Below are 49,150 nucleotides of genomic sequence, written 5' to 3'. Positions count from 1 at the left end.
TGCGCATAATCCCCATTTATAAATAAATTGGTAGAGGTCCCAATAATGCCGACGGCCATATATTTGGGAATTTGTATGTTCAACGAAACTGATAGTACCTTATGTGCGCTTAGCTTATCATTGGGTTGGACAAAGTCGGGTTGAAAGTCGGTACTTATTTCAATGGATGGACCATGATGCACAACATTGACCACCAACTCATTTTTATACTCCCCATCGATACGTGCCTGAACCACGATTTCCTTTGTTTCTGAGGTTGAAAGTTCAACCTTAAAACAGTTTTCAGCATCAATTGCTATGGTCGACACTGTAGCATCGAGCACAGATTTTCTAATTACCCTTTGGGCAGTCAATAGACCAAACCCCATTATGAATAAGACTGTCAGAAGGCTTTTTCCCATCGGTACAAAAAAACGCCCTGATGGGCGTTTAATCTATTTTTGCATATTTTTCGCCTCGATGCTCAGCGTGGCATGTGGAACCAATTTCAATCGTTCCTTATTGATCAGTTTACCGGTCACCCGGCATATACCATAGGTTTTGTTCTCGATGCGCAATAAGGCATTCTTTAGATCACGAATGAACTTCTCTTGGCGGATTGCCAACTGGGTATTGGCTTCCTTGCTCATGGTCTGTGACCCCTCCTCAAAGGCCTTGAATGTTGGGGAGGTATCATCGGTTCCATTGTTCCCGTCGTTCATGTAGGAACTCCTAAGCAAGTCCAAATCGCTTTTCGCTTTAACTATCTTGGCTTCAATCAAAGATTTGAATTCTGCCAAATCCTTATCCGAATATCGTACTTTTAAATCTTCTGCCATTTTCTTAATGTTTTTCAATCAATAATCTAGTATTCACTTGGTCAAAAGCAATTGCTGTGCCATTTTCCAATATATCCTCAAAAACAAGCTCTGCCGTTAGCGTTTCAGCCTTGATATAGGTAAGGTTGCTCTCAACGGCATTTTCAACCAATCCGTCTTTTAGGATTTTAATGTCAATCTTATCGGTAACCTCATAACCCGATTCCTTTCTGATATTCTGAATCCTATTGACAAGCTCACGGGCTATCCCTTCCTTTTTTAGTTCGTCACTGATGGTCACGTCCAAAGCAACCGTTAAAGGGCCTTGACTGGCAACCAACCAACCTTCGATGTCTTGAGAGGTTATCTCTACATCTTGTAACTGTAATTTAATGATTTTATTTTCGATAGGTAAGGAAATCTCGCCATCTTGCTCGATTTTTTGGATATCTTCCTGCCCCAAAGCACCTACCTGCTGTGCAATCAGTTTCATATCCTTACCGAATTTTGGTCCCAACACCTTGAAATTCGGTTTTATTTGCTTCACTAGTATGCCTGAAGCATCATCCAATAATTCAATTTCCTTTACATTGACTTCCGATTTGATTAGGTCGGCCACAGCTTCGATTTCTTGGCGCTGTTTTTTGTCCAAAACCGGAATCATTATTTTCTGCAAGGGTTGGCGTACTTTTATTTTTTCCTTTTGCCGTATGGATAATACCAATGAGGAAATCGTTTGTGCCTTGGCCATCTTACTTTCCAAATCGGCATCGATGAACTGGTCATCATACTCGGGAAAATGTGATAAATGTACACTTTCAAACGAATCCTTGCCCGTCGTATTGGTCAGATCCTTATACAACCGGTCCATATAAAAAGGTGCAACAGGGGCCGCTAATTTTGCAACCGTTACCAAACAAGTATACAATGTTTGGTAGGCCGAAATCTTATCCTTTTGATAATCCCCTTTCCAAAAACGTCTTCGGCACAGTCGAACATACCAGTTACTCAAGTTTTCCTGTACAAAATCGGAAATTGCCCGTGTGGCCTTCGTGGGTTCATAGTCCATATAGGCTTCATCGACCTTTTTGATCAAGGTATGCAATTCAGATAAGACCCAACGATCGATTTCAGGTCGTTCATTTAAGGGTATATCCTCTTCGCCATAAGAGAATTCATCAATATTCGCATATAGGGCGAAGAACGAGTAGGTGTTGTATAGTGTCCCGAAAAACTTCCGTTTTACCTCAACGATGCCGTCGATATCGAATTTAAGATTATCCCATGGGTTTGCATTTGAAATCATATACCAACGCGTGGCATCCGGCCCATGATCATCCATAGTCTTGAAAGGGTCTACGGCATTACCAAGTCGCTTCGACATTTTCTTGCCCTCCTTATCGAGGACCAAGCCATTCGAAACTACATTTTTATAGGCTACCGAATCGAAGACCATGGTGGCAATGGCGTGTAAGGTATAAAACCAACCCCGCGTTTGATCGACACCCTCGGCAATGAAATCTGCAGGGAAGGTCTCGCCCTTATCTATGAAATCCCGTTTTTCAAAGGGATAATGCCATTGGGCATAAGGCATTGAACCACTATCGAACCAGACATCTATTAAATCGCTCTCCCGGTTCATGGGTTTCCCCGATTTGGACACCAAAATAATCTGGTCAACTATATTTTTATGAAGGTCTATTTTTTCATAATTCTCCTCACTCATATCCCCAACCACAAAATCGGCAAAGATATCCGCTGCCAAAACCCCGGCTTCAATGGCTTTGGCCATTTCTTCCTTAAGTTCCGCCACCGAACCAATGATCATTTCTTCGCTGCCATCCTCTGTACGCCAAATGGGCAAGGGTATGCCCCAATACCGTGAACGGGAAAGGTTCCAATCATTTGCATTGGCCAACCACTTGCCAAATCGACCCTCACCTGTAGCCTTGGGTTTCCAATTTATGGTCTGGTTCAGTTCGAACATACGGTCTTTAACATCGGTAATCTTGATGAACCAGGAATCTAAGGGGTAGTATAGGAGCGGTTCGTCAGTTCGCCAGCTATGGGGATAACTATGCGTATACTTCTCAACTTTGAACGCCTTGTTCTCTTCCTTTAATCGAATCGCGATTTCAACATCGACCGATCGTTCGGGAGCCTCGCCATCCTCATAATATTCATTCTTAACGTATTTACCGCCCAACTCCTTCATTTCGGGCCTAAACCTACCTTGCAGGTCAACCAAGGGTACCGGGTTGTTATTCTCATCCAACACCAACATGGGCGGCACTTCAGGTTTGGCTAGTTTGGCCACCATGGCATCATCAGCCCCAAAGGTAGGTGCCGTATGCACAATACCGGTACCATCTTCGGTTGTGACAAAATCACCTGCAATGACCCGAAAGGCATTTTCAGGATTTTGATAGGGTAAGGTATACGGCAGTAATTGCTCGTACCGGATTCCGATCAAATCTTTCCCTCGAGCTTCTCCGATTATCGCATATGGAATCTTTTTGTCCGTGCTGGAATATGATGAAAACTCATTTTCTTCCGAAGACTCGTAAAACTTGCCGCTAAACTGTTTGCCCACTAGGTTTTTGGCCAATATAACCTGTATGGGTTCAAATGTATATTGGTTGAAGGTCTTCACCAAAACATAAGGTATCTTGGCGCCTACGGTCAATGCAGTATTCGAGGGCAAGGTCCATGGTGTGGTTGTCCACGCCAACATATGAACATCCCCTTCAATTGCTTTAAATACCTGGGGTAGCGTTGCCTTATTTACTTTAAATTGGGCGGTAACGGTAGTGTCGGTAACGTCCTGATACGTTCCGGGTTGGTTTACCTCATGGGAACTCAATCCTGTTCCGGCCTTTGGGGAATAGGGCTGTATCGTATATCCTTTATAAATCAAGCCTTTGTCGTAGATCTGCTTTAAGAGCCACCAAACCGACTCCATGTACTTCGATTTATAGGTGATATAGGGATCTTCCATATCTACCCAATAACCAATTCGTTCGGTCATTTCGTTCCAAACATCGGTATAACGCATTACGGCTTTCTTACAGGCCTCGTTATAGGCTTCCACAGAAATCTTAACCCCGATATCCTCTTTGGTAATACCCAATTCTTTCTCAACTCCCAATTCAATGGGTAGACCATGGGTATCCCAACCCGCCTTGCGTTTTACCTGGAACCCCTTCATGGTTTTGTAGCGGGGAAAGATATCCTTGATAGTTCTGGCAATGACATGGTGTATGCCCGGCATACCATTGGCTGATGGGGGGCCTTCATAAAATACATAGCTGGGATTACCCGCCCTACTGGTTACGCTTTTTTCGAATATGGCGTGTTTTTTCCAGTATTGTAGTTCTTCCTTTGCAACCCTCGATAAATCCAAACCTTTGTATCCTGCAAACTTCATTTGTTCTCTACTCTTGCTTTTTTGATAAGGCTGCAAAATTATAAATTTAGATTGAATTAAATCGATATTCTACCAAATGAAATACAGGGAGTTAACGGCAAATTCCCGAATTGTTGAAATAAAGCATCCAAAAGCCAAGATGGTACGTATATCATTACAATTGAAATCAAATAAATATTATCCAAAATGAAAAAATTAGTTTTAAGTGCAATTTTGATGATCGCAATGAGTGTATCATTTGTGTCATGTAGAGAAACAGTTGATAAAGCAAAAGATGCCACGGAAGAGGCTGGTGAGGCCATGGGTGAAGCTGCAGATGCCGTAGGTGAAGCCGCTGACGATGTCATGGAAGCTGGTGAAAATGCCGCAGAAGAAGTTAAGGATGCTGCTGGTGAAGCCGTTGACAAAGCCAAAGAAGTTGGTGAAGACGTAAAAGATGGTGCCAAGAAAGCTGCTGATAAGGTTGAAGAAAAAGCCAAAGAGGTAGAAGACGTTATCAAAAACTAAGCGTACTCCCTTTTAAAGGATTTAACCCTGACGTAACCGTCAGGGTTTTTTTTGTTAAAAACTATAATCAACCCCAATGATCAGATTGGTGCCAGGAGCCGAAATCCCCGAGGAATACGATCGATAAAGTTGATTGGTAATATTCTCTATTGTAAAGCTGATTCGCCATTCTTTGTTCAGTTGGTATTGCGTACGTGAATTCAAGGTGTACCATGACGGGGCATACGGCAAACCATTGGCATCCTGGGCATAGATATAGGACTTTGCCTGTTCAGAGGTGGCCAAATCCCCATTCGGTATTTCCCCATTATAATTCAAAAACAAATCCGTTTTTAGGTTTTGATTCTTATAAACAAGATGAACATCCCCAAAGGTAGGTGGTACATGCCTAGCAGGGGAATCGGTACCGTCCGCTTCTTCCTCTATACCTTCGGTCAATGTAAGGTTGGACACGAGGGATAAATTTTCGGTCAGATCGGCTTCCAAACCAAATTCAAACCCATAGACATAGGCCTTGGCTGCATTTTGCATGGCCTGTACATTGCTCAATTCACCATTGTACTCTATTTGGGTTTCGCCATTGAACAGGTAGTCCCTTCTTACCAGGGCATCTACCAAATAGGTGTAAAATGCCGCCCCTTTCAAGACCAATTTGTCCTTGTAGTTTTTCTTGATTCCAAGTTCCATATTATAGGCATATTCAGGTTCCAGATCAGGGTTGGGAACCACAACAGAACCCGGTTCGGAATCAAAAACCTTTCCTATATCATCGATATTCGGGGAACGAAAACCCGTTGAACCATTTAAGGTAATCTGCAAATTGGCCCTGGGGAACCAACTAAAACCTAAGCTTCCTGTAAGAGCGCCTGTACTTAGATCAGCATTTTCAAAAGGAAAAGGATAAAAGGTCCTATCAAATTCGGCATTGATCCATACATGACTATAACGCACTCCAGATAACAAGGTGAAATTGGGCTTTGCCTTGTATTCCCCATTCAAATAGGCCGCAGTCGTTTGCCATGTTGAACCATCGGGATAACGGGAAGGTGCATCAGCCATTAGATCCGTGCTGATATCTCTTTGACTCCCTTCAGAATTCACATAGTTATAAACATAGGATGCCCCGTAATAAAGGCGAAGGTCACCGATTCTCTTGTTCTCAAAATCGACATTGGTCGAGAGGGCATGGACCATTTCCTTGGTAGAATATAAAATGGGGTCTTGAAATCCTCGATCGTTTCTACTTTCCTCAAAAAATTGATAGGCGGTGGTGATTTTAAGTCCGTCATAGAACTTGCCTTTTCCTTTTTTGTTCAGTTGTACATTTCCCATAAACCATTTCTGGGGACCGTAATACCATTCCGCAGAACGAAGCCCGCTACCTTCGCTATCGGGTCGAATCAGCCTGTCGTAACGCGAATAATCGGAAGTTTCCGAATAGAACAAACCTATATCCAAGTCCCAATAATTATTGGGCTTGTGGGTGATTTTTTGCATAAGGTTCCACTGATCATATCCCGTGGTCACCTGTTTTTTGGGGTCGCTGTTCACGACCAAGGCATCAACGCCTCCCTGGGTCGTTACATACGTATTTCTTAAATAGGCTTCAGGGCCATGTGATCCCATCTTCAGATCATCAAAATCGGTATAGGAAAAACTGCTTAAATACGCCCAATTTTTCTTTCCTACATTGAAATCAAAATGAGCGGTCTTCTCATTATTGGCTGAGGCATATCTGAGATTGGCATTGCCTGAGTGCAAAAGGCTATCCTTATTGGAAAGTGTTGCTTCTTTCGTATAAAAGTTCATCACACCGCCCAAGGCATCGCTTCCGTAGATAACCGAACCGGGACCAAAAATAATCTCGGTTTTCTTTATATTAAAGGGGTCTATGGAGATGACATTCTGAAGATTGCCGCCACGGAAGATGGCATTGTTCATGCGTACACCATCGACAGTCAATAACAATCTGTTGGTCGCGAAACCCCTAATCATTGGGCTACCCCCACCCAGTTGGCTTTTTTGCACAAAGACCTTACCACTATTTTGAAGTAAATCGGCCGATGTTTGTGGAGTGGTGAATGCTATGGAACTGGCGTTTAAGGAAACTATTTTATGGGGGATATCCTTTTTCTGCTGTTCCCATTTCGAAATCGACATGACCACTTCATCCAATTGTTCAGGTCTTAAGGCCATGACGACAATGGAATTGTTCTTTAAGATATGTGATTTTGTGATTTTAAACACTTCATAGCTCAAATGCTTGAACGTAATTCTTTCGTTTATATCGAAACTGGAGATATCACATCTGCCATCAAGGTCTGAAAGTGCTGTTTTTGACTTGTCATTGTTGAACACGGCAACATTCACAATAGCCTCTTTGGAATCATAATCCAGAATCTGGATCTCTTGCGCTGAAACTGTAGTGAAAACCAAGAAAAAAAAGATGAAAACTACGTTGTTCATACTAGCTGAAAACTTCATTTAAAATAGCGAGTGACTTGGGTTTTCGAAATCCTTGCAAATGTAATTCAAAATAAAGGACAATTGTTTGCAGTAAGTGCTGTCTGCTGGCCTTCTTCATCTTGACATTATGGATAGCCTCAAAATTTGTGCCCAAAAACCTTTTGAAGAAATTTAAATTTTCACCGGTGATCATTGGGTTTAAAGTTACGGTGTCGATGAATTCCCCCTCCAATAGATCAAAATATGATTTAGACAGGTTGGTGTCGTCGGGATAAAAACCTAAAAACTTGGTCAGTTCCATCAAGAAATAAATATGGAAATTGGTGATTTCTGTATTTTTATCCAACCATTGCAGCGCACTTTCCACATAAAAAAAAAGGTCCTCGTTACACTCTTCTTCCTGAATGCTGTTCGCCAACATTTCAGCCAAAAAAAGAACGATGGCATTCTTTGAAATGTCGGAATGCAAGGTGCTGTAGGGGTAGGAAACCCTCACCTCACGAATTGACTCCAACGTACCTTTGTTCTTGTGGTTAGCTACTACTTCCAATTGTGTCAGCGGTTGAAAATAGGCCGATTTCAATTTCCCTTTTTTAGCCGTCAACACCCCTTTGAGCAAGTATGATTTCAGCCCATCGGAAAGGGTAAAAGCCTTGACGATCAAACTCGAGTCGCCATATTTTAGGACCGATAAAACAATTGCTTTCGTAGTAACCTGCATGATGGGTTGTTAGCTGACCCCAAAGATAAGTGGAAAAAACTCGAAGTCGAAAACTCCAAGTTGGGAGTATTGCATCGTGATATTTCAACCTCAATAAAAAACCTGTCAATTTTTTATAAAACTGACAGGTTTATATTCGTACTTCGAATCGGTAATTTTACACCTCTAGATCACCCCTTGGGCCAACATGGCATCGGCTACCTTAACGAAACCAGCTATGTTCGCACCCTTAACGTAATTGCAATAGCCGTCGTCCTCTTTACCATATTCGATACAGGAATCGTGTATGTCCGACATAATCCCTTTCAAACGTTCATCTACCTCTTCCCGTGTCCAACTGATACGCAATGAATTCTGTGACATTTCCAAACCTGAGGTGGCTACACCACCCGCGTTGGAAGCCTTGCCTGGGGCGAATAAGATCTTGGCATCGTGGAAGGCATGTATCGCTTCAGCTGTAGAAGGCATATTGGCCCCCTCGGCAACACAGTTACATCCATTTTTTATAAGTTCTTTCGCATGCTCAAGATTCAATTCATTTTGGGTGGCACAGGGTAATGCGATATCACATTTTACACTCCATGGCTTTTTACCTTTATGGAAGGTCGCGGAAGAATACTTGTCGGCATACTCAGAAATACGTCCCCGTCTGTTGTTTTTTAAATCCATTATAAAAGCCAACTTATCGGCATCAATACCTTCCTTATCATGAATATAGCCACTGGAATCTGACATTGTAACAACCTTACCTCCCAGTTGTATCACTTTTTCTGCAGCGTACTGGGCCACATTCCCCGAACCAGAAATAACTACGGTTTTTCCATTTACATCATCATTCTTGGTATTGAGCATACTTTGTGCAAAATACACCGTACCGTAACCGGTTGCTTCAGGACGAATTTTTGACCCCCCCCATGAAAGCCCTTTTCCTGTAAGTACTCCAGTAAACTCGTTTCTTATTTTCTTGTACATTCCGAACAGGAAACCAATTTCCCTTGCGCCTACTCCAATATCACCGGCAGGTACATCGGTGTTAGGTCCAATATGCCTATTCAACTCTAACATAAAGGCATGGCAAAAGCGCATTACCTCATCATGGGATTTTCCTTTAGGATCAAAGTCAGACCCTCCTTTACCACCACCCATCGGCAAGGTGGTCAAACTGTTTTTGAAAACCTGTTCAAAGGCCAAAAACTTTAGGATACTTGCATTTACTGTTGGATGAAAACGCAACCCTCCCTTATAAGGTCCGATTGCAGAATTCATTTGAATACGGTATCCCCGATTCACATGTATTTCACCCTTATCGTCTATCCAAGCAACTCGAAAAGAAATCAATCGCTCTGGTTCGACCATCCGCAAAAGAATGTTTTTACCATGGTAAATCTCGTTATTCACGATGTACGGAATTACTGTTTCAGCAACTTCCTGAACTGCTTGTATGAATTCTGGCTCATGACCATTTCGGGTCTTTACCTCGTCCATGAATGTTTTGATTATTGCCTCCATATAGAATCAATTATGCTTTAATACTTTTGATTTTTGTTGAATTTAGAATATAACGGCAAAATTATAATATTCCTATAATTTAAACCCTGTTTTTTTAAAAATACTGTAAAAATGTTTCCGTATGTCGGTTATCAATTATGTAATATACAATCCCTCCTGCTTCTGATCAGTCGCCTTTTGACTGATACTGCGGTAATTTACTCCCTCAACGCTTGTTCCAAATCGGCTATAAGGTCATCCTTATCCTCAATACCCACACTCAACCGGATCAGCGTATCGGAAATACCGACTTTTTCACGCTCTTCACTAGGAATACCGGCATGCGACATACTGGCAGGGTGCCCCACTAAGCTTTCAACCCCACCCAAGGATTCGGCCAAGGTGAACAATTTCAATTTTTCCACAATGCGAATGGCCTCATCAAAACTACTCCCTTTGGGAATAAAGGAGATCATTCCGCCGAACCCGTTCATTTGCTTTTTGGCAACATTGTGGTTTGGATGATTTTTGAAACCCGGCCAATAGACATGCTCGATCTTAGGATGTTTGGCCAGATATCTTGCAATCACACGCCCATTCTCGCAATGTCTTTGCATACGAACATGCAACGTCTTGATTCCCCTGAGCACCAAAAAACTATCCATAGGACCACAAACCGCCCCACTTGCATTTTGAATAAAATAAAGCCGATCCGCCAATGCCTTTTCTTTAACGACAAGCCCCCCGGCAATTAAATCACTATGACCACCAAGGTACTTGGTTGCGGAGTGCATCACAATATCGGCCCCTAAGTTCAAAGGTTGCTGCAAATACGGTGAGGCAAAAGTATTATCGACCGCCAAAAGCGCCTTGTGCTTTTGGGCTATTTTTGATACCGCGGCGATGTCTATGATGTTCATCATCGGGTTGGTCGGGGTTTCTACCCAGATCAATTTTGTACGTTTATTGATGTAGTTCACTATATGCTTGGGGGTCTGCATATCTATAAAATGAAACACGATGCCGTATTTTCCGAAAATCTGTTTAAAAAGACGGTAGCTACCACCATAAAGTTCACTTGAGGTTATTACCTCGTCCCCTGGATCCAGTAATTTGATTACAGTATCAATGGCTGCCAACCCACTTGCAAAGGCAAGTCCGTAGTGCCCATCTTCAATACTGGCCAATGCATTTTCGAGGGCCGAACGTGTAGGGTTGGCACTACGGGAATATACAAACCCCTTATGGCCTCCAGGGGTCGTTTGGGCATAGGTCGAGGTTTGGTAGATGGGGGGCATTACCGCACCATAGGCTTTATCGGGTTCTTGTCCGCCATGAATGGTTTTGCTATTGAATTTTAAATTTCCTGTTTCCATAGGTCAAAATTTACCATATAAAAGTATCGTTATCTTTTGGAGATTGCAATGAAGCTGTAATTTAGCACTTCAGAAACCCAAGACACCTATGAAAGTCCCAATACCCCAAATACTTTTCTTTTTATTGTTCCTAGGATGTAATGAGGAAAGCAAACTTGCCTACGAGCCCTTGACAATTTCCGATACTGCTTGCGATTCATGTCCAAAGATCGGTGTCGAGATTCCGAAGGCTTTAGATCGAACCAAACTTGCAGACACCATTAATACGGCCTTAGAGGAGGAGCTGATTTCCCTATTGGTCTATGATGACGATATTGAGGCATCAACTGTTTCAGAAGCGATACAATCCTTTAAAAATGGATACACTGAACTTAAAAAATTGTATCCCGATGAGACGACAGGGTGGGAAGCCAAAATAACGGGATCCGTCTCCTATGAAGACAAAGATATATTGACTATTACCCTAAATTCATACTTATTCACTGGGGGCGCCCACGGATATACGACCCGACGGTTCTTGAATTTTGACAAACGAAAAGGAACCGAAATTGAAAACTGGGAATTGTTCAAAGACCGCGAACGTTTTGAGCATTTTGCCGAGACCAAATTTAGAATCCAAGAGGCCATTCCTTTAGGTGACCCCATTAACAGTACGGGTTTTATGTTTGAGGAAGATACATTTTATCTCCCTGAGAATATCGGGTATACCGAAGGAGGCTTAGTGCTGCTCTACAACCAATATGAAGTGGCATCCTATGCCGATGGTGCGATTGAAGTGGTGTTGCCTTATACTGAGGTAAAAGGCTATTTGGCCCGAAAAATAAAATTGTAGCTCTAACCTTTGGTCATCAATACTTTTTCAAGCGAAAGTATTACCCCTAAATGCAAGCCTTCATGGAACAAATTGTAGGCGATGGCATCGTCAATATCCTTCAGGGTAACATTGGCGCTCGTGGTATACTCGGTAAATTCCTTGAAAGTTCCTATTTCATAATCTTCCTGTGCCCATTCGATGGTTGAGAACATGAATCCTTTAATAAGGTCAAATTCCTCATCAGTGGCTGTCCCATCGGGCACCGTACCTTTTCTGAATTTATCGACCAACGCGGAAGGTATCTTCAGGGGCAAGCCAGTTAGTCCATAAACCAATAGTTGCTGTGTTACAACCACATGGGCAATATTCCACCAGATATTGTTCCGATACCCATTTGGGATTTTCAATAGCTGTGCTTTCGGAGTATTGGCGAGAACTTTATATAGTATTTTTCGGTTCTCTAAGGTAATAATGAATAGCTTTTCCAATAGGTACATTTTTTATATGGGCATAAAAATAGCGCTTTTATGGTATAAGTGTAATCCTAATAAGTGGAAAAAATAGTAATCCATTTGAGGTGTAAGCCAACTCCAAGTTCATTTTACCTAATCGAAACGCTTATGGCATTGGTCCTATACCATTTTAAGTCCTTTAAATTAAGACGTACGTCAAATAAGTTGTATTTTTCTATGAAAAAACAACTATCCTTGAAAAGATGTATCGTAATGGCCGCGATGATGGCCATGGTGTTTTTCTTACTTTGTTCCTGTTCCGACGACACAACCATTGATGTTGTGGGCGGAGTGGCGAATTGTTCCGACGGTATTCAAAATGGAAATGAAACAGGAATCGATTGTGGTTGGGTATGTTCCAATACCTGTGAAGCCAAAAACGGATTGGAAGGCCATATTGTGGCTAGGGTCATTCTTGACAATACGGTAGAATATAAGCTAACTGGCCCCTTGATCATTCGCGATGGTGGGGAGCTTGAAATACGGGAAGGAACCATAATCAAAGCACAAAAAGACGCAAACGCATATATTTCCGTCGCACAGGGGGGCAAACTCTATATTTATGGAAAGCCTGATGCGCCGGTAATCATCACCTCCGATGCGGACAATCCGGCCCCCGGGGATTGGGGGGGCATTGTCATTTGTGGAAAAGCACCCACCAATAGGGGAGAAAATGCCCGATCTGCACTTGGGGACCTGTTTTATGGGGGCAATGAACTTGAGGATTCTTCGGGCACCCTCCAATATCTTAGGGTGGAATATACCGGGGCATCCTTTGAAGAAACCACCACTTTCAACGGCATTACTTTTTTTGGCGCTGGGGCATTCACGAACTTGGAACACGTACAGTCCTATCAAGGCAAAGGAAATGGGTTCGCTTTTTATGGTGGAAATATCAACCCAAAATGGCTTATTGCGAGCAACCACCAGGGAAATGGGGTTGCTATAACGGATGGTTGGACCGGGAACGCAGCATCGTTGTACCTCTCAACCAATGCAACGTCTGGCATACGAACCTCAAACAATGAAACTGATGTGATGGCTACCCCCTTAACCGCAGGTGCCATTAAAAACGTCTCTATAATCGGACCGGTAAGTGAAGGTGCCTTGCTGTTCGATCAAGGAGGCGGAATCGGCACCATCGACAGTCTATATACCAACAGTACCCCTTTGGGAATCAAGGTGGATGGCCCGGAAGCAACTTCAAAAATCGATACTGGGGAATGGCAGGTAAACACCATTCAATTCGATACCACTGACGAAGGTTTTTCTGTGACCAACTATACCGGTCCGAATGTTTCTTTTTATTCCGAGGGTTTGACATCGGGCTCGGGAAACAATGCCAATTTTCCCGATTGGGCGATGGGTTGGGCCAGGGAAGATTAGTTTTGGATTATTCCACAAAAAAGGTTTCCCGTATTGAAACCGGTTCCCCAGTATCCAAAATCCCTTCGAGATCAACTTCGAATTCACCCGTTACATCCGAGGTAAAAAACCTGATACTGTCCTTTTTGCCATTCAATATCACTTGTGGTTTCCAAAGCAATTGCAACCGGTCATCGGGTAAACTGAAAGCTGTGGTCGGGTCGGGTGCATCATATCGCTGGGTAAAATAATGCTTTCGCAACTGCGGTTTAAGCATCTGGAATCGTTTGATGTTGGAATCTACAACATTTTGGTCATAATCCGATTTCTTGGTTTCGAAAACGATGGCCCCTTGGAATATTTGGGGACCAAATACATATTTGTCCCGAAATACACGAATGGTGCTCAAGTTTCTAGCATCATAATCCAATAAGCTTTCATGCTCCTGAACAATGATACCATCAACAATGACCAAGGGCAAAAGGTCAGGGTTAGAGATCAGGTCCATACTTTTCACTTCGATTTCCTCCCCGTTTTCCGTATTTCGACGAACCCAAACGTCTTTGATAATCTCCAAAAGTGCCTCCCGTACCGATCTGAAATCGGTATAATCCGCCATGTCATAATTTCGAACATTTTGATCGGCAAAGGGCAAAACATGGGTGGTAGGCAAGATCGAATCGGGTTTAAATCTAAAATAGGCACTTTCAATCTGGTTATGAATGCTTCGCTCCCGAATACTTTCAGCGTTCTGCTGACCTATTTTCAATTTTTTAAACGCCATTTGCGAATAGTCCGGCGAAACAGGTTGATCCCATTGCACATCGAGCCCAAACCTGTTTTTGCCCAAAGCTTGTACGATCACTTGATCCCCAGAATAGGCCTTGTCAAGATTGATATAATAAACCCCCTCGGCATTGGTCTGGGCTATCTTGAATTGATACTCCTTACCCGGCAAGGAGATGGCCACATTCTGATTGGCGATCGATATTCCTTCCTTAATGGCCATCACCCGACCGGAAAGCAGTTCGCCCCTAAACTCAGGCAAATGTAATATAGATGAACCGTCAAAGGAGCCTTCAATAGCTTTGGCGAAAATCAACCCAGAATTCATAGGTATCCTTTCGTGTTGTGGCAGGCTATCCTTTTGTCGCACGGATAGGGAGTAGTTACCCGACGCCAAGTCACTATCCGAATTCAAGACCAGCCTTACTTCAGACCGTTTGGAGTAAGTACGCTTCCCAATCCCGATTTTTATTGGACCGACCGCTGTATGGACCACACGGGAAGGATTCAATACCTTGGCATCTTTGACTGCCACCGAATCCTTTAAACTATCGACTTGTTTTACGGGCACGGACATAATCGCTTTTTGATCAGCTTGGTAGGGATTGATGATGCTAATGTCATTTTCAAAGAAATATGCTTTCCCGAAATTTTTCATCCAGTTGGTATAAGCAATCAGTTTATAATTTCCGGAAGGGAGAGAAACAGGCACAAAATAATCGCCTTGCCCTTTGCCCTTCTGTAACCTGACCTTATGACGAAAGACCACCTCGAGATTCTCATTGATCAGTTCAACATAGGCCATTTTACTGATATCGCTCAATACCTTGGCTTTTAAATCGAAACAATAAACTTTATAGTACAGATATTCGGCAGGAAATAAGAGGGTGGTATTAAAATGGACATATATGTTTTCAGGAGCAATGGCCGCAAAACCTTGGGCCTCTTGCTTGTCTATGGCAATAGTCTGCCCATTGACCGCCGGGCCGAACATACACAACAAGAGCGCTAAGGAAACTACTTTCTTCATGATCATCTTATTATTCCTCCCAAAAATCAGGTACTTTATTACTTCCTAAAACGGTACAGTCGCCACATTCGGGACGAATCATTAAAAACGGTCCCGTACCTATGGTCTCGTTCGGGTTGCGATTATAATCATAGAAACGCAACCGGTCTTCGTAAATGGCATTGAGCAATTCCCGTTCTCCCAACCTACCAGAAGTGGTTGGGGCTGTAAAAAGACAGGCGGTGGTATGGGGTGGTTTTTCCTCATCCGGATAAAAATCCTCATAATCAAAGAATATACGCTTTTGGTCCACCGAAGAGACCTCAAAAAAACCGGCCACATTCTCCCCCGAACCATCGGTTGCCAAAATATTGCCCCCTAAAAATCCAGGTTGGTCTTCTGAAAAAATATTCTCCGATGATTTTGAAAGCCCTCGTAAGGTTTCGTAATAGGCAAAAGCCGCAGGGTTCTGGACATGCTGCTCTACCAGTATGCTATATCGATACGAAATGATATAGTTGTCGTTTTTGATAAATCTGACCATAAAGCGCGTAATCCGATCCTCAGCAAGACCCAACGTACTATGTATCAAGATTTCCTTTGCCATATCCGTTGCATAACAGACCTGCTCTTCCCGCTCCCTTTGAATTACATTCAAGGAGAACGTATCCTCACCTTCGCTAATGACCACAGCATCATAGGGGCTCCAATATGGAGCGATGATCTTGTAGGTTTCCTCAAACTTGAAATGATAATATCTCGATTGGGCTTCAGGGTCGTAACTATCCACGAATATGCCGATACCCTCTTCCCCATCGTCATTGGTGGTGCGTTCTGCATATAGATCTTCAAGGGTTGTCGTACTTGGCAGTTGCATGGCTTCCGAAGTATATGATCTACCCTCTTGGGTCTCAATAGAAAGGGAGTAGGCAATATCAGGTCGGGCCGCAAAAGTTTCCAAAGAAAGGTAGGTTCCGGGATCGGTCTCCTCAAAGGGATATACACTGCCATCGTCCCCGATGATCTGTACTTGGGCATTCGATTCGCCACGGGGTCCGTCTTCCTCAAAACGATAGGATCGCGTTAAACGTACTTCTTGCCGAGTGAGTTCATTGGTGAGGTTGGCATTTACCACCAACACATCCTCATAATCCGCCACTTCCCCTTCATAGGGTTCAACACAACCAATCATAAACAACAGAAATGAGAACAATATAATCTTGCTACTTAATTTATATGGGCGATATATTGGGATCTTGGTCAATTGTGCATCAAAATTTAAAGTTATAGGTTATCGAGGGTACGGGAATGGCGAAAATAGAGCTTTGCAAGGCTTTGATCTCTCCAGAATCCGACACAAAAAACACCGAATACGGATTATTCCTTCCCAGTACGTTATAAACCGATATATTCCAGAAACTATGTGCCAGCTTTTTAGTCTTGTGGTTTCCTTCGATGTTCAACCCAACATCCAACCGATAGTAATCCGATATGCGATATCGATTGCGGTCGCTATACAGCACATACTCCGCCCCATCAAAGGTATAATTGCCCACCGGAAACGTAACCGGTCGCCCGGTTTGGTAGAGGAAGTTGGTCGATATGCTATAGCGTTTGGTGAACTTGTAATTGAGTACAAGGCTAAAATCATGGGGTTTATCGAAGTTGGACGGAAAATAACGGCCATCGTTCACGCGTTCTTCCCCAAAATCACTATCCAATTTCAATAAGGAACGGGAATAGGTATATCCCAACCATCCGTTCAGCTTACCTGCATTTTTACGGATAAAGAACTCCAGGCCATAGGCCTTACCGGTACCTTGAAGCACTTCGGTTTCTATGGTCTCGTTCAAAATCAACTTGGCCCCGGTCTTGAAATCGAGCAGGTTTTTCTGCCGTTTATAAAACCCTTCCAAGCTAAGCTCATAGGTGTTATTATCCAAGTTCTTATAGAGTCCCAAAGCGAATTGATTGGCTTGTTGGGGTTTGATATTATAATCGGACAACTTCCATGTATCGATGGGCGAAACCGTAGTCGTATTTGACAAGGTATGTATGAATTGATAGGTATTGTTGAAACTGGCCTTGAGGGAGAAATCCTCTCCCAAAAAATACCGTGCCGAAACCCGCACTTCGGGTCCCCCGTAGGTTTTTACCACTTCATTCTTATCAAATGTCAAGGTGTCTACAACCGTTCCCGCACTTCTAGGGTTCCCATCTTCGTACACCCTTTGCTGACTACGGCCCAAGGCGGCAAAAAAGGAATACCGTAAGCCGATATCGAGTAAGAGTCTGTCGTTTATCGTATAGCTATCGGTAAAGAATATTGCGGATTCCAGGCCCCTTTCCTTGGGGATGGCTAAAGGCAAAATAAGGTCTTCGGGGCCTTTCGGTTCTATCTGTCCTGGAAGTACACTGTATAGTTTGCCCGAGATCCCATAATCAAAATTATGGTGCTCATTGAGTAGATACTTCATACGTACCTTCAGTTCGGTTTCATCGATTTGGTATTGCTGTAAAAAATTGTCATTTATACTCCCGTCAAAATCAATATCGAATTTATATTGACTATTGGTCAATATTAAGCTGCCGGCATTTTTTTCATTGAACTTATGGTCCCATTTTAATGAAAATAAGCGATTGCTGTAGCCGTACAATGAATCGGAGGTAATGCTAAAGGCATCCTTGCTATAATATCCGGAGGCACTTAGGCCATTATTTTCGTCAATCTGATGGTTGTATTTCATCATCGCATCGTAAAAATTAGCGCTGCTGTTTTTCAGGGCGACATCTTTCAACGAACGCAACACCCAATCGGAATAGGCTCCCCGACCACCGAGCATTAAGCCCGACTTGCTCTTGATTATGGGTATCTCGACCACGGCATTGGCCGTGACAGGGCCTAAAGAGACTTCCCCCTTGAACTTCTCGGTATCCGGGTTTTTGGTACTGATATCGAAAACAGATGATAATCGCCCCCCAAATTCTGCAGGAATGGCTCCCTTATAGATATTGACATCACTGATGGCAAATGGATTCAAGGCCTGAAAAATTCCAAAGAAATGGGATGGGTTGTACACCACGGCATTATCCAACAAGATTAAGTTTTGGTCCGTTTTCCCACCCCTAACATTAAATCCGGAAGCACCTTCCCCGGCCGTAGTAACGCCCGGTAAAGTGGTTGCCACCTTCAAAAGATCACGTTCGCCCAAAACCAAAGGAATGTTCTTGGATTCCTCGGCCCCTATTTTAGTGTTTCCCGTGGTCGCATCATCCACATTACTGATTGCATTGGCACTGAGGACAATTTCATCCAAGAGTTCATAATTCTCCTCTACGCTGAAATCATAGCTGCCATTGTTGTAAATTACAATATTGGTCTTAGTACTTGCATATCCTAGGGAGCTGGTTTCGACTACATTTAGGCCAACAGGCAGATTTAATATATACCGCCCCCTATTGTCCGTTGTTGTACCAATCCCCAATGCCCTGACTATTAGGGCCATATTCGCTACAGGTTCATTGTTGGCTACGTTATTAATGGTTCCCGAAAGTCTAAACCGTTTCTGGGGATAGCTCTTTTGTTCCTTGCCTATGCGTACGGTCTCTATTTTTTTATTTGAGTCCGATTCCTTCTCCGATAAAAAAATGTTCGTCGGGCTTTCGGCCTCCTCGGATTCAACTGTCGTGATTTCTGTTTCCCCAAAAAAGTTTTCTGGCAGATCACTGTAAATTCTATTGTTCTGGGTGATGATGATGCGGTGATCGGGGGTTATGAAAAAATTGAGTTGGGTATCGGCCAAAAGATCTGAAAGTATTTCCTCCAATGAAGTGTTCGTAAAATGTTTGGTGACCGTTTTCTCCTGTAGCCATTCTTCGGCCACATAAATGGTGCCGCCGGATTTTGCCTGTACTTCTTCCAACGCCTCCGCCAAACCGATATTTTGAAAATCGAAGGAGAACTTCCTTAGGCCTTCTTGTGCGCTGACAAAAAAGAGGGATAATAATGCTAAGATGAGCATGTTGCCCTTCATAGGTCATTTTCTGTTTTAGGTTCAAAAACCGTATCGAAGTCGGATAAAATAGATATATAATAATACTCCGGGTCACTTTTCTTCAACTCATTGTATTTGGCGGCCAAATCATTGATCTGTTTTCTATACTCCGGAAAAAGTGCAGTGATGTGGGTAAGCGATTTCACTTGGGTCATTTCATCATTCAGGCGCATATAATACGCACGGCGGTCCTTGAACTCATGGTATAGCGATTTGCGATCTGATTTTTTTAGGATCCTCTTCCTGTGTTTTTTTAGAAACGTGAAATGGTCCCCTTCCACGAGCACTTCAATAAATCCTGAAGCGGGCAATTCCCTATCCTCCTGTATGGAGAGGTTCACGAACCGATGGCCTTCAATCTCAAATTCCGTAACCCTATCCTTTATCAATTGAACTGCTTGGGAACCATATACCCCTGCATAATATAGTAAAAGTGCATCCCCATAAACATCATATTTCATTTTATACCCAAAATACTCCTGCCCGTCATAGGTCACCGAACCAAGGATAAAATCAGGACTATAAAAGAATTTATGTTTGGAACCCAGAACCCTGAATTCTTCCTTATAGGCAAATCCAGCGAAAACCCCTGAATTAATCAGGCCAATCGTCGCATCGAACTGGGAATACCTGTTGGCTTCCTTTAAATCCTGAGCCCTAAGGACCCCCATACAGGAAACACCCCAAACCAAGGCGTTAAGAACTACGTATAGGCCTACCGCTTTCTTTTTCAAAAGGCTGCTGATTTTACAAGTTATAAGTCTTGATCAATAAATAAACAAGATAGTTAAAATAGTACAATTAAAAGGAATTGGGTTTCTTTGCAAGACACGATATGATGGCAACTGAAAACTGCACAACATGAAAAAAATATATTATTTAAGCACCTGTGATACCTGTAAAAGAATTCTGAACGATTTGAAGCCGTTGGAAGGTTTTGATCTGCAGGATATTAAAACGGAACCGATCACGCCTTCCCAACTTCATGAAATGAAAGCAGTGGCAGGTAGTTTCGAATCCCTTTTCAGCAAGAGGGCCCGACTTTATAAGGAAAGGGGATTGGCACAAAAAAACCTGACCGAAGAGGATTTTGAAAAATTGATCCTCGAACATTATACGTTTCTGAAACGACCGGTAGTACTGTTCAATGATCAAATCTTTGTTGGCAATAGCAAAGCTGTAGTTGATGCCGTCAAAGAAACCATTCACCCTTGAGCAAACGATCCTTAGCCATTATTGCAGCCATTGGAGCGACGACCATCTATGGGCTGAACCATACCATCGCCAAAGGTGTTATGCCCCATTATGTAGGCGCCTTCGGCTTTGTGTTTTTGCGGGTTTTGGGGGCAACCGCCCTCTTTTGGTTTGTTTCCATTTGGGGACCCAAGGAGAAAATCGAAAAAAAGGATTATTTACGTATGCTTGTTTGTGCCCTTTTTGGCATGGGGGTCAATATGCTTGTATTCTTTAAAGGGTTATCGCTTTCAACTCCCATAAATAGTGCGGTTCTAATTACGACTACGCCCATCATCGTTTTGATATTGTCTTCTATTTTAATCAAGGAAAAAATTGTCCGAAGAAAGGTATTTGGGATTTTTATTGGGCTCCTCGGGGCTTTGGGTTTGATCTTGTTCAGCACAGAAATACGGCACGATGCCCCTAATATTCCCCTTGGTAATTTTCTGATCCTAATGAATTCCTTTTTCTATGGTACTTATTTGATTTTGGCCAAAATATTGATATCAAAATACCATCCCTTCACTTTTATGAAATGGTTGTTCTCATTGGGGATCCTTATTTGCCTGCCCTTTGGTTATCAGGAGTTTGTCGAAATTGAATGGTCGTTGTTACCCTTTGACATCATTTGGCGCATCGTATTCGTGATCATCGGGACCACCTTTCTCACCTACCTATTCAATGTTTTTGCGCTTACCCAATTAAAGGCATCTACCTTAAGTGCCTTTGTTTATTTGCAGCCCCTTATCGGAATTCTCTATGCGCTCGGCACGGGCAAGGATACCTTGACTACCATAAAGATTGTGGCAGCCGCTTTGGTCTTTATCGGCGTATATTTGTCAAGTAGAAAAACTAAATCAGATCTTTAGGTTTTTTCGAAAACTTGCGGGTATCTTCTTTGGTCAGTAGGCGAAAACCCTCTGGCCTTTCAAATTGTTGAAAGCGCTGTAAAAACTGCCCCGAGAGCGGTATAAGTTGTCTTGACCCTAGGCTTATCCATGCGCCCATCATTTCACAATGGGCCACGTTTTTACCGTTACTGTCATAAAAATTATGATGGAATTCGAAGAAACAGCCATCCTCACTCATCCCCATAACCTCCAAGGATACCCTAATGGGTTTGCCGGGGAAAACCTCTTTGAAATAGTACATATGCTCATAAAAAACCACAGGGCCTATCTTATTTTTGGCCAAAACCTCATGACCAAAACCATGTTCCATTAAAAAGGCCATTCGGGTATGGCTCATATAATTGATATAGGACGAATTGGCCAAATGACGATTGGCATCAATATCACTCCAACGTACTTCAAACTCCTTTAAAAACATGTTGCGATAATTAATTCGGCAAAAATACCAATTCCTACAGATAAAGGAAGGAATCAAAGTAATTCTTCAACAATATTATTCAGGATATGGCTGCTCCAAAAACAATCGATAGCATTCAAAACAGTTTCTAGGATAGCATTACTTTTTTGCCGGTTCGTGCAGATTCATTGATCGCCTCCAACAAAACGATATCTTTCATCCCCTCTTCGCCAGGGACCATCATTGGGCGGTTTTCAAAAATGGCCAGGGCATCATCATCCATTTGTCGGGCTTGCTGGTTTTGGACAAAGATGTTCAACAATGACCCGTCAGAGGCTCTTCCCTGCACCCCATTGTAGGCTTGAAAAGGTTGCAGCTCATACCATCCCTTGACACATTCCGCATGTAAAAGGTTCATACTTTGCGTTGCCGTTGTTTTTCCATCCCCTTTACCCCCATTAGGAAAATCGAATTCAAAGATGCTGGTTTCGGGAACTTCCTTAAAGATATTGGGCCGTGTATTTTCATGATGGCCGAGTACCGCAATAGGTTCTTCCCCAAAGGTATATCGCAAGGCATTTATGCAGTAGACCCCGACGTCATATAGAAGTCCACCCCCCAATTCCTTATCCATTCGCCACGTGTTCCCTGGATTGGTGATATTAAACCCTACATGGGCCTTTACCTCCTTTATTTTCCCATAAGGTAGTGTCTTGGCCCATTTGATGAGCTGTTGGGTATTGGGTTCATGTTGCATGCGATACCCAATGGACAGGGATACCTTGTTCTTGGTACAAGCATCAATGATCGATTGGCATTCCTTGGCAGTTTTTGCCATAGGCTTTTCGCACCATACATGCTTGCCTGTATGGGCCGCTTTAATAGCATACTGCGCATGAAGCCCTGTGGGAAGTACGATATAAATAACATCAATATCGGGATTGTCGTCGATACGATCCATATTTTGATAATCATAAACATTCTTGTCGGGAATGTTATAGTTTCGTTGCCATAGCGGAACTTTCGAAGGGGTACCCGTGACTATTCCCCTAAGTTCACAGTGCTGCGTATGTTGCAATGCCGGGGCTAAAAGATTGGTGCTATAATCGCCCAGACCGACCAGACAAACCCCTAACTTTTCCTTTAAAGGCCTATTCTTGAAGGCATATTGCGGCAAGAGGCCGATACCTCCAAGTAAAATGCCGGTCTGTTTTATAAAAGTCCTTCTTTTCTGCATGACGTTGGTATTATTCGATGACATAAAGGTTTCTTACAAGATAGTTATATTTTAAAGCCCGCTATATAACTTTAAGAGTTCCTTAGGGATCAATTGCTTATCCCGTAAGTACACTGTAGTATTATGGTTTAATATCCTTACATTGAACTTTAAAAATACACTATGGCTCAAAAAGCACCTTTCATAAAAGACCTTTCCCTACCTGTAATAGCTGCCCCGATGTTCCTTATTTCCGGTCCACAATTGGTGATTGAATGTTGTAAGAACGGGATTGTGGGCACCTTTCCTGCCTTGAACCAACGTACCAGTGAAGGCCTTGAGGAGTGGCTCATAGAAATCAAAAACGCTTTGGCGAATTTCGAGAAAGTGACGGGCAAAAAAACCGCCCCATTTGGGTTGAACCTCATAGTACACCCCACCAATCCTAGGCTTGAGGCCGATATAAAGCTTTGTGTAAAATATAAGGTACCCTTGATCATCACCTCACTCGGCGCCGTCTCACAAGTGGTAGATGCCATTCACAGTTATGGGGGGCTTGTTTTTCACGATGTCATCAAAAAAAGACATGCCCAAAAGGCAGCTGGAGCCGGTGTAGATGGACTCATTTTGGTGGCCGCTGGGGCAGGAGGGCATGCAGGGACGATAAACCCTATGACTTTGGTAGCCGAAATAAAGAAATTCTATGATAAGACCATTATTTTATCGGGTTGTATAAGCACGGGAAGGGATATCGCATCGGCCCTTCAAATGGGGGCGGATTTGGCCTATATGGGCACGCGTTTCATTAACGTTGAAGAGAGCAAGGCCACCGATGCCTATAAAAAAATGATCATCGAAGCCGGTGCCAGTGATGTAGTCTATACCGCTGCCATTTCTGGAGTACACGCGAATTTCTTAGGCGCCAGTCTAAAAGCTGCCGGTATCACCGAGGACGATTTGAAAAAGGACAGGAAGATAGATTTCGGGAAAGAGCTGGATACAGAGGCCAAAGCATGGAAAACCATCTGGTCTGCAGGACAGGGCGTCGCCTCTATTGAAAATGTATTACCTGTTTCTGAATTGATAGACAACTTGAAATCGGAATTTAAATCGGCCATTGAGGAACAGACGAAAGTGTTGGACGTTTACCCTAAATAACTTGCTTAATCCCACCCAAAAAAAGTATGCCCCTAATATCATCAGACTATAACCCACCCTTATTATTCAAAAATGGTCATTTTTCGACCCTATATGCGGGCTTATTACGAACCGTATCGGGAATAACCCAAGAACGGGAACGAATTTTACTCCCCGATGGGGATTTTCTGGACTTGGACTGGAGCTATGGGCCGCAACGGACCCGTAAAGTGGTTATTTTGTTACATGGCTTGGAAGGTAATGCCCAACGACCCTATATGACGGGAAGTGCAAAAATGGCCAATACCCACGGCTATGATGCCTGCGCCGTAAACTTTAGAGGATGTAGTGGAGAACCCAATATCCTTTATCGTTCTTACCATTCCGGCGCTACAGAAGATTTGGATAGTGTGATACACCATATTTTAAGCGCAAAGATCTATGCCGAAATCTATATCAAAGGATTCAGTTTGGGAGGTAATCTTGCATTGAAGTATATCGGTGAGGACCGCCAGATTTCCGAAGCGATCAAAGGGGTCGTTGGAGTATCGGTACCCTGTAGCCTCTATAGTTCCTTAAAACAACTTTTGCAACCCAAGAACTACCTATATGCAAAGCGCTTTAAAGACCACCTAAAAGCCAAAATGCGGGCGAAACAACAATTGTTTCCTTCAAAAATTCAAGATGAAGATATCACACAAATCAAAACGCTAAAAGATTTTGATGATATCTATACCAGCAAGGCCCATGGTTTTAAAGATGCCTTGGATTATTACACGCAATGCAGTTCCTTGCAATTTTTACCACAAATAACTATTCCGGCACTTATCATCAATGCCAAGAACGATTCTTTCCTGGGTTCGGAATGTTATCCGTACCAAGAAGCTAAGGAAAACGAATCAGTATTTTTAGAAGTACCTGAATATGGTGGGCATGTCGGATTCTACGGAAACCAAAATACCACCTATACCGAAAAGCGTGTTATAGCATTTTTTGATGCGTTATAAGCCCTGAAAAAAAAAGATTCTATTTGCTATCTTTAGGGCTTCAAAAATCAAATACATGAGAAAATTCGTTGCTTTTTTGACCATCACAGGACTTATACTGAGCTGTGGTGGAAAAAAAGAGGAAAAGAAAGGTGGTTTTGAAATGAACCGTACAAAAAAAGAAGTCAAAGCCTTAAATAACGTAGATGAAGTTCCGGTTGACATGAACAATAAAGGGATTGGCCCTATTACCTCGGTTGAATTTGATGCCCAAATCAATACAGAATTGGCCGCGCAAGGGGAAAAAATATATTCGACCATTTGCATTGCTTGCCATATGGCGGAAAAACGTATGATAGGCCCTGCCTTAAAAGGGATCTATGATATCAGAAGTCCGGAATGGGTCATGAATATCATCCTGAATCCCGATGGGATGCTAAAGGAAGATCCCATTGCCATAGCGTTGTTAAAAGAATACAACAATGCGGTTATGCTCAACCAAAATTTAAGCCAAGAAGATGCTAGGGCCATAGCCGAATATTTGCGAACACTATAATTTTCCAAAACGTGGTATTTTAATGCTGTTATCCCTTATATTTATATGGGGCAACAGCATTTTTTGTACCGACATCAAAAGTTAGCTACAAGTAGAACCAATCATATTGTAAAAAAAATGACAGTACTGGCAGTCAAACAAATATTTAAGGTAATAATTGCAGCCTACCAATCTTTACAGCATTGGTTTGCAAACCTTGGCGTTCAAAATACATCCACTATGAAATTATACTTCTTATCGATTCTATGCGCATTGGTTTTACTAAGTTGCGATAGTAAAAAAGAAATCAGTTCGATCAATCCTGAAAATTGGTCAAAACGAAAGATTGACATTACCAAGAAGGACAGTCTTGAATATGGCAAATCGTACTTATCGATATATTCACAGATATACAGTTCCTCGGAGCATAAAACCCATAACCTAACCTCAATGGTAAGCTTGAGGAATACCAGCGATATTGATTCCATATACATCCTAAAAGCAAATTATTTTGACACCCATGGCAAACACGTAAGAACCTATTTTGAAACCCCTATTTATTTAGGTCCCTTGGAAACTGCAGAAATTATCATCGATGAAATGGACGTTTCTGGGGGAACGGGCTCAAATTTTATTTTTGAATGGAAAATACCCATAGGGGGATCAGAGCCATTATTCGAAGGGGTCATGAATTCTACCATGGGGCAGCAGGGACTGTCATTTACAACAGAGGGCAAACGCATACAATAACAACCAGGGCAAGTCGCCCTTTTTTACATATTTAAGGAAGATTCCTTCTTGTTGTAGGATTCAAGTCAAGCATGATCCTCGTTATTTCATAGTGGATTCTTGGGTTGCCTTACACCTAGAATCGATTCTGGTTTATTTCGTTTTCACTAACCAGTACAATTCGTAGGGCCTTAATTTCAAGTTGCCATCCATAAATTGAACTCTCTTGCCAGATATAAGATTTTTAGGGTTTGAACTAGCCCCATAAGACCCCAAGGTGATTTCAGCAATGGTTTGTGATACTTCATCAAAATTACATATCACCAATACCCCTTCATCGTTGTCTGATGGCCTTTCGTATATTAAAATGTGAATATTACGACTGTCATACAAAACCAGGTTGTTTTGATCTGCAAAGGCCCGGTGTTCTTTGCGAATGTGAATTAAATGCTGTAAGGCATAGAATATTTCAGAATGATAGGTTTTTTGGGTATCGAGTTGGGCAATGGCATCCCAATCCTGATGGGGGCGGTTTACCCATCGACTATCTTCTTTTTTGTCACTATCAGAGAGGTAAGAATAGTCGTTTAGGGTTCCTATTTCATCCCCAGCATAAATAAGGGGTATACCGCCGTATGATAGAACAATGCCGTGCATCATGATTATTTTATCAATGGCCTTAGTAATTTTGCCCCGATTCTTTTGTTCAAGGGCCTTTTCCAGTCCCAGCAAGGACGCCGCACTTCCGGTAATCCTTCCATCCCCAGTTTTAGGATTGTACATGAACATATAGCCTTTGGCCGGTGACCAATCGATATTTTGGCAATAATAATCCAGCAAAAATCGGCGGTGCAATTGGGCGTTCCAGCCAATATCATGAATGTGGTGATCTTCGAACCCTAGACCTATATCATCATGGCAACGTATATAATTGATCCATGTGGTTTCTTTGGGTTTTTCGGGTAGATTATGAATATTTTTATAAAGCAGGACCGTTTTTTTTGTGGCGATGGCATCCCATAACAGGGCCATTAAGGTCGCATTATAAGCAATTTCACATTCGTTTGCCTTCAACGTCCCTGAGCCGAAATATTTAATTATTTCATTGGGCGCTACTATAGCCTCCGCCAAAAACACGACCCCTGGTGCCAGTACCTGCAGACACATCCTGAATAATGAAATAAGGGTATGGGCTTCGGGCAGATTTTGGGACAAGGTCCCCAATTTTTTCCACATAAACGCCAAGGCATCCAATCGTACAACATCCACGCCTAGATTCGCGAGTTTCATAAGATTGCCCAGCATCTCTATAAAGACTTCGGGATTTGAATAGTTCAGGTCCCATTGATACTGGTTGAAGACGGTCATGACCCATTTCTGCATTTCATGGTTAAAAATGAAATTGCCAGGGGAGGTCATAGGGAATATTTCCGGAAGCGTTTTTTCATAGGCGTCCGGAAGGGTCCTATCCTCAAATATATGGTAATATCCCTGGTATTTTTTTTCACCTGCCATGGCTTTTTTGGCCCACGGGAATTCATTGGAAGTGTGGTTGGCGACAAAATCCAACATGAGGAACATGTTTTTATCGCGCATTTTTTCAGTAAGCCTCAAAAGGTCTTTTTTCGTACCAAACCTTGGGTCTACCTCATAATAGCTGTTTACCGCATATCCCCCGTCGTTTTCACCCTTGGGTCTTGGGGTGATTGGCATAAGATGAACGAAATTCACGCCTAATTTTTCAAAATACCCTAGTTTGTCTTCCAAACCCTTAAGGTTATCATTGAAATGATCAACATAAAGCTGCATACCGACCAATTGTTCAGACTGAAACCAATTTCCTTCCTTTAAACGGTTTATATCCAGCTCCTTAAGGGAAGAAGGTCTTTGTTCAAAAAGTTTAGGAAGTGATATCAATAGCTGGTTGAAGGCGTTTTCATGCGCTTCTTCAGGATACAGTGAAAAAAATAAGTCCTTGATCAAGGTGAGGTTGGTAGCCAACCTTTGTTCATAGAGCGCATTAAAATCAATGGCTTTGGTCTTTTTTTTGGAATCAAAAGCAAGGTACTTATGAAGGGATGCCTGATTCATTCGGTAGCGTTGAGTTGTTTCAGGTTGGGTAGGGACGGGATTGCCCCAAAGTTTGTGGTTGTAAGTGCCCCTGCCTTATTGGCCTTCTTTACCATATCTATTAACGGCCCTGTATCTTTTAGAATTTCGATGGGATCATGCAAGTTCGCTATTTGGTAAAGCAGGCACCCGATAAAGGCATCCCCGGCCCCTGTGGTATCCACTGGGTTTACCGGTATACTGGGGATGGTGTGCTTTGTTTTTTTCGTACTTAGCAACGTACCTTCCCCACCCAAGGTAATGGTAATGACCTGTGTGCCTATTTCGTGCAGAACCGCACAACATTCCTCTAAATCGGTCTTGCCTGATAGCAAACGGGCCTCTTCAAGACTGAATTTGCATAAATGGGCTTTTTGCACAAAAGGCATGCATTTTTTTATAAAGGTATCTTCTTCGCCCTTCCATAGATCACCCCGAAAATTGGGGTCAAAACTGATAAAGGAATTTTGGGTGAGGGCATCAAAAAAGTACCGTCCATACGCGGCCTCCAAATCTCCCCCTAAAAGGGCAGTGGCAGCACCAAAATGCACCATATTGTCTTGAAATGAGTTTTTTATGCTGGAATCATACTTCAATTTTCTATCCGCGCCCCGGCTAAATACAAAATCGCGTTCCCCATCTTCGGCTATAGAGACAAAAGCAATTGTAGTAAAGTACTTTGAGCGTTGTGCCAAACTTATATCAACATGGTTATCCTTTAAAATGGCCAATAAGAAAGAACCGAATTGATCTTGCCCTACACAACCAATAAATTTACTCAACCCGCCTAGTTTGGCAATAGCGCAGGCTACATTTGCCGGAGCCCCTCCCGCTTTTTTGGTAAACACATTCGCTTTGGCAAGATCGCTTCCCTGATTTTCAGCAACAAAGTCGATCAGCAATTCACCAATACAATAAACTTTCTTCATAATTTTATGGACTAATATGCCCAAGGTACTGACAAAAAGGGATTTATTCCAAAATTTTATATGAATTTATGGTGAAGAATGTCTGGGAAGCATCATAGCATAAAGACTCTTTGGCGGCAGCCTCGATAATACTATTTTCCCCTACATCTTTAGATTGGGATACATTTGTTATTCCCAACCCCCTTTTCACGATTTAAGTGACTTCAATTAGCATGACGTTTCCCGTGACACCCCACAAATATCCTAACCTGAATCATAAATATCGACCACTCTGGCTTTATAGATAATCTCACCCAGAATGTCGTTCTATGGTGGATCAATCGACGGATCGATTTGATCTTCGACAACGGTTGTTTCAGTGCTATTCCAATTTTGTTCAGGATTGGGTGATGCGAGCCCCGATTTATTACAACCAATAAAATAATGGTAGTGCAAAAAAGCGCATTAAAATATAGATAATACCCTCTATATTCCAACGCGCTTTGATGTATTGTTCTGTATTCCTTACCTCGTTAACCACATTTGGAAGAACCACAATCCGTACAGGTGAGGCATCCTTCTTGGTAGATCAAATTGGTGGATTTACAATTGTCACATTTTTGGCCTTTGGCCATGGTACCGTCTTCCACGAAACGTTTTAAGGCACGGGCTACCCCATTTTTCCAGGTATTGATCGATTCCCCTTCCAATTGTAGGCTATTGATCAATTCCACTATTTTCTCAATAGGCATACCATGCCGTAAGGTGCTTGAAATCAATTTCGCATAATTCCAAAATTCTGGATTGAATTTATGTGAAAGCCCTTCTATGGTCGTCTTATACCCCCTTTTGTTCGTGTACTGAAAATCGTAGCGTGAGGTGCCGTCTTCATTTCTATTTTTGATGATCACACCATCCTCTACCCAACGGGGAATCAAGATCCCGTCCTCATCATCGGCCAATCCGGTAAAGATTTCATAGGGTTTGTCCTCAATAAGTCCGATAAAGGCAATCCACTTATCCTTATTGTTCTGGAAACGAACAATATCAGCCTCTAATACTTCGGGGCGCTTAGTAGGAAAGGAAGTCAGGGTTTCTTCCGCTTCGGGTTCATTGGAAAGCAATACGCCAGATCGCGAACCATCGCGGTATACCGTTACCCCTTTGCAGCCTGCTTTCCAGGCTTCCAAATACAATTTACCCACCAATTCTTCCTGGGCGTCATTTGGTAAATTAATGGTAACGCTGATGGAGTGGTCTACCCATTTTTGTACCGCCCCTTGCAATCGCACTTTGCTCAACCAATCCACATCATTTGAGGTCGCCTTGAAGTATGGTGATTTTTTTACGATCTTATCAAGGGCGGCCTGACTGTATGATTTTTCAGTATCGAGGCCATTGGCTTCCATCCATTGTTTGAACCTATGGTGGAAAACCACATACTCTTCCCAAGAATCACCGACTTCGTCAATAAAAGTGACTTTTGAATTCTTATCATTGGGATTTACTTTTCTTCGTCGCTTATAAACAGGAAGGAAAACCGGTTCTATGCCCGAAGTGGTCTGTGTCATTAGACTTGTGGTACCGGTCGGGGCTATAGTCAACAATGCAATATTGCGACGACCGTATTCCAACATTTCATAATATAACTTTTCATCGGCTTCTTTGAGGCGTAGAATAAATGGGTTGTCCTTTTCCCTTTCCGCATCAAAAATCTCGAATGCCCCACGTTCCTTGGCGGCATGGACCGAAGCTCGGTAGGCCTCCAAGGCAATTGTTTTATGCACTTCGACCGAGAATTTATTGGCATCATCACTTCCATAACGCAACCCTAAAGCTGCCAACATATCACCCTCAGCGGTAATGCCGATGCCGGTACGCCGACCGTTGATGGCTTTTTCCTTTATTTTTTGCCATAACCGTATTTCCACGGCCTTGGTTTCTTCCAATTCGGGATCAGCAATGATCTTGGCCAAAATACCATCTACCTTCTCCAACTCCAAGTCAATGATATCATCCATGATGCGTTGGGCCGATGCAATATGTTTTTTAAAGAGGGGGAAGTTGAATGCGGCTTTTTCCGTGAATGGATCTTCTACATAAGAGAAAAGATTGATGGCCAATAATCTACAGGAATCGTAAGGACACAAAGGAATTTCCCCACAAGGGTTGGTCGATACCGTTTTATAACCCACATCCGCATAGCAATCGGGTACCGATTCATTGATGATCGTATCCCAGAACAAGATTCCAGGTTCTGCGGATTTCCAGGCATTATGAACAATTTTGCCCCATAACTTATTCGCTTCGATGTCTTTCGAATATTTTGGATCTTCACTGTGTATCGGAAACTTTTGGGTATAATTCGTGTTGTTCTCCACCGCCTTCATGAACTCATCATCAATCCTTACGGAAACATTGGCACCGGTAACCTTGCCTTGTTCCATTTTGGCATCAATGAAATCTTCTGCATCTGGGTGATTGATGGAAACCGATAACATCAAGGCACCTCGGCGACCATCTTGGGCCACTTCCCTTGTTGAATTGGAATAACGTTCCATGAAGGGTACCAATCCTGTCGAGGTCAATGCCGAATTTTTTACGGGCGAGCCCTTGGGTCGTATGTGGGAAAGGTCATGGCCTACACCACCTCGACGTTTCATTAACTGTACCTGCTCTTGATCTATTTTCATAATCCCCCCGTAAGAATCTGAATTCCCCTCATTTCCGATGACGAAACAATTGGACAGTGAAGCGATTTGATAGGGGTTGCCAATACCAGCCATAGGGCTGCCTTGGGGCACGATATATTTAAAGTACTTGATCAGATCATAAACCTCCTTTTCTGACAAGGGATTGGGGTATTTTTGCTCGACCCGACTTATTTCCCTGGCGATTCTGTGATGCATATCGTCGGGGTTCAATTCGTAGATATTCCCATTAGAGTCTTTAAGGGCATATTTATTAACCCATACTTGGGCTGCTAAATCATCGCCTTTGAAATAGGCCAAACTGGATTGATACGCTTCTTCTTGGGAAAAAGTTTTTGCTTGGGATGGTACTGTTTTTAATTGCATTTGTGAATGATATGGTTTTAGGTGCTTAGTAAGAAAGTATAAAAGTAGACAAAAAGAAAAGAATTCGTTTATGACAAATATCATAATGTATACAAGAAAATATGGTCAATATCCTGATTTACAGTTAACTAAAAAATTATCAACAAAAAAAAGTTAACAAATTTATTTAAGCAATAATATAAATCAAGTAACAAATCAAAACACTGCGAGACCAATAATTTATTGGGTTTTCCACTTTGGAACGTATAAAGAAATCCTTACCTTTTAACAAATTAAAAAAATGGCACCATGAGCTTATTTGATGAAATAAAAAACAAACTGAGTCACGAATTTATAGATATCATTGAATGGTTGGATACTTCAAATGATACGATTGTACATCGATTCGAAAGATACCAGAATGAGATTAAGAACAATGCGAAACTGATCGTACGTGAAGGACAGTCGGCGGTTTTCGTAAATGAAGGACAATTGGCCGATGTCTTTAAACCGGGCACTTATACCTTGAACACGAAGAACCTTCCCATCCTAACAACGTTAAAAGGATGGAAGTATGGTTTTGACAGTCCCTTTAAGGCCGAGGTCTATTTTGTGAACACACGTTTGTTCACCGATGAGAAATGGGGGACCAAAAACCCGTTTATGTTAAGTGATGAGCGTTTTGGCCTGGTCGAGATAAGGGCATTCGGCACCTATAGCTTCCGTATCAATGACCCTGGTAAATTTGTGGTCGATGTCGTAGGTACCGATGGTAATTTTACGAACTATGAAATCAATGAGCACTTAAAGAGTTTGATCGTTACCCGCTTTACCGATACCGTGGGAGAGGCCAACTTGCCCATAGAATTATATGCGGCCAATACCAGTGAGCTTTCTGAAACCTGTCAAGTGGTGATGCAACCTGAATTCGGTCGGGTAGGTATTGAATTGGAGAAATTCTATATAGAGAATGTTTCCATGCCCGAAGAGCTTAAAAAAGAAATCTTTGAATATAGTCGGCTTGATAAATTGGACATGACCAAGCTCTCACAATTCAAAGCTGCCAAAGCCATGGAGGCTGCAGCCAAAAACGAAGGAGGTACTGCTGGTGCAGGTATGGGTATGGGTATGGGCTTTGTTTTGGCCCAACAAATGGGGAACATGATGAGCCAGCCCGGTACCCAACAACCATTTGGCGGGCAACCACAACAAGCAACGGCACCCCCACCAATGCCCACACAGGTCGTATATCATTATGCGGTAAATGGGCAACAATTGGGTCCGGTCACCTTCGATAAATTAAAAGAGCTATTCGCAAGCAGAACCATCAATAGGGATTCCCTGATTTGGAAACAGGGCATGGCCAATTGGGCTGCCTTGAAGGATATCGAAGAATTGAAGGTATTCTTAGGAGGGAGCACCCCACCGCCATTACCAACAGCTTAAGCACCATATAAGTATTTCTTGAATTTCCACTTTGATATGGAAAAGGCAGCAATTGTATATGGAAGAAACCCTTAATTCAGAAGTCAATAAGTCCTGTGCCAATTGTGGTGCCGAACTTAAATTCAAACCAGGATCACATCAGCTTACATGCGCATATTGTGGTTATGAGGAATTTATTGAACAGGCCAAAAGCAGTTTTGAGGAACTCGAACTCGAACACTACCTTAAGGTCGTAGGGGAAAATGCCTATACCGAGACCATAGATCTCTTGCATTGCAAGAATTGTGGGGCAAATCAACATGTTGAGGAGAATTATAAATCATTGGATTGTGTCTACTGTGGCGAACCCTTGATCCGTGAAGACATTGAAAAAGAAGGTTGGATCCTTCCTGGGGCATTGGTGCCATTTCAGTTGGATGCCAAGAAAGCACGAACCATCTTTAAGAATTGGGTCGGTGGCATTTGGTTTGCACCCAATAATTTAAAACGTGCAGCATTAGATCCAGAGGGTCTTCATGGGTTATATATTCCCTATTGGACCTTTGATTCCAATTTGGTGGCAACATATCAAGGACAACGGGGGGATTATTATTATGAAACCCAAAGGGTGCGTACTAAAAATGGGATGAAGACCCAGCAGGTTCGTAAAACAAGATGGTCATCTGCCTCAGGAGCGGTCAGTGGTTTTGTAGATGACATTCTGATCAACGCCTCAGAAAAAAAGCGAAGGGAGGTTCCCGGAAAAATAGCCTATTGGAATTTGAAGGAATTGGTAGTTTTCAATTCAAAATACCTGGCGGGTTTTGTTACCGAAAAATACACCATCTCCTTAAAAGAAGGCCACCATCAGTCTTTTCAGAAAGCTAAGGAAATCGCATATACTTGGATCCGAAGGGATATCGGAGGGGATACCCAGCGCATCAACCATGCCGATATCAAACTGTCCGATGAAACCTTCAAACACATTTTACTCCCTGTCTATATCAGTTTTTACCGGTATAATGGTAAGGAATACTTTTTTTATATCAATGGGCAAACAGGGGCGTTGAGCGGCACAAGGCCGTATTCTTTCTGGAAAATATTCTTTTTAGTGCTTTTTATTCTTGTTATGATTCTTCTAATTGCGATTTTTGCACAATGAACACAAGAAGGACATTGGTCATAGGTGATATTCATGCAGGTTTGAAAGCGCTTGAACAGGTGCTGCACAAAGCCGGGGTTTCCCAGAACGATAGGTTGATCTTTCTAGGCGATTATGTTGACGGCTGGAGTCCCGTTGTGGAAACAGTCGATTTTTTGATTGCCTTGTCACAAACCCACGATTGTCAGTTTTTACGTGGCAATCATGACGAGCTTTGTTGCCATTGGTTGCTCACTGGTGAGGATAACCCCATGTGGCTTCAGCATGGTGGGGCATCAAGTAGACAATCTTATGCCAAAGCCGATTCTCCAACCATAGAAAAACACATTCGATTTTTTAATGGATTGAAAAATTATTATTTGGATTCGGAGAACCGTTTATTTCTACACGCAGGGTTCACCAATGTCAAGGGTGTTGCGCACGAATACTTCCCAAAGACCTTTTACTGGGACAGAACCTTGTGGGAGCTGGCACTTTCATTGAACCCTTCCTTACAGGAAAACCATGACCACTATCCTAAAAGACTCTTGCATTATAAGGAGATTTTCATTGGTCATACACCCGTTACCCGAATTGGGGAAACTACCCCCCAAAAGGCGGCCAATGTTTGGAATATGGATACGGGAGCAGCATTTTTAGGGCCATTATCGATGATGGATGTTCTTTCCCATGAGATATGGCAAAGTGAACCTGTGCATACCTTTTATCCGGATGAAAAAGGCAGAAACTAAAATTTAGCACAACTTTATCAAAATTTTATGGATATAATTGTACTTTATTAAAAACAGAAGTATGGTTAAGAAGAATATACGATTAGAGGTTATGCAGGCTATAGAGCCGAGAGTAGGGGAATTTATGGACTCCTACTTGATTCCAGTCGAAGACATTTGGCAACCCTCTGATTTTCTTCCCGACCCTGAAAGCAAAGGGTTTTTAAATGACATTGAGCAATTGCGGGAAGAATCAAAGGAATTGGGCTATGATTTTTGGGTAACCATGGTCGCAGATACAATAACCGAGGAAGCCTTGCCTACCTATGAGGCATGGCTAATGGATGTGGAGGGCATAAATCAACATGAGGGCAAGGAGAATGGCTGGTCGAAATGGGTACGCGCTTGGACTGCAGAAGAAAATCGACATGGTGATGTCCTGAACAAATACTTGTATTTATCAGGGCGGGTCAATATGCGTGAGGTAGAGATCACTACCCAGCACTTAATTGCCGACGGATTCGATATTGGGACCGATAGGGACCCCTACAAGAACTTTGTTTATACTTCCTTTCAGGAACTGGCTACGAATATTTCCCACAAACGCGTTGGACAGATGGCCAAAAAGAAAGGCAATGCCCTTTTGGGGAAAATGTGTACCATTATTGCCGGGGATGAAATGCGGCATCATTTAGCATATCGGGAGTTTGTAAAATCCATCTTTGGGGAAGACCCTTCCGGGATGATGTTGGCTTTTGCTGATATGATGAAGAAAAAAATCGTTATGCCTGCCCATTTTTTACGTGAGTCTGGTGGAACCATTGGTACCGCCTTCGAGAATTTTTCAAATTGTGCCCAACGATTGGGTGTTTATACGGCCCATGATTATATCGATATTCTAAAAAAACTGAATTCTTATTGGGAATTGGATACCGTTAGGAACCTTTCTGACGATGCTGAAAAGGCACGTGATTATTTATTGAAACTTCCTGACAGGTTGCACCGTATTTCGGAACGCATGTCCTTTCCGAAAGACCAATACCATTTTAAATGGGTAGAGGCCAATGGAACCTTATAATATTAAAAAAGCCCTGACGCTACCGTCAGGGCTTTTTTAATGGTTGAAAGGATTATAGCTTTCCGTGGTCATGTTCATCTTGCCACTTGGCAAGTTCCTTCCATTTATTTTCATAACACATTTTCGCTTGCATTGGCCATGAGGCAGGATCGTGGATCTTATAGCGATCTCCACCACCATCAAGGACCTTCTGACAATCTGAGACTGACGTTTCAGAAAGGGCTTTCCAAGTCTTTATACCGGCATCGATGAACATTCCGGAAATTTTAGGGCCAATGCCCTCAACGACTTTTAAGTCATCTTTCTTGATCACTTTGCCCATTGCAGCTTTCGCTGCGGCTGCATCAAAAGGAATTGCTTTTTCATTTGTTGTCAGAGCCGCGGCAGCCACCGCACCGCCTACCCCGGCCATGGCAGCCCCAGCCGTTAATTTGCCTTTGCAGGCATCAAGATCTGCTTGTAGTTTGGCATTTTTATCCTGCAAAAGTTTCAAATCGGCAGAATTATCAATAGTTGTACTATTACCTTTACCTAATAGGTATCCGAAAATAGCACAAAGTACACCTACCAATAGTGGAATTAACCAGCACCAAATATTCATTGTTGAAAAATCCATATTTTATTCGTTTTATATTTTAGTTATTTAGTTTAAAGTGATTACTGTTCGTCTGTTTTGAGCCATACCCTCTTCGGTAGCATTGCTCGCCACAGGTTCATCAGGACCTTTTGAAGTTGTCGTTTACGTTTTACATAAAATACCCAACGCTAAAAGCAAAGTTTTACAAAACGTATTCTAGCGCTACCGGGCCATTCCTTCATTTTGGGGCTCCTTCTGGAATCACAATCCACATTCACTACAACACGTGATGTAGAAATACATTCCGGCCAGAATAGTGATGATTATCCCTAGTAGGTTGGTTGTTTTTTTTGTCATAGTATATACTGATTTAGTGTTTAGTTTACAATGTATTAAAAAAAACTTATATTTTGTTAAAAACCGCCTTTTAAATCCTCTAAATCAAGACGATATATGTTCATTTGTCTTACCGCTTAAACCCCTTTCCTGTATTGTGGTCATAAAAAAGTAAAGCAGATAATTAAGTTTGATTTAGTGGGCCAAATATTATGGATATGTCAAAGCCAAACCGACCCAGTCACAAAGTGGAAACAGGGATTTTAAATTTTAAACTAGAGATCAGTAAAGAAGTAGCGTTGTTGGGATTATTGCCGTAAACAATGTAAATACCCACATCTATACACTCGTTACGACCAGTGGTACAGAAAAACTTGATTTCACCCGTAATATGATGTAAGTTTAAGTATTCAGGAACATAATAGAACCCATTAGTATGAAAGCGAAAATTAAAAACTTGTTGATTTTTTGTTGTATGGTCGTTGTTCTAGGTACCCAAGCGTTGCTCGAAGGGAGTTGGAAAGTAGAACCTTCCAAAAGCAAAAGGGTAAAGGCTTGATTTTTTAAGCGGAGCAAGCAAAAGGATGGAAATACAGTAATTTCTTTATAATTTGAGTTAGTTAGTTAGTTAGGTAAACCCGCTGACCGTTTGAGCCAGTCAAGCTAATGGCATGACGAAGGAGCTAAAGGGTCAGCGGGTTTCTCAATGGGTTAGAAGTCAAATTTAATGCCTTGGGCCAAGGGCAATTCGGTCGTATAATTGATTGTGTTCGTTTGTCTTCGCATATAAACTTTCCAGGCATCGGAACCGGATTCACGTCCGCCTCCGGTTTCCTTTTCCCCACCAAATGCGCCACCGATTTCCGCACCTGAAGTACCTATATTCACATTGGCAATACCACAGTCGCTACCTACACAGGAAAGGAATTGTTCTGCATCGCGCAAATTGTTGGTCATTATTGCAGAGGAAAGTCCTTGAACCACTCCGTTTTGAAGCGCTATGGCATTTTGGACATCCCCAGAATATTTAAGTAAATACAATATAGGTGCAAAGGTTTCATGCTGCACGATTTCAAATTCATTCTTGGCCTCGGCAATGGCAGGTTTTACATAACAACCACTTTCATAGCCTTCTCCCTGCAACACCCCACCTTCGACGATGAGCTTGCCACCTTCCTTCACCACTTTTCTTAAGGCATTTTGATACATGGCAACCGCATTGGAGTCAATCAAGGGACCAACATGGTTTTTCTCATCCAAAGGATTACCGATTCGCAATTGGCCATAAGCTTTGACCAAGGCATCTTTTACGGTATCATATATCGATTCGTGTATGATCAATCTTCTGGTTGAGGTACAACGCTGTCCAGCAGTACCTACGGCACCGAAAACCGCCCCTATAATGGTCATTTTAATATCAGCATCGGGAGTTATGATGATGGCATTGTTTCCTCCCAGTTCCAATAATGATTTTCCCAAGCGCGCTGCAACGGCTTGGGCAACGATTTTCCCCATCCGTATCGATCCAGTCGCCGATACCAAAGCCACACGTTTATCTTGGGTCATCATTTCACCAACTTTGTAATCGCCATTGATCAAACAAGAAATTCCATCGGGCAAATTATTGGCTTTAAAAACTTCGGATGCAATATGTTGACAGGCAATACCGCAAAGGGGCGCTTTCTCCGAGGGTTTCCAGACACAGACATCCCCACAGACCCATGCCAGGGCTGTGTTCCAGGCCCACACCGCGACAGGGAAATTAAAAGCTGAAATAATACCCACTACACCTAAGGGATGGTACTGCTCGTACATACGATGTCCTGGGCGCTCTGAATGCATTGTCAAGCCATGCAGCTGTCTTGAAAGGCCTACGGCAAAATCACAGATATCGATCATTTCCTGAACCTCGCCCAATCCCTCTTGATAACTTTTCCCCATTTCGTAGGATACCAATTTGCCCAAAGGTTCCTTGAGCTCGCGAAGTTTGTCCCCAAATTGACGCACGATTTCACCACGTTGGGGTGCGGGTGTGGTTCGCCAAGTTTTAAAAGCTTGGGTAGCCGTTGCCATTACCTTTTCATAATCAGCCTTGCCCGTACTTTTAACCTTTCCGATTAAAGCTCCTTCAACCGGGGAATAGGAAGCAATGATTTCTCCAGAACCAAAGTTTTGAGTCCCTGTAGAGGTGCCATTATTGACTTCTTTTATTCCTAATTTTTTCAAGGCATCAGTGATGCCGAAATCCGTTGCTATTTTTGACATTTTATAACTATTTGATCAAGTATTGTTGAATTTATTACAAAGCTACGAATAATCGTGCTTTACTACATTTGGTGATACCTTTATGTTATCGAATAAAATAATTAAAGTGATAAAAGAAGCAATATGGCTATGATTGCAGGCATTGCCTGTACGAAGAATATTTTCTTATCTGCTGTAAGGGCTCCAAAAATCCCCGCAATGGACACACAGCCTAAAAAGAAAAGTGCAATATTCGATTTCCAGATAGGGTCGGTGATAAAAAAGGTCCAAATAAGTCCAGCCGCCAAAAAACCATTGTACAAGCCTTGATTTGCGGCAAGAGGTTTGGTAGGTTCAAATAATTCCGGCGGAAATTTCTTGAATATTTTTCTTCCCTTTGAAGTCCAAGCGAACATTTCGAACCACATAAAATAGAGGTGCAATATAGCAACCGATCCTATGAGTATATTGATGGCTATTCGCATGACCTAATCGTCTGAGGTAAATCGTTCATCAACAGGCATAACGGTCCCACAATTATCACAGGTCCGCAATTCCTCTGAACCGTAAAAGTGCTTAAAGTGCCCTAAAAAATCTTTTTCAATATCATTTAAGGTAAAATATGCTTCATATAATTTATGGTTGCAGTTGTCACAGAACCAAAGCAGGCCGTCATCAACATTCACATCGGATCTTTTGCGCTCTATAACGAGACCTATAGATCCTTCATGACGAACGGGCGAATGAGGTACCTTGGCGGGGTGTAGATACATGTCGCCAGGGCCAAGTTTCATTGTCTTCTTCTGACGATCTTCCTGGATATGGACTTCGATATTGCCTTCCAATTGATAAAACAGTTCTTCGGTCTCATTATAATGATAATCTTTTCGGGCATTGGGCCCCGCCACGATCATCACGATATAATCCCCGGATTCTTTATACAGGTTTTTATTGCCCACGGGAGGCTTTAATAGATCTCGGTTTTCCTCAATCCATTTATTCAAATTAAAAGGGGGTGAAATTGACATAATTGAAATTTGAATGTTGACAATATGGTAAAAACAATCGTTTACGGCCTTTTAAAAGGCCAGTGATTCAAATGTAAGAAAAGAAAGCGGGACTTTGGGATTAACGATAGAAGAGCTGGGTGAAGTACAAATTACCTTGGGAATCTTTCTTTACGCTAACCGCGGTATGGGTAAAATTGCCCTCCATGGTTTTTTTATGTTCGGTACTTGCCATCCAATTTTCAAAAGCTTCCAGCGCGGAAGCGTAATCCTTGGCAACATTTTCGGCGACAAATTCCGCATTGACCTCAGAGGCTATACTTGAAGCCCTTGAACTAAAACCATCATGACTGAGATTACCTGTAGCGATCATATAATCATTATGATCATTCGCATATTCATAGGCAACAAGGCTCAATTCCAAAGAAGTGTAGCCCAATGAGACACGGTGGACATTTACAATGTCCAACAGCTCATTCTCAACTTCAATGGCATTCTTAGCCTCGATAATATTTGCAGTATCCAATGATTCCTGTGAACAAGAACCTAAAATGATAACAAATAAAAAGAGGAATGCATGTGGCAATCTCATCTTCATACAATGTTCTAAATTGCAAGCAGGTAGACTATAATATAAGTAGGATGAGAATTGGGAGTCTCTTTTTAATATAGTTGAATGGGGTTGTTCAACTGCTGTAATGATAGAGAAATTTGGCGTATAATCATATGAAACTCACTTTATTTTCGATGAAATGCATCCAACATTTCAAAATCGGCAATAAGAACTCCTTATTTTTCTTATTTATGTGGCTTAAACCAAAATTTCAACATCGATTTTGCATCCCGTCCTTAAAAGAAAGGTGTTTTGAAATTTTAATTTCATGATGTTCAGGAATGGATTTTTGTTAAATCTCCACTACTTTTATAATCAAATTAATCGTCCATGAAAATTACCCATTTATTATGCCTGTCATTCATTTTCTTATTTCTTGCAGGATGTACTTCAAAAAAGGATTCCCCATTAGGACAATTTGACGATCTAAGTAAATACCAAGATTATATTTCAGAGGTGAGTCATGGTATTATTTCGGCAAAAAGCGATGTTAGGGTCGTGCTGAATCAACCGATTGAATCATGGAATAATGGCGATGGGTTGGACAGTGACCTACTCCTGGTCACCCCAAATGTAAAGGGGAAAGTGGTCGCCCTGAACAATAGGACAATCGCATTTGTACCCGAAGAAAGTTTTAAACAGGATACCGATTACACGTTTACCTTGGTATTAAAGGATATTATAGACGATTTACCCAAAGACCTTCGAACCATGGTCTTTGGTGTACGGACCCAGAAACAACAGTTCAATGTCTATACCGAGCCTGTACAATCCCATTCAAAAGACCTACAATATATCAATGGACAAGTGCGAAGTTCAGACGTAATGTCATTGTCCAAATTAAAAGAGCTTATCGCTGTAAAGCGAAACGGCAAAGCACTCGAACTGAAGTTTGATGATGCCGTGACCGAAGGCACCCAGTTTTATTTTAAGATCGATAGCATACAACGGGATGAAGATGATACCGAACTAGAAATTTCATGGGACGGTGCTAAATATGCTATCGAAAGCTCTGGAAAGAATATGATCAAAATACCTGGAAAGAGCAATTTCACGATTTTGGATGCCTTGGTACAAAGTGGGGAGCAGCAGCTGGTATTGATCAATTTTTCAGACCCCATTAAAAAAGGGCAAAATTTTAAAGGATTGGTTGTTTTGCAAGGGGTTGATTCGCCTAAATTCTCTATCGATGGGAATACTTTAAAGGTGTATCCCAATTCTGATATAAAAGGTGCCGTCCAAATTGAGGTTTTTGAAGGCATTGAAAGTATCGATGGCAATAAGCTAAAAATGAAATTTGAGGAACTTATGGCCTTTGAGCAACTAAAACCTGAGGTTCGACTTTTATCCAATGGTACGCTTTTGCCCTCTTCAAATAACCTAAAGATCAATTTTGAAACGGTCAATCTTAAAGCAGTTAACGTTTCTGTTTTAAAGATATATGAAAACAACATCCTTCAATTTCTGCAAGGAAATACGATTGACGGGGATTATAATTTACGTTCTGTTGCCCGTCCTATTGCCAGAAAGAGACTCGTTTTAGAGAATCGATTGTCCAACACCAACGGTAAATGGTCTGCCCATGCCTTGGATCTCAAAACCCTCATTACCCCAGATGTTGGTGCTATTTATAGGGTTGAATTTGATATTGAACCCTCATTTAGTTCCTATACCTGTGAATCGACCGATTTTGGGACGGAGACTGATGCCGAGGAAAATTTTGATGAGGAACAAGAAGACAGTTCTTGGGACGGTATAGAAACCTATTATGAGGATAATTATTACAATTATGACTGGAACGAGCGTGAAAATCCTTGCCATACTTCCTATTACTATAACAAGAAAATCGGCATCAATATATTGGCCAGTGACCTTGGGGTTACGATAAAGAAAGGCGTGAACAACAGTTATTTTGTTGCTGTAAATGACATTTTAAACACGAATCCCGTGGCCGGCGCAAAGGTTACGTTCTATAATTATCAACAACAGCCCATGGGTAATGTCATTACGAATGCCGAAGGCACGTCGATTTTTGATGCCGAAAAGATGGCTTATTTCGCCATAGCGGAGAATAACGGACAAAAGACCTATGTAAAACTCAACGATGGCAATGCGCTTTCAGTAAGCAAATTCAATGTAGCGGGAGTTCAATTACAAAAAGGAATCAAAGGTTTTATCTTCGGCGAGCGGGGAGTGTGGCGCCCTGGGGACCCGATATTCCTTTCCTTTTTATTGAATGATAACGCCAACAAACTACCCCCTGACCATCCTGTGAAACTGGAATTGTTGGACCCCTACAATAAAGTGGTCCTTCGGGAAGTCCAAAAATCAGGCTTGAACAATTTTTATCACTTTGCCATTAAGACCGATGAGAATGCCCCTACGGGCAATTGGCTTGCAAAAGTATCGGTCGGTGGGGCTTCATTTACCAAAACCGTCAAGATAGAGACCATCAAACCCAATCGATTGAAAATAAAGACGGCGTTTGAACAGGAAGTGCTTTCTGGTTCTAAGCCGATCAATGGGTCTTTGGAAGTGAAATGGCTCCACGGCGCCATCGCAAAAAACCTTAAAGTGGATGTTACAGCGAAGTTCAATGCCCAACAAACAGGTTTTGATTCCTTTCCAGGTTTTGTTTTTGATGACCCTACCAGGACTTTCACTGCTGAGGAACAACGTGTTTTCGATGGTAGATTGAATTCTGAGGGGAAGGTAGATTTCAGCATGAAAACCCAACTTACCAACAGGGCACCAGGGATGCTCAATGCCGCGTTTATTACCAAAGTGTATGAAAATGGGGGCGATTTTAGCACAGACGTCTTTGTCAAACCCTATTCCCCCTATCAAACCTATATCGGGTTGAATACGCCTAAAGGGGATAAAACCAGAGGCATGTTGTTGACCGACACCAAACACCGTTTTGAGATCGTTTCAGTAGATGAAAAAGGTAATCCGAAAACAGTCATAAATCTCAAGGTGACCATATATAAAGTCAATTGGAGATGGTGGTGGGATACGTCTGCGGATAACCTCAGTAATTTTAGCGGTAGCAATTACCGCGAGATGGTTTTCGATAAAACCTTGAGTACGAATGCAAATGGGAAAGCAACTTTTGATTTTGAATTGAAATATCCTGATTGGGGCCGTTACTTGGTACGTGTCGAGGATCCCAATGGTGGCCATGCCACAGGAAAGACCATTTATATAGATTGGCCGGGTTGGGCAGGAAAATCCAGAAAAAATGACCCCTCAGCGGCTACGATGCTTGTTTTTACGGCAGATAAGGAAAATTATAACGTAGGCGAAACGGCCAAAGTAACCTTTCCAAGTTCTGAGGGGGGAAGAGCTTTGGTCACTGTGGAAAATGGTAGTGAAGTATTGGAATCCCTATGGGTCACAACTTCCAAGGGAGAAACCCGATTTGAACTCCCTATTAAGGCAATTTATACGCCCAATGTCTTTATACATATTTCATTATTGCAACCACACGCATCAACGCTGAATGATTCCCCAATACGTTTGTATGGGGTAATACCGATTTCGGTTGAAGACCCAACGACAAAATTACAGCCCGTTATAGCGATGCCTGATGTACTACAGCCAGAGGAAAACATAACCTTAAAAGTAAGTGAGGCAAAAGGGACGGCCATGACTTATAGCGTCGCCATAGTCGACGAAGGACTCTTGGACCTGACCCGATTCAAAACCCCAGACCCATGGAATACCTTTTATGCACGGGAGGCATTGGGTGTTAAAACATGGGATGTCTTTGATGATGTCATTGGGGCCTTTGGCGGCCGTATTGATCAGGTGTTTGCCATTGGAGGCGATGGTGAATTGGCTGGTGCAAAGAACAAAAAAGCGAATCGTTTCGAGCCTATGGTTATTTATTTGGGACCATTTGATTTGAAGGAAGGCCAAACGCGGTCCCACCAAATCAGTATACCCAAATATGTAGGTTCGGTACGGACGATGATCGTCGCGGGGAAAACCGAGAGCGGGGCCTATGGCAATGCAGAAAAGACCACTCCAGTTCGCAAGCCCTTAATGGTATTGGCCTCCTTGCCCCGAAAGATTACCCCTGGTGAAAAAGTAACACTTCCGATTACGGTATTTGCGATGGAAAAGAAAGTGAGGAATGTTACGGTTAAAATCAAACAAGACCAAGCATTTACAATCGATGGAGCAACTTCACAAACGCTATCGTTTACCCAACCCGATGAGAAAATGGTCTATTTCGATTTGAACATAACCGATTTTATAGGCATAGGAAAAGTAATAGTTGAAGCCTCAGGCAATGGCGAAAAGGCTTCATTTGAAATCCCGATCGATGTGGTGAATCCCAATCCTATGACATCCATTGTTGAGGATTTGGTACTTGATGCCCAAGGGAGTCAAACAATCGACTTACAAACTTTTGGAATTACCGGTAGCAATTCGGCCCAGGTCGAATTTTCAACCTTACCTCCTATGAATTTCAATGGTCGTATGAAATATTTGATCCGTTATCCCCACGGATGTGTGGAACAGACTACTTCGGCCGCCTTCCCGCAACTATTCTTGTCCGACATCTTTGATTTGGATAGCAATCGAAAAAGCCAGATACAAAAACACGTGGAAAATGCCATTCAGCGTTTGGGAGGGTATCAATTACCGAATGGAGGGTTTTCGTATTGGCCAGGTCAAGGTCGGGTCAACGATTGGGGGACCTCCTTTGCCGGGCATTTCTTGTTGGAAGCCGAAAACAAGGGCTATGTCCTACCCATTGGATTTAAATCTAGCTGGGTAAGTTACCAGCAACAGATTGCAAAACAATGGCGAAGCGGTTCAGGGAATTCTGATTTGGCACAGGCCTATCGCTTGTATACCTTGGCAGTATCCGGGAATGCAGACGTGGCTTCAATGAACAGATTACGAGAAACCCAAGGGCTTTCAAATGATTCTAGATTCCGCTTGGCGGCCACTTATGCTTTGATCGGTCAGAAACGTGTTGCGGAACAGTTGCTTTCTACTACCACGTACGATTTTAACGATTATGAATACAATTACTATACCTATGGTTCCGAAAGTAGAAATAGGGCCATGGCCTTGGAAACTTTGGTTTTGATGCAGGATAAGACCAAGGCACAGGAAATGGCCAAGACCGTAGCCCTGCAATTGGGTGAAAAACAATGGATGAGCACGCAGAGTACGGCCTATAGCCTTTTGGCCATGGCAAAATTTGCTGAAATGGTGGGCGGAAAAGGAATCAAGGCGAAAATTATCCTTAATGGTACTTCGACCGATGTGAATACAACCAAAACACTGGCAAATAATGAGCTTGTCATCAAGGAAGGTGCCAATAGTATTACCTTGACGAATACGGAACAGAATACACTTTATGTGACGATTGTCAACAACGGTATATTAGCTGTTGGGGAAGAAAAGGAGTTTCAACGAAACCTTAAGGTCAGTGCCGTATACAAAGGTAGGGACGGATCGCCATTGGATGTGACAAAGGTGATGCAGGGCACTGATTTTGTCGCTGAGGTGACTTTGACCAACACTACGGGCAATACCATTGAAAATGTGGCATTAACGCAAATATTCCCTAGTGGATGGGAAATTGTGAACACCCGATTTACCGATTTCGGTGACTTCGCCCAAAATGAAGTTGACCATACCGACATTCGGGATGACCGCACTAATTTCTATTTCGAGTTGAAGAAGAATGAGACAAAAACCTTTAGGGTATTATTGAATGCCTCCTATTTAGGCACGTACTATTTTCCAGGGGTGCAGGCAGAGGCAATGTATGATAATGATTACGCGGTAAGAACCAAGGGAAGGTGGATAGAAGTCGTACAATAATAAACTTCAAGTCCAAGTTTCGAGTTCTAACTCAAAAAAAGGCAAGTTCAATGTGATACATCTATTGGTGGAAATCCCCCCCAGAAGGCTTCTGTTGAGCCGTTCGGCTATGGTGCCCTAGGCAGGCCAAGACAAGTTCAGTCAAAATAATTAGGAAGTGCTATAAACGTTAAAGGGAAGCCCTTTTGGCCTTGGGGACTAAAACATCCGTACTCGAAATTTGGTCGACCCATGCAATGGCATCTTCCAAAGAATTGAACCAACGTAACTTGGTATTTACGAACATTCTTTCAAGCATGGCATTAAAATAACCCGTCTTGGTATAGCTTATGATACCATAGGCTTTTAGGTTATAACTTAGCTTAAAGAATTTTTTCCAATCGGTTGGCACTAATGAATAGTCGTTCACCCTATGGGAAATATAGATAAGATCTTTTCCGTTATTATCATAGAGGTTCGATAATTCCTCGGCGATCATCTTTCCGTGTTCTTTCCATGAAATATGGACATTATCATGGAATTCCCCAACAATAAAAGTATCGAATAGGTAAAAATCCCCGAAACTATAATTGATTTCGTGGATTGCCCTGTAATAATACGGTGTGTCCCTTAATTTTTTCACTGCGCCCTCATTTTCTCGTTCTCACTTACAAAAGAATAAAAACCAATACAATCGTAGGTTATAAATCGTTAAATAGCCATTATAATCTCTAAAATACCTAAATCTACATGTTACAACTAATTGTTCCGCAATAGGTTATACGAATTGGATTACATTTTATGAGCCAATAGAACCTAACTTCACGATTGGATATTTTTCACCTCATAATTCAATAATACTTGGCTTGTATCTAATTTAATTCTAATGTCTGACATACACGATATGGAGAACACTATTTTTTTTGGGGTCGATCCAAGAAGGATATAAAGGTTTTCCTAGACGAAATAAAGGGTATTCATAAAATGCTAATCAGGAATTTACTGATTTTCGGTACCAATACGTTGGTTTGCACGATGTTCTAAATGTATATGAAAAATGTTAGGTAGGATTACTTTTATGGGTAGTGTTATAATACGTTTTGTCCGACTTTAATTGAAATTTTACTTTGAAAAAATGTTATGGGAATGGTTTAATTTGACTATTCAAGGAGTTGGCCGTTGATTTGGATTAGATTCCTGAAATAGTCTTTAAAATCTGACGGTGCATTGTCGCTTATCTCATCGAACATCCAAGTCTTTGATTTGCCATTTTGTTCAATGCGTATGAAATAATCAAAATCAGCCAATAAATCTACTCCAATTTTGTTTTTACTGTCCAGCAATCCAGTTGGAATTTCGAGCAATGGTTTAGCTAATTCAAATTTACTTAATGGCAGTGCTTCATTTTCAAAGCTTGTATTTTCCCAGTTCCCGAATTCCGTATCAGTATCCGAATCTTTATAAATTGCTTGTTCTGTCAATAGATACAGGGTCCGACAGTCCCCAGCACATTCGCCATAGATTGCACCGAACATGATTGTTTTACTAGAAGCGAACTTTGTTTCATCATCATTACTACAGCTTAAACCAACTATAGAAAGCAAAAGCAAAAATAAATTTTTCATA

37 protein-coding genes and 1 pseudogene are annotated in these 49,150 nt (G+C 42.1%); 14 read left to right on the top strand and 24 right to left on the bottom strand.

Annotated features, from left to right (window positions below):
• From WBM98_RS08590 to ileS, 3 genes and pseudogenes are all read right to left on the bottom strand, one after another.
• Positions 1-401 (bottom strand): annotated as a pseudogene (locus WBM98_RS08590) (hypothetical protein); the annotation flags it as partial.
• A gap of 33 nt (positions 402-434) precedes the next feature.
• Complete coding sequence (locus WBM98_RS08585) at positions 435-818, bottom strand: TraR/DksA family transcriptional regulator (protein WP_188314520.1); 384 nt, start codon at positions 816-818, stop codon at positions 435-437.
• A gap of 4 nt (positions 819-822) precedes the next feature.
• A complete protein-coding gene (gene ileS, locus WBM98_RS08580) occupies positions 823-4,224 on the bottom strand; it encodes an isoleucine--tRNA ligase (protein ID WP_424365611.1) in 3,402 nt (1,133 codons plus the stop codon).
• 186 nt (positions 4,225-4,410) lie between these two features.
• Here ileS and WBM98_RS08575 point away from each other — a divergent pair, with 186 nt between their 5' ends.
• Positions 4,411-4,731: a hypothetical protein gene (locus WBM98_RS08575; protein ID WP_424365610.1), complete on the top strand. Its 321-nt coding sequence runs from the start codon at positions 4,411-4,413 to the stop codon at positions 4,729-4,731.
• A 54-nt stretch (positions 4,732-4,785) separates the two neighbouring features.
• On the opposite strand, the gene WBM98_RS08570 is transcribed toward WBM98_RS08575, so the two are convergent.
• From WBM98_RS08570 to WBM98_RS08555, 4 genes are all read right to left on the bottom strand, one after another.
• The gene (locus tag WBM98_RS08570; protein ID WP_424365609.1) at positions 4,786-7,197 is read right to left on the bottom strand and encodes a TonB-dependent receptor; all 2,412 of its coding nucleotides are present in this window, start codon (positions 7,195-7,197) and stop codon (positions 4,786-4,788) included.
• Position 7,198: 1 nt separating this feature from the next.
• On the bottom strand, positions 7,199-7,918 hold the full coding sequence (gene recO / locus WBM98_RS08565) for a DNA repair protein RecO (protein WP_424365608.1): 720 nt from the start codon (positions 7,916-7,918) through the stop codon (positions 7,199-7,201).
• A gap of 165 nt (positions 7,919-8,083) precedes the next feature.
• Positions 8,084-9,427: an NADP-specific glutamate dehydrogenase gene (gene gdhA, locus WBM98_RS08560; protein ID WP_424365607.1), complete on the bottom strand. Its 1,344-nt coding sequence runs from the start codon at positions 9,425-9,427 to the stop codon at positions 8,084-8,086.
• A 197-nt stretch (positions 9,428-9,624) separates the two neighbouring features.
• The gene (locus WBM98_RS08555; protein WP_424365606.1) at positions 9,625-10,782 is read right to left on the bottom strand and encodes a cystathionine gamma-synthase; all 1,158 of its coding nucleotides are present in this window, start codon (positions 10,780-10,782) and stop codon (positions 9,625-9,627) included.
• Between the two features lie 88 nt (positions 10,783-10,870).
• On the opposite strand from WBM98_RS08555, the gene WBM98_RS08550 reads away from it, so the two are divergent.
• On the top strand, positions 10,871-11,614 hold the full coding sequence (locus WBM98_RS08550; RefSeq protein ID WP_424365605.1) for a DUF3298 domain-containing protein: 744 nt from the start codon (positions 10,871-10,873) through the stop codon (positions 11,612-11,614).
• 2 nt (positions 11,615-11,616) lie between these two features.
• Here the strand turns inward: WBM98_RS08550 and WBM98_RS08545 are convergent, their stop codons facing one another.
• The gene (locus tag WBM98_RS08545; protein ID WP_424365604.1) at positions 11,617-12,084 is read right to left on the bottom strand and encodes a DinB family protein; all 468 of its coding nucleotides are present in this window, start codon (positions 12,082-12,084) and stop codon (positions 11,617-11,619) included.
• Positions 12,085-12,285: 201 nt separating this feature from the next.
• Here WBM98_RS08545 and WBM98_RS08540 point away from each other — a divergent pair, with 201 nt between their 5' ends.
• Positions 12,286-13,494 carry a hypothetical protein gene (locus tag WBM98_RS08540; protein WP_424365603.1) on the top strand — a complete coding sequence of 403 codons (1,209 nt, stop codon included), beginning with the start codon at positions 12,286-12,288 and terminating at the stop codon, positions 13,492-13,494.
• A gap of 7 nt (positions 13,495-13,501) precedes the next feature.
• Here WBM98_RS08540 and WBM98_RS08535 read toward each other — a convergent pair whose 3' ends face one another.
• The 4 genes from WBM98_RS08535 to WBM98_RS08520 are packed head-to-tail and all read right to left on the bottom strand — an operon-like array spanning position 13,502 to position 20,057.
• Positions 13,502-15,289, bottom strand: a complete 1,788-nt coding sequence (locus WBM98_RS08535) for a hypothetical protein (RefSeq protein ID WP_424365602.1) — start codon at positions 15,287-15,289, stop codon at positions 13,502-13,504.
• A gap of 10 nt (positions 15,290-15,299) precedes the next feature.
• Positions 15,300-16,532 (bottom strand): DUF4249 domain-containing protein, encoded by a 1,233-nt coding sequence (locus tag WBM98_RS08530; protein ID WP_424365601.1) that lies wholly within the window; start codon positions 16,530-16,532, stop codon positions 15,300-15,302.
• A gap of 7 nt (positions 16,533-16,539) precedes the next feature.
• The gene (locus WBM98_RS08525) at positions 16,540-19,302 is read right to left on the bottom strand and encodes a TonB-dependent receptor (RefSeq protein ID WP_424365600.1); all 2,763 of its coding nucleotides are present in this window, start codon (positions 19,300-19,302) and stop codon (positions 16,540-16,542) included.
• Positions 19,299-20,057, bottom strand: coding sequence for a hypothetical protein (locus tag WBM98_RS08520; RefSeq protein WP_424365599.1), 759 nt, complete (start codon positions 20,055-20,057; stop codon positions 19,299-19,301). The genes WBM98_RS08525 and WBM98_RS08520 overlap by 4 nt, the downstream gene beginning before the upstream one ends.
• Positions 20,058-20,184: 127 nt before the next feature.
• On the opposite strand from WBM98_RS08520, the gene WBM98_RS08515 reads away from it, so the two are divergent.
• Positions 20,185-20,538, top strand: coding sequence for an arsenate reductase family protein (locus tag WBM98_RS08515; protein WP_424365598.1), 354 nt, complete (start codon positions 20,185-20,187; stop codon positions 20,536-20,538).
• Positions 20,535-21,428 carry a DMT family transporter gene (locus tag WBM98_RS08510; protein WP_424365597.1) on the top strand — a complete coding sequence of 298 codons (894 nt, stop codon included), beginning with the start codon at positions 20,535-20,537 and terminating at the stop codon, positions 21,426-21,428. Before WBM98_RS08515 ends, WBM98_RS08510 begins: the two co-directional genes overlap by 4 nt.
• Here the strand turns inward: WBM98_RS08510 and WBM98_RS08505 are convergent.
• Together WBM98_RS08505 and WBM98_RS08500 are read right to left on the bottom strand one after the other, a co-directional pair.
• Positions 21,412-21,888 (bottom strand): acyl-CoA thioesterase, encoded by a 477-nt coding sequence (locus WBM98_RS08505; protein WP_424365596.1) that lies wholly within the window; start codon positions 21,886-21,888, stop codon positions 21,412-21,414. The genes WBM98_RS08510 and WBM98_RS08505 overlap by 17 nt on opposite strands.
• A gap of 127 nt (positions 21,889-22,015) precedes the next feature.
• Complete coding sequence (locus WBM98_RS08500) at positions 22,016-23,104, bottom strand: Gfo/Idh/MocA family protein (protein ID WP_424365595.1); 1,089 nt, start codon at positions 23,102-23,104, stop codon at positions 22,016-22,018.
• Between the two features lie 162 nt (positions 23,105-23,266).
• Between WBM98_RS08500 and WBM98_RS08495 the strand changes: the two genes are divergently transcribed.
• From WBM98_RS08495 to WBM98_RS08480, 4 genes are all read left to right on the top strand, one after another.
• Complete coding sequence (locus tag WBM98_RS08495) at positions 23,267-24,241, top strand: NAD(P)H-dependent flavin oxidoreductase (RefSeq protein ID WP_424365594.1); 975 nt, start codon at positions 23,267-23,269, stop codon at positions 24,239-24,241.
• 26 nt (positions 24,242-24,267) lie between these two features.
• Positions 24,268-25,227 carry a YheT family hydrolase gene (locus WBM98_RS08490; RefSeq protein WP_424365593.1) on the top strand — a complete coding sequence of 320 codons (960 nt, stop codon included), beginning with the start codon at positions 24,268-24,270 and terminating at the stop codon, positions 25,225-25,227.
• Positions 25,228-25,282: 55 nt separating this feature from the next.
• Positions 25,283-25,762 carry a c-type cytochrome gene (locus tag WBM98_RS08485; RefSeq protein WP_424365592.1) on the top strand — a complete coding sequence of 160 codons (480 nt, stop codon included), beginning with the start codon at positions 25,283-25,285 and terminating at the stop codon, positions 25,760-25,762.
• A gap of 219 nt (positions 25,763-25,981) precedes the next feature.
• Positions 25,982-26,491, top strand: a complete 510-nt coding sequence (locus tag WBM98_RS08480; protein ID WP_424365591.1) for a DUF3124 domain-containing protein — start codon at positions 25,982-25,984, stop codon at positions 26,489-26,491.
• A gap of 132 nt (positions 26,492-26,623) precedes the next feature.
• Here the strand turns inward: WBM98_RS08480 and WBM98_RS08475 are convergent, their stop codons facing one another.
• From WBM98_RS08475 to WBM98_RS08465, 3 genes are all read right to left on the bottom strand, one after another.
• On the bottom strand, positions 26,624-28,561 hold the full coding sequence (locus WBM98_RS08475) for an amylosucrase (protein WP_424365590.1): 1,938 nt from the start codon (positions 28,559-28,561) through the stop codon (positions 26,624-26,626).
• Positions 28,558-29,508 carry a carbohydrate kinase family protein gene (locus tag WBM98_RS08470; RefSeq protein ID WP_424365589.1) on the bottom strand — a complete coding sequence of 317 codons (951 nt, stop codon included), beginning with the start codon at positions 29,506-29,508 and terminating at the stop codon, positions 28,558-28,560. The genes WBM98_RS08475 and WBM98_RS08470 overlap by 4 nt, the downstream gene beginning before the upstream one ends.
• Positions 29,509-30,020: 512 nt before the next feature.
• Positions 30,021-32,564 carry an adenosylcobalamin-dependent ribonucleoside-diphosphate reductase gene (locus WBM98_RS08465; RefSeq protein WP_424365588.1) on the bottom strand — a complete coding sequence of 848 codons (2,544 nt, stop codon included), beginning with the start codon at positions 32,562-32,564 and terminating at the stop codon, positions 30,021-30,023.
• A 288-nt stretch (positions 32,565-32,852) separates the two neighbouring features.
• On the opposite strand from WBM98_RS08465, the gene WBM98_RS08460 reads away from it, so the two are divergent.
• The 4 genes from WBM98_RS08460 (at position 32,853) to WBM98_RS08445 (ending at position 36,918) form a co-directional block, all read left to right on the top strand.
• Complete coding sequence (locus tag WBM98_RS08460) at positions 32,853-33,989, top strand: SPFH domain-containing protein (RefSeq protein WP_424365587.1); 1,137 nt, start codon at positions 32,853-32,855, stop codon at positions 33,987-33,989.
• A 58-nt stretch (positions 33,990-34,047) separates the two neighbouring features.
• The gene (locus WBM98_RS08455) at positions 34,048-35,130 is read left to right on the top strand and encodes a DNA helicase PriA (RefSeq protein WP_424365586.1); all 1,083 of its coding nucleotides are present in this window, start codon (positions 34,048-34,050) and stop codon (positions 35,128-35,130) included.
• Complete coding sequence (locus WBM98_RS08450) at positions 35,127-35,861, top strand: metallophosphoesterase family protein (RefSeq protein WP_424365585.1); 735 nt, start codon at positions 35,127-35,129, stop codon at positions 35,859-35,861. The genes WBM98_RS08455 and WBM98_RS08450 overlap by 4 nt, the downstream gene beginning before the upstream one ends.
• A gap of 61 nt (positions 35,862-35,922) precedes the next feature.
• Positions 35,923-36,918, top strand: a complete 996-nt coding sequence (locus WBM98_RS08445) for an acyl-ACP desaturase (protein WP_424365584.1) — start codon at positions 35,923-35,925, stop codon at positions 36,916-36,918.
• Between the two features lie 52 nt (positions 36,919-36,970).
• On the opposite strand, the gene WBM98_RS08440 is transcribed toward WBM98_RS08445, so the two are convergent.
• The 5 genes from WBM98_RS08440 to WBM98_RS08420 form a co-directional block, all read right to left on the bottom strand.
• Complete coding sequence (locus tag WBM98_RS08440) at positions 36,971-37,534, bottom strand: hypothetical protein (RefSeq protein WP_424365583.1); 564 nt, start codon at positions 37,532-37,534, stop codon at positions 36,971-36,973.
• A gap of 1,008 nt (positions 37,535-38,542) precedes the next feature.
• The gene (locus WBM98_RS08435; RefSeq protein ID WP_424365582.1) at positions 38,543-40,096 is read right to left on the bottom strand and encodes an aldehyde dehydrogenase family protein; all 1,554 of its coding nucleotides are present in this window, start codon (positions 40,094-40,096) and stop codon (positions 38,543-38,545) included.
• 101 nt (positions 40,097-40,197) lie between these two features.
• Positions 40,198-40,560, bottom strand: a complete 363-nt coding sequence (locus tag WBM98_RS08430; RefSeq protein WP_424365581.1) for a DUF1304 domain-containing protein — start codon at positions 40,558-40,560, stop codon at positions 40,198-40,200.
• 3 nt (positions 40,561-40,563) lie between these two features.
• On the bottom strand, positions 40,564-41,103 hold the full coding sequence (locus tag WBM98_RS08425) for a 3-hydroxyanthranilate 3,4-dioxygenase (RefSeq protein WP_424365580.1): 540 nt from the start codon (positions 41,101-41,103) through the stop codon (positions 40,564-40,566).
• Between the two features lie 100 nt (positions 41,104-41,203).
• Complete coding sequence (locus WBM98_RS08420; protein ID WP_424365579.1) at positions 41,204-41,680, bottom strand: CAP domain-containing protein; 477 nt, start codon at positions 41,678-41,680, stop codon at positions 41,204-41,206.
• A 345-nt stretch (positions 41,681-42,025) separates the two neighbouring features.
• On the opposite strand from WBM98_RS08420, the gene WBM98_RS08415 reads away from it, so the two are divergent.
• Entirely contained in the window at positions 42,026-47,545 is a 5,520-nt protein-coding gene (locus tag WBM98_RS08415; RefSeq protein ID WP_424365578.1) for an alpha-2-macroglobulin family protein, read from the top strand.
• A 169-nt stretch (positions 47,546-47,714) separates the two neighbouring features.
• On the opposite strand, the gene WBM98_RS08410 is transcribed toward WBM98_RS08415, so the two are convergent.
• Together WBM98_RS08410 and WBM98_RS08405 are read right to left on the bottom strand one after the other, a co-directional pair.
• Entirely contained in the window at positions 47,715-48,167 is a 453-nt protein-coding gene (locus tag WBM98_RS08410) for a hypothetical protein (RefSeq protein WP_424365577.1), read from the bottom strand.
• A gap of 517 nt (positions 48,168-48,684) precedes the next feature.
• On the bottom strand, positions 48,685-49,150 hold a 466-nt coding region (locus tag WBM98_RS08405), incomplete at its 5' end, for a hypothetical protein (protein ID WP_424365576.1).

This window comes from Maribacter sp., from assembly GCF_049667165.1.
Lineage (GTDB): Bacteria > Bacteroidota > Bacteroidia > Flavobacteriales > Flavobacteriaceae > Maribacter_A.
The sequence above is the reverse complement of the archived record's forward strand: the minus strand, read 5'-3'. Positions and strand labels throughout refer to the sequence as shown.

Bases quoted from the DNA above. Each gene is read 5' to 3' on its own strand.
- WBM98_RS08505 (WP_424365596.1), bottom strand. From the start codon at position 21,888: ATGTTTTTAAAGGAGTTTGAAGTACGTTGGAGTGATATTGATGCCAAT.
- WBM98_RS08450 (WP_424365585.1), top strand. From the start codon at position 35,127: ATGAACACAAGAAGGACATTGGTCATAGGTGATATTCATGCAGGTTTG.
- WBM98_RS08475 (WP_424365590.1), bottom strand. From the start codon at position 28,561: ATGAATCAGGCATCCCTTCATAAGTACCTTGCTTTTGATTCCAAAAAA.
- WBM98_RS08575 (WP_424365610.1), top strand. From the start codon at position 4,411: ATGAAAAAATTAGTTTTAAGTGCAATTTTGATGATCGCAATGAGTGTA.
- gdhA (WP_424365607.1), bottom strand. From the start codon at position 9,427: ATGGAGGCAATAATCAAAACATTCATGGACGAGGTAAAGACCCGAAAT.
- WBM98_RS08470 (WP_424365589.1), bottom strand. From the start codon at position 29,508: ATGAAGAAAGTTTATTGTATTGGTGAATTGCTGATCGACTTTGTTGCT.
- WBM98_RS08515 (WP_424365598.1), top strand. From the start codon at position 20,185: ATGAAAAAAATATATTATTTAAGCACCTGTGATACCTGTAAAAGAATT.
- WBM98_RS08570 (WP_424365609.1), bottom strand. From the start codon at position 7,197: ATGAACAACGTAGTTTTCATCTTTTTTTTCTTGGTTTTCACTACAGTT.
- WBM98_RS08495 (WP_424365594.1), top strand. From the start codon at position 23,267: ATGGCTCAAAAAGCACCTTTCATAAAAGACCTTTCCCTACCTGTAATA.
- WBM98_RS08490 (WP_424365593.1), top strand. From the start codon at position 24,268: ATGCCCCTAATATCATCAGACTATAACCCACCCTTATTATTCAAAAAT.
- WBM98_RS08440 (WP_424365583.1), bottom strand. From the start codon at position 37,534: ATGGATTTTTCAACAATGAATATTTGGTGCTGGTTAATTCCACTATTG.
- recO (WP_424365608.1), bottom strand. From the start codon at position 7,918: ATGCAGGTTACTACGAAAGCAATTGTTTTATCGGTCCTAAAATATGGC.
- WBM98_RS08585 (WP_188314520.1), bottom strand. From the start codon at position 818: ATGGCAGAAGATTTAAAAGTACGATATTCGGATAAGGATTTGGCAGAA.
- WBM98_RS08415 (WP_424365578.1), top strand. From the start codon at position 42,026: ATGAAAATTACCCATTTATTATGCCTGTCATTCATTTTCTTATTTCTT.
- ileS (WP_424365611.1), bottom strand. From the start codon at position 4,224: ATGAAGTTTGCAGGATACAAAGGTTTGGATTTATCGAGGGTTGCAAAG.
- WBM98_RS08420 (WP_424365579.1), bottom strand. From the start codon at position 41,680: ATGAAGATGAGATTGCCACATGCATTCCTCTTTTTATTTGTTATCATT.
- WBM98_RS08430 (WP_424365581.1), bottom strand. From the start codon at position 40,560: ATGCGAATAGCCATCAATATACTCATAGGATCGGTTGCTATATTGCAC.
- WBM98_RS08435 (WP_424365582.1), bottom strand. From the start codon at position 40,096: ATGTCAAAAATAGCAACGGATTTCGGCATCACTGATGCCTTGAAAAAA.
- WBM98_RS08535 (WP_424365602.1), bottom strand. From the start codon at position 15,289: ATGAAGAAAGTAGTTTCCTTAGCGCTCTTGTTGTGTATGTTCGGCCCG.
- WBM98_RS08525 (WP_424365600.1), bottom strand. From the start codon at position 19,302: ATGAAGGGCAACATGCTCATCTTAGCATTATTATCCCTCTTTTTTGTC.
- WBM98_RS08455 (WP_424365586.1), top strand. From the start codon at position 34,048: ATGGAAGAAACCCTTAATTCAGAAGTCAATAAGTCCTGTGCCAATTGT.
- WBM98_RS08500 (WP_424365595.1), bottom strand. From the start codon at position 23,104: ATGCAGAAAAGAAGGACTTTTATAAAACAGACCGGCATTTTACTTGGA.
- WBM98_RS08460 (WP_424365587.1), top strand. From the start codon at position 32,853: ATGAGCTTATTTGATGAAATAAAAAACAAACTGAGTCACGAATTTATA.
- WBM98_RS08550 (WP_424365605.1), top strand. From the start codon at position 10,871: ATGAAAGTCCCAATACCCCAAATACTTTTCTTTTTATTGTTCCTAGGA.
- WBM98_RS08540 (WP_424365603.1), top strand. From the start codon at position 12,286: ATGAAAAAACAACTATCCTTGAAAAGATGTATCGTAATGGCCGCGATG.
- WBM98_RS08555 (WP_424365606.1), bottom strand. From the start codon at position 10,782: ATGGAAACAGGAAATTTAAAATTCAATAGCAAAACCATTCATGGCGGA.
- WBM98_RS08465 (WP_424365588.1), bottom strand. From the start codon at position 32,564: ATGCAATTAAAAACAGTACCATCCCAAGCAAAAACTTTTTCCCAAGAA.
- WBM98_RS08425 (WP_424365580.1), bottom strand. From the start codon at position 41,103: ATGTCAATTTCACCCCCTTTTAATTTGAATAAATGGATTGAGGAAAAC.
- WBM98_RS08480 (WP_424365591.1), top strand. From the start codon at position 25,982: ATGAAATTATACTTCTTATCGATTCTATGCGCATTGGTTTTACTAAGT.
- WBM98_RS08445 (WP_424365584.1), top strand. From the start codon at position 35,923: ATGGTTAAGAAGAATATACGATTAGAGGTTATGCAGGCTATAGAGCCG.
- WBM98_RS08485 (WP_424365592.1), top strand. From the start codon at position 25,283: ATGAGAAAATTCGTTGCTTTTTTGACCATCACAGGACTTATACTGAGC.